This is a genomic window from Micrococcus sp. 63XJN7_8_ISO-PGPR-S23-253 (genome assembly GCF_056173425.1).
Window position 1 is genome coordinate 1,691,514 of the sequence record NZ_CM149673.1, and the last position, 55,436, is coordinate 1,746,949.

At 69.2% G+C, this 55,436-nt stretch carries 52 protein-coding genes, 1 tRNA gene and 4 pseudogenes (2 of these 57 cut by a window edge); 28 read left to right on the forward strand and 29 right to left on the reverse strand.

The window, feature by feature from the left end; all coding sequences use genetic code 11:
• From AC0VX4_RS07795 to AC0VX4_RS07805, 3 genes are all read left to right on the forward strand, one after another.
• Positions 1-608, forward strand: the 3' portion of a protein-coding gene (locus AC0VX4_RS07795) for a DUF72 domain-containing protein (protein ID WP_081091253.1). The gene continues 154 nt to the left of window position 1, outside the view; only the last 608 of its 762 coding nucleotides appear in the window; its start codon lies beyond the left edge, outside the window; it ends in the stop codon at positions 606-608.
• Between the two features lie 87 nt (positions 609-695).
• Entirely contained in the window at positions 696-1,541 is an 846-nt protein-coding gene (locus AC0VX4_RS07800) for an alpha/beta fold hydrolase (protein WP_145033153.1), read from the forward strand.
• A 91-nt stretch (positions 1,542-1,632) separates the two neighbouring features.
• Positions 1,633-2,097 carry a hypothetical protein gene (locus tag AC0VX4_RS07805; RefSeq protein ID WP_145033150.1) on the forward strand — a complete coding sequence of 155 codons (465 nt, stop codon included), beginning with the start codon at positions 1,633-1,635 and terminating at the stop codon, positions 2,095-2,097.
• 120 nt (positions 2,098-2,217) lie between these two features.
• On the opposite strand, the pseudogene AC0VX4_RS07810 reads toward AC0VX4_RS07805, so the two are convergent.
• Positions 2,218-2,672 (reverse strand): annotated as a pseudogene (locus AC0VX4_RS07810) (integrase core domain-containing protein); the annotation flags it as partial.
• 11 nt (positions 2,673-2,683) lie between these two features.
• Between AC0VX4_RS07810 and AC0VX4_RS07815 the strand changes: the two are divergent.
• Positions 2,684-3,100, forward strand: coding sequence for a DJ-1/PfpI family protein (locus AC0VX4_RS07815; RefSeq protein ID WP_438616435.1), 417 nt, complete (start codon positions 2,684-2,686; stop codon positions 3,098-3,100).
• Between the two features lie 35 nt (positions 3,101-3,135).
• Entirely contained in the window at positions 3,136-3,438 is a 303-nt protein-coding gene (locus AC0VX4_RS07820) for a putative quinol monooxygenase (RefSeq protein ID WP_145033142.1), read from the forward strand.
• Positions 3,439-3,498: 60 nt separating this feature from the next.
• Here the strand turns inward: AC0VX4_RS07820 and AC0VX4_RS07825 are convergent, their stop codons facing one another.
• Positions 3,499-6,087: an excinuclease ABC subunit UvrA gene (locus AC0VX4_RS07825; protein WP_475464180.1), complete on the reverse strand. Its 2,589-nt coding sequence runs from the start codon at positions 6,085-6,087 to the stop codon at positions 3,499-3,501.
• Between the two features lie 228 nt (positions 6,088-6,315).
• Positions 6,316-6,519 carry an FAD-binding oxidoreductase gene (locus tag AC0VX4_RS07830; protein ID WP_475464181.1) on the reverse strand — a complete coding sequence of 68 codons (204 nt, stop codon included), beginning with the start codon at positions 6,517-6,519 and terminating at the stop codon, positions 6,316-6,318.
• A gap of 21 nt (positions 6,520-6,540) precedes the next feature.
• On the opposite strand from AC0VX4_RS07830, the gene AC0VX4_RS07835 reads away from it, so the two are divergent.
• From AC0VX4_RS07835 to glpK, 4 genes are all read left to right on the forward strand, one after another.
• The gene (locus AC0VX4_RS07835) at positions 6,541-6,681 is read left to right on the forward strand and encodes a hypothetical protein (RefSeq protein WP_475464182.1); all 141 of its coding nucleotides are present in this window, start codon (positions 6,541-6,543) and stop codon (positions 6,679-6,681) included.
• Positions 6,682-6,829: 148 nt separating this feature from the next.
• On the forward strand, positions 6,830-8,569 hold the full coding sequence (locus AC0VX4_RS07840; RefSeq protein ID WP_145033130.1) for a glycerol-3-phosphate dehydrogenase/oxidase: 1,740 nt from the start codon (positions 6,830-6,832) through the stop codon (positions 8,567-8,569).
• A gap of 13 nt (positions 8,570-8,582) precedes the next feature.
• Positions 8,583-9,305, forward strand: coding sequence for an MIP/aquaporin family protein (locus AC0VX4_RS07845; RefSeq protein WP_060775543.1), 723 nt, complete (start codon positions 8,583-8,585; stop codon positions 9,303-9,305).
• Positions 9,306-9,416: 111 nt separating this feature from the next.
• A complete protein-coding gene (gene glpK, locus AC0VX4_RS07850) occupies positions 9,417-10,949 on the forward strand; it encodes a glycerol kinase GlpK (protein WP_060775542.1) in 1,533 nt (510 codons plus the stop codon).
• A 453-nt stretch (positions 10,950-11,402) separates the two neighbouring features.
• Here the strand turns inward: glpK and AC0VX4_RS07855 are convergent, their stop codons facing one another.
• A complete protein-coding gene (locus tag AC0VX4_RS07855) occupies positions 11,403-12,308 on the reverse strand; it encodes a DUF1963 domain-containing protein (protein WP_081091317.1) in 906 nt (301 codons plus the stop codon).
• 849 nt (positions 12,309-13,157) lie between these two features.
• A pseudogene (locus tag AC0VX4_RS07860) lies at positions 13,158-14,335 on the reverse strand (IS3 family transposase).
• A gap of 42 nt (positions 14,336-14,377) precedes the next feature.
• On the opposite strand from AC0VX4_RS07860, the gene AC0VX4_RS07865 reads away from it, so the two are divergent.
• The 3 genes from AC0VX4_RS07865 (at position 14,378) to AC0VX4_RS07875 (ending at position 16,662) form a co-directional block, all read left to right on the forward strand.
• Positions 14,378-14,980, forward strand: a complete 603-nt coding sequence (locus tag AC0VX4_RS07865) for a DUF3105 domain-containing protein (protein ID WP_060775539.1) — start codon at positions 14,378-14,380, stop codon at positions 14,978-14,980.
• 291 nt (positions 14,981-15,271) lie between these two features.
• On the forward strand, positions 15,272-15,682 hold the full coding sequence (locus tag AC0VX4_RS07870) for a four-helix bundle copper-binding protein (RefSeq protein WP_002854316.1): 411 nt from the start codon (positions 15,272-15,274) through the stop codon (positions 15,680-15,682).
• Positions 15,683-16,179: 497 nt separating this feature from the next.
• A complete protein-coding gene (locus AC0VX4_RS07875; RefSeq protein WP_017488143.1) occupies positions 16,180-16,662 on the forward strand; it encodes a beta/alpha barrel domain-containing protein in 483 nt (160 codons plus the stop codon).
• Between the two features lie 108 nt (positions 16,663-16,770).
• Here AC0VX4_RS07875 and AC0VX4_RS07880 read toward each other — a convergent pair whose 3' ends face one another.
• From AC0VX4_RS07880 to AC0VX4_RS07905, 6 genes are all read right to left on the reverse strand, one after another.
• Positions 16,771-17,826, reverse strand: coding sequence for a type II glyceraldehyde-3-phosphate dehydrogenase (locus AC0VX4_RS07880; RefSeq protein ID WP_363738240.1), 1,056 nt, complete (start codon positions 17,824-17,826; stop codon positions 16,771-16,773).
• Positions 17,827-17,914: 88 nt separating this feature from the next.
• Positions 17,915-18,598 carry a DUF305 domain-containing protein gene (locus tag AC0VX4_RS07885; RefSeq protein WP_002854313.1) on the reverse strand — a complete coding sequence of 228 codons (684 nt, stop codon included), beginning with the start codon at positions 18,596-18,598 and terminating at the stop codon, positions 17,915-17,917.
• 59 nt (positions 18,599-18,657) lie between these two features.
• A complete protein-coding gene (locus tag AC0VX4_RS07890; RefSeq protein ID WP_475464183.1) occupies positions 18,658-20,895 on the reverse strand; it encodes a copper-translocating P-type ATPase in 2,238 nt (745 codons plus the stop codon).
• Positions 20,896-20,970: 75 nt separating this feature from the next.
• Positions 20,971-21,300, reverse strand: a complete 330-nt coding sequence (locus tag AC0VX4_RS07895) for a heavy-metal-associated domain-containing protein (protein WP_115260611.1) — start codon at positions 21,298-21,300, stop codon at positions 20,971-20,973.
• A gap of 71 nt (positions 21,301-21,371) precedes the next feature.
• On the reverse strand, positions 21,372-22,541 hold the full coding sequence (locus AC0VX4_RS07900) for a HAMP domain-containing sensor histidine kinase (RefSeq protein WP_475464184.1): 1,170 nt from the start codon (positions 22,539-22,541) through the stop codon (positions 21,372-21,374).
• A complete protein-coding gene (locus AC0VX4_RS07905) occupies positions 22,538-23,263 on the reverse strand; it encodes a response regulator transcription factor (RefSeq protein ID WP_017488138.1) in 726 nt (241 codons plus the stop codon). The genes AC0VX4_RS07900 and AC0VX4_RS07905 overlap by 4 nt, the downstream gene beginning before the upstream one ends.
• Before the next feature lie 156 nt (positions 23,264-23,419).
• Here AC0VX4_RS07905 and AC0VX4_RS07910 point away from each other — a divergent pair, with 156 nt between their 5' ends.
• The 6 genes from AC0VX4_RS07910 (at position 23,420) to AC0VX4_RS07935 (ending at position 28,499) form a co-directional block, all read left to right on the forward strand.
• On the forward strand, positions 23,420-24,286 hold the full coding sequence (locus tag AC0VX4_RS07910) for a F510_1955 family glycosylhydrolase (RefSeq protein ID WP_475464185.1): 867 nt from the start codon (positions 23,420-23,422) through the stop codon (positions 24,284-24,286).
• Positions 24,287-24,898: 612 nt separating this feature from the next.
• Positions 24,899-26,464 carry a multicopper oxidase family protein gene (locus AC0VX4_RS07915; RefSeq protein ID WP_065573797.1) on the forward strand — a complete coding sequence of 522 codons (1,566 nt, stop codon included), beginning with the start codon at positions 24,899-24,901 and terminating at the stop codon, positions 26,462-26,464.
• A gap of 156 nt (positions 26,465-26,620) precedes the next feature.
• On the forward strand, positions 26,621-27,364 hold the full coding sequence (locus AC0VX4_RS07920; protein ID WP_002854293.1) for a cytochrome c biogenesis CcdA family protein: 744 nt from the start codon (positions 26,621-26,623) through the stop codon (positions 27,362-27,364).
• Positions 27,365-27,620: 256 nt separating this feature from the next.
• The gene (locus tag AC0VX4_RS07925) at positions 27,621-28,010 is read left to right on the forward strand and encodes an IS5 family transposase (protein WP_475464186.1); all 390 of its coding nucleotides are present in this window, start codon (positions 27,621-27,623) and stop codon (positions 28,008-28,010) included.
• Entirely contained in the window at positions 27,976-28,149 is a 174-nt protein-coding gene (locus AC0VX4_RS07930; protein WP_475464187.1) for a hypothetical protein, read from the forward strand. Before AC0VX4_RS07925 ends, AC0VX4_RS07930 begins: the two co-directional genes overlap by 35 nt.
• A 5-nt stretch (positions 28,150-28,154) precedes the next feature.
• Positions 28,155-28,499 (forward strand): transposase, encoded by a 345-nt coding sequence (locus AC0VX4_RS07935; protein ID WP_475464188.1) that lies wholly within the window; start codon positions 28,155-28,157, stop codon positions 28,497-28,499.
• Positions 28,500-28,756: 257 nt separating this feature from the next.
• Here the strand turns inward: AC0VX4_RS07935 and AC0VX4_RS07940 are convergent, their stop codons facing one another.
• Positions 28,757-30,001 carry an IS256 family transposase gene (locus tag AC0VX4_RS07940; RefSeq protein ID WP_031943898.1) on the reverse strand — a complete coding sequence of 415 codons (1,245 nt, stop codon included), beginning with the start codon at positions 29,999-30,001 and terminating at the stop codon, positions 28,757-28,759.
• A 1,361-nt stretch (positions 30,002-31,362) separates the two neighbouring features.
• On the opposite strand from AC0VX4_RS07940, the gene AC0VX4_RS07945 reads away from it, so the two are divergent.
• Complete coding sequence (locus AC0VX4_RS07945) at positions 31,363-31,953, forward strand: hypothetical protein (RefSeq protein ID WP_475464189.1); 591 nt, start codon at positions 31,363-31,365, stop codon at positions 31,951-31,953.
• A 51-nt stretch (positions 31,954-32,004) separates the two neighbouring features.
• On the opposite strand, the gene AC0VX4_RS07950 is transcribed toward AC0VX4_RS07945, so the two are convergent.
• Entirely contained in the window at positions 32,005-32,598 is a 594-nt protein-coding gene (locus AC0VX4_RS07950; RefSeq protein ID WP_475464190.1) for a GNAT family N-acetyltransferase, read from the reverse strand.
• A gap of 159 nt (positions 32,599-32,757) precedes the next feature.
• Here AC0VX4_RS07950 and AC0VX4_RS07955 point away from each other — a divergent pair, with 159 nt between their 5' ends.
• Entirely contained in the window at positions 32,758-33,540 is a 783-nt protein-coding gene (locus tag AC0VX4_RS07955; RefSeq protein WP_475464191.1) for a hypothetical protein, read from the forward strand.
• A 126-nt stretch (positions 33,541-33,666) separates the two neighbouring features.
• Here AC0VX4_RS07955 and AC0VX4_RS07960 read toward each other — a convergent pair whose 3' ends face one another.
• From AC0VX4_RS07960 to AC0VX4_RS07970, 3 genes are all read right to left on the reverse strand, one after another.
• A complete protein-coding gene (locus tag AC0VX4_RS07960; protein WP_043282513.1) occupies positions 33,667-34,236 on the reverse strand; it encodes a recombinase family protein in 570 nt (189 codons plus the stop codon).
• 158 nt (positions 34,237-34,394) lie between these two features.
• A complete protein-coding gene (locus AC0VX4_RS07965) occupies positions 34,395-35,066 on the reverse strand; it encodes a metal-dependent transcriptional regulator (RefSeq protein ID WP_036317499.1) in 672 nt (223 codons plus the stop codon).
• Between the two features lie 25 nt (positions 35,067-35,091).
• A complete protein-coding gene (locus AC0VX4_RS07970; protein WP_080694935.1) occupies positions 35,092-36,366 on the reverse strand; it encodes an Nramp family divalent metal transporter in 1,275 nt (424 codons plus the stop codon).
• Positions 36,367-36,556: 190 nt separating this feature from the next.
• Here AC0VX4_RS07970 and AC0VX4_RS07975 point away from each other — a divergent pair, with 190 nt between their 5' ends.
• Positions 36,557-37,153: a hypothetical protein gene (locus AC0VX4_RS07975; RefSeq protein WP_036317467.1), complete on the forward strand. Its 597-nt coding sequence runs from the start codon at positions 36,557-36,559 to the stop codon at positions 37,151-37,153.
• Positions 37,154-37,342: 189 nt separating this feature from the next.
• Positions 37,343-38,237 (forward strand): IS5 family transposase gene (locus AC0VX4_RS07980; RefSeq protein WP_088478277.1). Its coding sequence is split into 2 segments (ribosomal slippage): positions 37,343-37,699 and positions 37,701-38,237, totalling 894 coding nucleotides; the frame shifts between segments, so codons are not numbered across the junction.
• Here the strand turns inward: AC0VX4_RS07980 and AC0VX4_RS07985 are convergent.
• On the reverse strand, positions 38,234-39,256 hold the full coding sequence (locus AC0VX4_RS07985; RefSeq protein ID WP_223247519.1) for a cytochrome c oxidase assembly protein: 1,023 nt from the start codon (positions 39,254-39,256) through the stop codon (positions 38,234-38,236). The two genes, AC0VX4_RS07980 and AC0VX4_RS07985, sit on opposite strands and share 4 nt — an antisense overlap.
• A 334-nt stretch (positions 39,257-39,590) precedes the next feature.
• Here AC0VX4_RS07985 and AC0VX4_RS07990 point away from each other — a divergent pair.
• Positions 39,591-40,488, forward strand: a pseudogene (locus AC0VX4_RS07990) (IS5 family transposase).
• 86 nt (positions 40,489-40,574) lie between these two features.
• Here AC0VX4_RS07990 and AC0VX4_RS07995 read toward each other — a convergent pair.
• The 5 genes from AC0VX4_RS07995 to AC0VX4_RS08015 form a co-directional block, all read right to left on the reverse strand.
• Positions 40,575-41,258: a vitamin K epoxide reductase family protein gene (locus tag AC0VX4_RS07995; protein ID WP_080695921.1), complete on the reverse strand. Its 684-nt coding sequence runs from the start codon at positions 41,256-41,258 to the stop codon at positions 40,575-40,577.
• A gap of 8 nt (positions 41,259-41,266) precedes the next feature.
• Entirely contained in the window at positions 41,267-42,019 is a 753-nt protein-coding gene (locus AC0VX4_RS08000; protein WP_036317487.1) for a DsbA family protein, read from the reverse strand.
• Between the two features lie 80 nt (positions 42,020-42,099).
• Complete coding sequence (locus tag AC0VX4_RS08005) at positions 42,100-43,017, reverse strand: cation diffusion facilitator family transporter (RefSeq protein WP_036317488.1); 918 nt, start codon at positions 43,015-43,017, stop codon at positions 42,100-42,102.
• 72 nt (positions 43,018-43,089) lie between these two features.
• The gene (locus AC0VX4_RS08010; protein ID WP_100057938.1) at positions 43,090-43,803 is read right to left on the reverse strand and encodes a cation diffusion facilitator family transporter; all 714 of its coding nucleotides are present in this window, start codon (positions 43,801-43,803) and stop codon (positions 43,090-43,092) included.
• On the reverse strand, positions 43,800-44,132 hold the full coding sequence (locus tag AC0VX4_RS08015) for an ArsR/SmtB family transcription factor (RefSeq protein WP_020628509.1): 333 nt from the start codon (positions 44,130-44,132) through the stop codon (positions 43,800-43,802). Before AC0VX4_RS08015 ends, AC0VX4_RS08010 begins: the two co-directional genes overlap by 4 nt.
• 142 nt (positions 44,133-44,274) lie before the next feature.
• Between AC0VX4_RS08015 and AC0VX4_RS08020 the strand changes: the two genes are divergently transcribed.
• A protein-coding gene (locus tag AC0VX4_RS08020; protein ID WP_145032379.1) for an IS5 family transposase occupies positions 44,275-45,169 on the forward strand; the annotation gives its coding sequence in 2 pieces (ribosomal slippage) (positions 44,275-44,631 and positions 44,633-45,169; 894 coding nt in all).
• A 53-nt stretch (positions 45,170-45,222) separates the two neighbouring features.
• Entirely contained in the window at positions 45,223-45,399 is a 177-nt protein-coding gene (locus AC0VX4_RS08025; protein ID WP_355504678.1) for a hypothetical protein, read from the forward strand.
• On the opposite strand, the gene AC0VX4_RS08030 is transcribed toward AC0VX4_RS08025, so the two are convergent.
• Positions 45,361-45,432 (reverse strand) — tRNA-Asn (locus AC0VX4_RS08030). The genes AC0VX4_RS08025 and AC0VX4_RS08030 overlap by 39 nt on opposite strands.
• A 206-nt stretch (positions 45,433-45,638) precedes the next feature.
• Here AC0VX4_RS08030 and AC0VX4_RS08035 point away from each other — a divergent pair.
• A complete protein-coding gene (locus tag AC0VX4_RS08035) occupies positions 45,639-46,313 on the forward strand; it encodes a PepSY domain-containing protein (RefSeq protein ID WP_145032376.1) in 675 nt (224 codons plus the stop codon).
• A gap of 70 nt (positions 46,314-46,383) precedes the next feature.
• Here the strand turns inward: AC0VX4_RS08035 and dnaG are convergent, their stop codons facing one another.
• The 3 genes and pseudogenes from dnaG to AC0VX4_RS08050 all read right to left on the reverse strand — a co-directional run bounded on the left by dnaG (position 46,384) and on the right by AC0VX4_RS08050 (position 49,671).
• Positions 46,384-48,294: a DNA primase gene (gene dnaG, locus AC0VX4_RS08040; protein ID WP_145032373.1), complete on the reverse strand. Its 1,911-nt coding sequence runs from the start codon at positions 48,292-48,294 to the stop codon at positions 46,384-46,386.
• A gap of 30 nt (positions 48,295-48,324) precedes the next feature.
• On the reverse strand, positions 48,325-48,570 hold the full coding sequence (locus AC0VX4_RS08045; protein ID WP_145032370.1) for a hypothetical protein: 246 nt from the start codon (positions 48,568-48,570) through the stop codon (positions 48,325-48,327).
• Between the two features lie 62 nt (positions 48,571-48,632).
• Positions 48,633-49,671 (reverse strand): annotated as a pseudogene (locus tag AC0VX4_RS08050) (arsenic resistance protein).
• A 53-nt stretch (positions 49,672-49,724) separates the two neighbouring features.
• Between AC0VX4_RS08050 and AC0VX4_RS08055 the strand changes: the two are divergent.
• Positions 49,725-51,308 (forward strand): anthranilate synthase component I family protein, encoded by a 1,584-nt coding sequence (locus AC0VX4_RS08055; protein ID WP_475464192.1) that lies wholly within the window; start codon positions 49,725-49,727, stop codon positions 51,306-51,308.
• Between the two features lie 54 nt (positions 51,309-51,362).
• A complete protein-coding gene (locus tag AC0VX4_RS08060) occupies positions 51,363-52,265 on the forward strand; it encodes an SIR2 family NAD-dependent protein deacylase (protein ID WP_475464193.1) in 903 nt (300 codons plus the stop codon).
• Here the strand turns inward: AC0VX4_RS08060 and AC0VX4_RS08065 are convergent.
• The 3 genes from AC0VX4_RS08065 to AC0VX4_RS08075 form a co-directional block, all read right to left on the reverse strand.
• Positions 52,192-53,598, reverse strand: coding sequence for a deoxyguanosinetriphosphate triphosphohydrolase (locus tag AC0VX4_RS08065; RefSeq protein WP_475464194.1), 1,407 nt, complete (start codon positions 53,596-53,598; stop codon positions 52,192-52,194). The two genes, AC0VX4_RS08060 and AC0VX4_RS08065, sit on opposite strands and share 74 nt — an antisense overlap.
• Positions 53,591-54,904, reverse strand: coding sequence for a tRNA dihydrouridine synthase DusB (gene dusB, locus AC0VX4_RS08070; protein WP_387101981.1), 1,314 nt, complete (start codon positions 54,902-54,904; stop codon positions 53,591-53,593). Before dusB ends, AC0VX4_RS08065 begins: the two co-directional genes overlap by 8 nt.
• A gap of 119 nt (positions 54,905-55,023) precedes the next feature.
• Positions 55,024-55,436, reverse strand: partial view of an ankyrin repeat domain-containing protein gene (locus tag AC0VX4_RS08075; protein WP_216879637.1) — the 3' portion only. 4 nt of this gene lie beyond the right edge of the window; only the last 413 of its 417 coding nucleotides appear in the window; the start codon falls outside the window, past its right edge — the gene reads right to left on this strand; its stop codon occupies positions 55,024-55,026.

Here is a 55,436-nt window from a genome sequence, read left to right on the forward strand (position 1 = left end):
CCGTCGAGGCATGGCGCGAGCGCCTGCCCGCCGGCTTCGAGATGGCCGTCAAGGCCTCCCGTTACCTCACCCACTACCGCAAGCTCAACGAGCCGCAGGACTGGGTGGAGCGCATCGTGCACACCCTGGACCTGGTCGGCGACCACGCCGGGCCGCTGCTGCTGCAGCTGCCGGCCAACCTGCACCGCGACGACGACCGGCTCGCCGGGTTCCTCGGCCTGCTGCCCGAGCGGGTGCGCGTGGCGGTGGAGGTCCAGCACGAGTCCTGGCTGGACGAGGACGTGTTCGACCTCCTCGACCGGCACGGGGCGGGGTTCGTGGTCTCGGTGATCGCCGGGCGGGAGCCGGTGCTGCGCGCGACCGGGCGCCTCGCCTACGTGCGCTTCCACAACGCGGACCCGGACTGGCGCTACGGCGGCTCGTTCTCCGACGCCGAGCTCGCACCCTGGGTGGGGCGGCTGCGGGAGCTGACGGGCGCGGACGACGGCGGCCCGGCCGGGGACGCGGCGGGCGCGCGGCCCGCCTACGTCTACTTCAACAACGACAACCACGGCCACGCCGCGTTCAACGCGCTGACGCTGCGCAGGATGGCGGAGACCGAAGCCTGACACATGCCGAGCGCATGCCTAGCGTGAGGAGGAAGCGGCGGCCGAGCGCCGCCGTCGTCCCCCGAGAGCACAGGAAGGCAGACGCACATGACCCTCATGCAGATCCCCACGGACCACGGCACGGTCGGGCTGAACGTGGAGGAGGCCGGCCACGGGCGTCCCGTGGTCCTCATCCACGGCTGGCCGCTGACCCTCGACTCCTGGAAGGACCAGGTCGCCGCGCTGTCCCCGCACTACCGCGTGATCACCTATGACCGGCGGGGCTTCGGCGCCTCGGAGAAGCCCGCCGGCGGCTACGACTACGACACGATGACCGCCGACCTGCACGGTCTGCTCACCGAGCTCGACCTGCGTGACGTGACGCTTGTGGGCTTCTCGATGGGCGGCGGCGAGGTGGCGCGCTACATGTCCCGATTCGGCGCGGACCGGATCCACTCGGTGGTGTTCGCCGGCGCGGTGCCCCCGTACCTGTTGAAGACCGACGACAACCCCGACGGCCCGCTGACCGAGAAGCAGGCCGCCGAGATGCGGGAGGGCCTGGAGAAGGACCGCGAGTCGTTCTTCGACGACTTCACGACGACGTTCTTCTCCACCCCTAAGCTGGCCGGCCTGACCAGCAGCCTGAAGGTCACCGAGGAGCAGCGCCAGGAGGCCATCCGGATGGCGCTGCAGTCCGACCAGACGGCGGCGCTGACCTGCATGGACGCGTTCGGAGCCACCGACTTCCGCCGCGACCTGCCGGCGGTGACCGTGCCGGCCTTGGTCCTGCACGGCGACGCCGACCAGATCGTGCCGTTCAAGGGCTCCGGCAAGCGGACGCACAAGGCGATCGACGGCAGCCGCGTCGAACTGGTCAAGGATGCCCCGCACGGCTTCAGCATCAGCCACTCCGAGGAGTTCAACCGGATCCTGCTGGAGTTCCTGGCGGAGTGAGGGCGCGGTGACCTTACGGCACAGTCAGGCCGGCAGTCGTTGCACTGTGCCGGTGGTGCTTGCGTGTGGTCGAGGTGGTGAGGGAGAGGTGATGAAGCGCCAGCGAACGGAATCCGACGAGGTGTCGGGTGAGGACGGCCCCCCGGAAGTCATCTCGCTCCCCTGGGCGATAGTGGGTCACCTGAGCACGGGTCTTGCCCTCATGCCGGGGGTGTGGCTTCTGTGGTGGTTGCTCAGCCAGGCCCTCGTCAGTCCTCTCGGCGGGTGGTTCTCGCTGGAACTCGCTGTGACCGCTGTGGTGGTCAGTTCGATCTTGGCCGCCTGTGGTGAGCGGCCTTTCGTGGTCGCAGCAGCCCACCCTTCCCCGGGTGGCTGGGGCTATGCCGTGTGGAGCTTCGTGGTTCCCCCGATCGTGGGAGGAATCGTCGGCTGGTTTGTCTCTGCGGGGGTTGCCGTGTGCGGCGCTGTCGCCATGTTCCTCGTCTTCGCCGCTGAGGCAGCGTGGCTCAAGATCTGGAAGCCGGGCATGAGTACGGCTGAGGTTCAGGAGGCATGAGGGAAGACCACGCAGATGACTCGAGACATGGCTGCAGAAGACCGCAGGGAGAAGGGCTGGGTGAATCACCCGAGGAAGTGGGAGGACCGGGACTGATGCACGTGTAGGTGACAGCCGTCGTCACGCCGCGTGAGCGGGCGTGTGGTCCATGATCAGCGCGTACTCGATAGGGGTCAGCCGGCTCAGACGGTCTTGCCGTCGGCGGCGGTGATAGGTCCTCTCGATCCAGGTGATGAGACCCGCCCGCAGCTCATCCCAGGTGGCCCATCGCCCTCGGTCGAGCACGTTCTTCTTAAGGAGGGCGAAGAAGGACTCCATGGCCGCGTTGTCCCCGGCTGAGCCGACCTGGCCCATCGAGCCGATCAGCCCATGACGGGTGAGCGCGTCCTGAAAAAGGCCAGACCGGAACTGCGAGCCCCCGGTCCGCGTGCACCAAGCACCCGGCCACCACGGCTGCACCGCCGCGGCGTGCGACGGCCTTGTTTCGCGCAGAGATTGAGCTTGCCCTCACCCGTGGGGTGCTCCCTGATGTTGGTCAGCCAGAGCCTGTTCCGCGCTTCTGGAGCGGGCTGGCGCACAGACCGAGGTGCTGTCGATCCATGACGGTGAGATTCAGGCGCGTGAGAACGATCTGGATGCAGCAGGCACGTTCACCGGTGACGGGGTGGTCGCAGACGCCTCTGTCACCCACCATGACGCCCTACTTCTCCCGGGCGGCACGGTGAACCCCGGCCGACTCCGGGTTGACCCCGACGCGGTCTCCTTCGTCCACGAATGCGTCGGAAGCGGCAAGTCCGTTGCGGCGATCTGTCTCGGGCCGTGGACGCTGAACGAGGCCGGCGTAGTCGAAGGTCGCACCTTGACGCCCTTCCCGAGCATCCGAACGGGCCTGCGCAACGCCGGTGCTGACGTCGTCGACCAGGACGTCGCGGTGGACGGGAACCTGATCACCAGCCGCTCGCCCGATGACCTGCCTGTGTTCTGCGATACGCTCGTGACGTAATTTGTGAGCAATTCGATCCAGGAAGAGGTGATGGCATGAGCGTGACGAAGGGACTGCTGGTCAGGCTGGAGGCCCTGCCCGGCAAGGAAGACGAGGTCCAGGAATTCCTCCGCATCGGACGAGGGCTCGTCGAGGAGGAGCCGGCCACCGTCGCGTGGTTCGCGATCCGCCTCGGCCCGTCCTCCTTCGGGATCTTCGACGTGTTCCCCGACGACGCCGGCCGCGACGCGCACCTGTCCGGCGCAGTTGCGAAGGCTCTCGGCGAGCAGACCGGCACACTGTTCAGCGAGCCGACGATCGAGAAGTTGGACGTCCTGGCCTCTAAGCTCCCCGCCTGAGACCACGACCCCGTCGAGCGTGCCGCTGTCCGATTCTCAGATCGCACAGCGGCACGCTCGTCACGACGGGGTCACGTCGGTGGCTGCCTGCAGTGCGGCGGCGAGGTAGCCCGCGGAAGCACCGACGCCCTGATCCGCGACGTGGGCGGGCGTACCAGCTGCAACCACGGTCCCGCCGGCGTCGCCCGCGCCGGGTCCAAGATCGATCACGTGATCGGCCACCGCGACAACGCGCATGTCCAGCTCCGCCGCGACGACCGTGTTGCCCGCATCGACCAGCGTCTGCAGGTGCGCGACGAGACGATCCGTGTCGGCGCAGTGGAGCCCGGACGTCGGCTCGTCCAAGACGTACAGCGTGTCTCCGCGTTGCGCGCGCTGCAACTCGGTTGCGAGCTTGACACGCTGCGCCTCACCCCCGGAGAGCTCGGTTGCCGGTTGACCCAGCCGGAGGTAATCGAGTCCGACGTCCGACAAAGCTGCCAGCGATCGAGTGATCTCCTCATCGCCCACGAAGAACAGGTTCGCCTCCTCGACGCTCATCGACAACACGTCAGCGATCGTGCGCCCTCGCCACGTGATCTCGAGCGTTGATGCTTTGTATCGGGTGCCGTGGCAGTCGGGGCATTCGGTGTACACGGAAGGCAGGAAGAGGAGCTCGACCATCACCGATCCCTCGCCCTCGCAAGTCGGGCAGCGCCCGCCGGCCACATTGAAGGAGAAGCGGCCAGGCTTGTACCCACGGGACCGAGCTTCCGGGGTGTCCGCGAAGCGACGACGCACGTGATCGAACAGCCCGGTATAGGTGGCGACGTTCGACCGCGGGGTCCGGCCGATGGGCCGCTGGTCGATGACGACCAGCCGCTGCACACCGGTGACGGGCCCGGCGACGCGCCCATCGAGATGTTCCGGCGCATCCGCGAGGAGCGACTCGTCGCTGACCGGCTCGTCATCGGCCCGGACAGCCAGGCCAAGGCGATCGCCGAGCAGCGACGGAAGGGCCTGGCTGACCAGACTCGACTTGCCGGACCCGGACACGCCCGTCACCGCGGTGAAGACCCCCAGAGGGATATCGACCGTGAGGTCGTGCAGGTTGTTCCGCGTCACGTTCTCCAGGCGCAGCCAACTGCGTGCCTCACGGGGTGTGCGAAGAGGGAGACCGCGGCCGCCGAAGAGGTATCCGCGTGTCACGGACTCCGTGACACCGGCGAGACCGTCGGGCGGGCCGCTGTAGAGCACGCGGCCGCCGTGTTCACCGGCACCGGGGCCGATGTCGACCAGCCAGTCCGCGTGCCGCATCACAGCCACGGAGTGTTCGACGATGAACAGGCTGTTCCCTCGCCCCTTGAGTCCGTCCAGAATCTCGAGGAGCGCCGCCACGTCCTGCGGATGCAGCCCCGCCGATGGTTCGTCGAGGACGTAGACGACCCCGAAGAGATCAGAGCTGAGTTGCGTCGCGAGCCGGAGTCGCTGCAGCTCGCCGCCCGACAGCGTTGGCGTCGTCCGACTCAATGACAAGTAGCCGAGTCCCAGATCGACCAGTGGACGAAGCCGCTGCAGCACCCCTAAAGCGAGCTGGACCGCAGCAGCATGCTTCTCTGGCGCTGGGCTTGCGGTGGGTCGCACATCGGAGGAGGCGGCCTCGTGATCGTCCACGCGTGCGACGACTCCCGAGAGGATCGTGGCGAGTTCCCGGAGCGGCAGTTGGGAGAATTCGGCGATGTCGAATCCTTCGAACGTGACAGACAGCGCCTCGGGCTTCAGCCGCTTGCCATCGCAGACCGGGCAGATCGCAGCGGTGAGGAACTGTGCGACGCGCCGTTTCATGGAGGCGCTCTTCGTGTTCGCGAACGTGTCCAGGATGTACCGGCGAGCCCCGACGAATGTGCCCGAGTAGCTCGGCTCCACGCCTGCATCGATCGCAGCTTTAAACTCAGAGAGCGTGAGCCGGGAGTGGACCGGGACGAAGGGGGTCTCATCGGTATACAGGATCCAGTCCCGGTCCTTCTTCGGAAGGTCCCGCCACGGCACATCGACGTCGTAACCGAGAGCGACCAGCACGTCGCGCAGCTGATGCCCGTGCCACGCGGTCGGCCAGGAAGCGATGGCGCGTTCGCGGATGGTGAGCGATGGGTCGGGGACCATCTGCTCCTCGTTCACCGTGTACACGCGGCCGATGCCGTGGCATTCCGAGCAGGCCCCTTGGACCGTGTTCGCGGAGAAGTCCTCCGCATACAGCATCGGCTGTCCATCCGGGTAGTCCCCGGCCCTGGAGTACAGCATTCGCACCAAGCTCGACAATGTGGTGATGCTGCCCACGGTCGATCGGGCGTTCCCGGAACCCCGCTGCTGCTGCAGGGCGACCGCCGGCGGCATCCCCGTGATCGAGTCGACATCGGGCACTCCCGCCTGATCGATCAGACGGCGGGCGTACGGCGCGACCGACTCCAGATAGCGTCGCTGAGACTCGGCGTACAGCGTCCCGAACGCCAGCGAGGACTTTCCCGAACCGGACACACCGGTGAAGACGACCGTTGCATCGCGCGGCACCGTGAGGTCGACATCCTGCAGATTGTGTTCGCGGGCGCCGAGAACGCGAACGTCGGGCTGCACGGAGAGCCTCGGCGGCACGAACGAAGAGGATTCAACCATGGTCGAATGTTAGCCACGCACGGAACGGTCGGACGATCTGCGTCCGGAGGAGAGGGCTTCTGCACCGGTGAGGGCCGATGCCCCCACTTCCCGTCTCCGGCAGGCGCGCGGCGTCGTCGTCGGCGGCGTGGGCACGGACGGCGGCGAGCGTGGCCTCGTCCATCAGCTCCAAGATGGCCGGGACCAGCCCGTCCCCGGTGATCGCGGCGATGGCCGCCGCACCGGCGGTCACTTTCGGGCGAAGGCGCCCACCGTGTGCACGGCGCCCGGGACGTGGGGCCCCAGGGCGAGCACGGCCTGCGCGATCACGCCGAACGCGCCCTCGGAGCCGATCATCAGCGCAGTGAGCTCATAGCCCGTGACGCCCTTCACGGTGCGGTGCCCGAGGGACATCACGCTGCCGTCCGCGAGGACCACCTCGAGGCTCGACACCGCCTCCCGGGCGACGACGCCGTGGCCCGGGTGGCCGGCGTCTACCTCGAGTCCTCCACGCGCGCCGACGTGCCCCTGTACGAGCGGCTCGGGTTCCGCGAGACCGGGCCCATCAACGCCTACGGCACCGAGGACCCCACCGGCATGTGGTGGGTGGCCTGACCACGCCCACCCCGCGCCTGCATACCCGCGGCCCGGGAGTGACATCATGGACCTCGGCTCGCGCTGATACCGGATCTCGTGACGTGACACCGGGTATCGTGAGCCACGCCACTACACTGTGCCTCCACTGATAAAGGAGCAACCCCCCATGCCGACCCTGCGAACCGTCCCCCTCTCCGCCGCCACGCGGGAGGACCACCTCGCCCGCCTCCGGGCCACCAGCCCGGAGGCCCCCCTCGACATCCTGATCGTGGGCGGCGGCTCCACCGGCGTGGGCGCCGCGTTCGACGCGGCCACCCGCGGCCTCGACGTGGGCATCGTCGAGGCCCGCGACTGGGCCTCGGGGACCTCGTCCCGCTCCTCCCGCCTCATGCACGGTGGCCTGCGCTACCTCGAGATGCTGGACGTCAAGCTGGTGTACGAGGCGCTGCGGGAGCGCGACCTGCTGCTCACCCAGACCGCGCCCCACCTGGTGCGCCCCCTGCGCTTCGTCTTCCCGTTCTTCCACAAGGTGATCGACCGCGGCTTCATCGGCGCCGGCGTCACCATGTACGACGCCATGCAGTCGCTCGGCCGCCGCCGCGCGATGGGCACGCACCGCCATCTCAGCCGCCGCTCCATGGCCGCGACCTTCCCCTCCCTCGACGACGAGAAGATCGTCGGCGCGGTGGAGTACGCCGATGCCCAGTTCGACGACGCCCGCCTGGCGATGATGCTCGTGCGCTCCGCCGTGGACCACGGCGCCGTGGCCGCCAACTACACCGCCGTCACCGGCTACCTGCGCGGCGACGACGGCCGTGTGCAGGGCGTGCGTGTCCGCGAGGAGACCTCCGGTGAGGAGTTCGACGTGCACGCGCGCGCCGTCATCCTGGCCGGGGGCGTGTGGACCCAGGAGCAGCAGGAGCTGGCCGAGGCCGACGGCGGCCTCGAGGTGCTCGCCTCCAAGGGCGCCCACATCACCGTCCCGCGCGACCGCATCCGCGCCGACGCCGCCACCGGCGTGATCACCAAGACGGAGAAGTCCGTGCTGTTCCTCATCCCGTGGGACGAGTACTGGGTGATCGGCACCACGGACACCCCGTGGGCGGAGGACGTGGCCCATCCGGCCGCCACCGCGGACGACATCGACTACATCCTCGAGCACGCCAACGCGGTGCTGAAGGAGGACCTCACGCGTGACGACGTGGTCGCCACGTACGCCGGCCTGCGCCCGCTCCTGCAGCCGGTCACCGGATCCGACGGCGGCTCCACCAAGATCTCCCGTGAGCACACCGTCACCGAGGTGGCCCCCGGCCTCACCGCCGTGGCCGGCGGCAAGTGGACCACGTACCGGGCCATGGCCGAGGACGTCGTGGACTTCGTGGTGCGCGAGACCCACCCGACCCGTCCCAGCCTCACCGAGCGCATCCCCGTGCTCGGCGGCCTCGGATACTCGGAGATCGAGGCGGAGGCGGACCGCATCGCCGCCGACTACAGCCTGGACGAGGCCCGCGTGGACCGGCTCCTGTTCCGCTACGGCACCGTGCTGCGCCACGTGCTCGACCTGATCGACGCCGACCCGTCCCTGAGCGTCCCTCTCGCCGAGGCGCCGCGCTACCTGCGCGCGGAGATCGTCCACGCCGCCCGGGCCGAGGGCGTCGTCCACCTGGACGACGTCATCGAGCGCCGCACGCGCCTGTCCACCGAGGTCCGCGACCGCGGCGTCGCGGCGGCCGAGGAGATCGCGTCCCTCGTGGCCCCCGAGCTGGGCTGGGATGAAGCGCGCATCGCCGGTGAGATCCGCGCGTACAAGGACCTCGTCGCCGCCCGCCTCCGCGGCGAGACCGCCCACGACGACGTCACCGCCGCCGCCGCGCTCGCAGCCGCCGACGCCGCCCCCACCCACTGAAAGGAGCCCGTCCATGGGCACGATCTTCCTGCATGAGATCGCCGGCACGGCGATCCTCCTCCTGCTCGGCGTCGGCGTCGTCGCCAACGTCGTCCTGACGAAGACCAAGGGCAACGGCGGAGGTTGGCTGCTCATCAACTTCGGCTGGGGGCTGGGCGTCTTCGCGGGCGTCTACGTCGCTTCCGCGACCGGCGCGCACCTGAACCCCGCCGTGACCGTCGGCCTGCTCGTCAGCGGCGCCGAGGAGTACGCCCCCGGCATCGCCGTGACCCTCGGCACCACGCTCGCGTACTTCGCGGCGCAGCTGATCGGTGCCTTCCTCGGCGCGGCCCTGGCCTGGCTGGCCTACCGCGACCACTACCGGGCGGAGACGGACCAGGGGGCGATCCTGGGCACCTTCGCCACAGGCCCCGAGATCCGCAACCCGCTGTGGAACATGGTCACCGAGGTGATCGCCACGTTCGTCCTGGTGTTCGTGATCCTGCTCTTCGGCTCCACCCCCTCCGGGCTCGGCCCGCTCGCGGTGGCCCTGCTCGTCGTCGCGATCGGCGCGAGCCTGGGCGGCCCCACGGGGTACGCCATCAACCCGGTGCGCGACCTGGGCCCCCGCCTGTTCCACGCCGTCGCGCCGATCCGGCACAAGGGCAGCTCGGACTGGGGCTACGCCTGGGTGCCGATCGTCGGCCCGCTCGTCGGCGCCGTCCTGGCCGGCCTCGCCGCGCCTCTGTTCGCCTGAGCAGCCCGTCCCTCTGAGCAGTCCGCCCGTCCGCCCCGGGCGGGCACGTTCCCCCGCGGGAACGTGCCCGCCACCCCCACACCCCCGTGACCACCTACGAAGGAGTAGGACATGACCACCCCCCGCTACGTGATGGCCATCGACCAGGGCACCACGTCCACGCGCGCGATCCTCTTCGACCACAGTGGGGCCATCGTGTCCACTGGTCAGCGCGAACACGAGCAGATCTTCCCGCGCGCCGGCTGGGTGGAGCACGACCCAGTGGAGATCTGGACGAACACCCGCGAGGTCATCGGCGAGGCCCTGGCCCGCGCCGAGGTGACCCGACACGACGTCGCCGCCGTGGGCATCACGAACCAGCGTGAGACCACCGTGGTGTGGGACCGCAACACCGGCAGGCCGGTGTACAACGCCATCGTGTGGCAGGACACCCGCACCGACCGCCTCTGCGAGCGCCTGGCCGGCGACGTCGGCGCGGACCGCTACAAGGAGCGCGTCGGGCTGCCCCTGGCCACGTACTTCTCCGGCCCCAAGGTGGCCTGGATTCTGGAGAACGTGGACGGGGCCCGGGAGGCCGCCGAGAACGGCGACCTCATCTTCGGCACCACGGACTCGTGGCTCGTGTGGAATCTCACCGGCGGCGGCGAGGGCGGCCGGCACGTCACCGACGTCACCAACGCCTCCCGCACCATGCTGATGAACCTGGACACCCTCGACTGGAACGAGGAGATCTGCGCGGACATGGGCATTCCGATGTCCATGCTCCCGGAGATCGTCAGCTCCTCCGCCGAGGTGGGCACCGTGTCCGGCCAGCAGCTGCTGCGCGAGACGCCGATCACCGGCATCCTGGGCGACCAGCACGCGGCGACCTTCGGCCAGGCGTGCTTCGAGGTCGGCCAGGCCAAGAACACGTACGGCACCGGCAACTTCATGCTGATCAACACCGGCGAGGAGCCGGTGCACTCGGACAACGGCCTGCTCACCACGGTGGCATACCGCATCGGCGACCAGAAGCCGGTGTACGCGCTGGAGGGCTCGATCGCCGTCACCGGCTCGCTGATCCAGTGGCTGCGGGACAACCTCGGCATGATCGGCAGCGCCCCGGAGGTCGAGACCCTGGCCGCCGGTGTGGGGGACAACGGCGGCGTGTACTTCGTCCCCGCGTTCTCCGGCCTCTTCGCCCCACACTGGGACGCCGCGGCCCGCGGCGCCATGGTGGGCATGACCCGCTACGTCAACAAGGGGCACATCGCCCGCGCGGCGCTCGAGGCCACCGCCTTCCAGAGCCGCGAGGTCCTGGACGCCATGAACGCGGACTCCGGCGTGGACCTCACCGAACTGAAGGTCGACGGTGGCATGGTCGCCAACGAGCTGCTCATGCAGTTCCAGGCGGACCTGCTGCGCGTGCCCGTCGTGCGCCCCAAGGTCATCGAGACCACCGCCCTCGGCGCCGCCTACGCCGCAGGCCTGGCGGTGGGGTTCTGGGCGTCCCAGGACGAGCTCGTGGCCAACTGGGAGGAGGACAAGCGCTGGGAGCCCACCATGGACGAGGAGGAGGCTGAGCGCGCCCTGCGGCTGTGGAAGAAGGCCGTGGAACGCTCCCGCGACTGGGTCGACGAGGACGTCGTGGCGGCCCAGGGCTGAGCCGTCCGGCCCGTAGGCTGGTCCGGCCGGCCCCGTGCGCCCCGTGCGCCCCGGGCCGGTCCGGGCCGGTCCGGGCCGCCCCGGCCCCTCCGGAAGGATCCTGTGCAGGACTACCTCGCCTCCCTCGTCGACAGACGCCCGCCGTGCGATCTCTGATCGACACGGCAGCCATGGCCGTGATCGGCTTCATCCTCCGCCCCATTGGCTCGCTCCCAGCGAGGGCCAGATCCGTGGCCTTCTCCGTGTGGCGCCCGTAGCAGGCTTCGCCTGGTACATGGGTGGCCCCGCAGACATGTACGCCGCGCCGGCCATCCTTGGGACCCTGTCCTGGGTTGGGATCATGTTTGTCCGAGTCCGACACGCCTGATCTACGGCACCGCGACACATGGCCGTGGCGGCGACGGGTGAGGACCCGGGCCACGTTCGTGCTGCAGCAAGCGGTTCCTGCCGAAGTCAATCCGTGCGGATGATGCACCAGCACTCGCTGAACCGTCGCGCACGCAGATCATCTCGCCGCATCCAGATTTCGAGACTGGAAGCGTCACCGAACCAGCCATTCAAGGTGGTCCACGATTCAATCTCGGCGAGGAGGACGTAATCGCCGCCCTCGGCAGCCAGCGGCAACGCGGCGGGCAAGATCTCCTCTCGTGGCCCCAAGTCCCCGGTGGAGCTATGACCCAGCAAGCGCGTGGAAGGAATGGGGTGCGGCTCCCGCTGGGCAGGGTGGCGCTGCGCCACCCATGCAGAGTCCAGCTCATCGATGGCCGCGTCAGCCGCTGTGAACGTCCCGTCCGTCAGCCCGTCGAAATCCAGAGGCGAGGGGATCGTCCAGCCTGGATAGAACAGTCCGAGCTGAGCCGTTGAACCAGGTGCATTGGAGTCGTCATCGCATTCGACGAGAGGTGGACGGGCCTGACTGGGGTCGTCCGCGTGCCATGTGACCAGCCAGCCTCGCGCTTCAACGTCGTCCGGTTCATACCCATAGGTCTCCAGATCATGGAAGACCTGGATGTACCCGTCCTCCGGCAGCAATTCCGCGGCTTCGTCAGGCCAGCCGCGCTCCTTCGGATCCCCGAGCGCAGCGTGGGCATCGCCCAGGTGGAAGGTCGCGACGTGGGCCATTGCTGAGCCTGCGGCGGTCCGAGGCCACCCCCCGAGTGAGACGGCCGGCCCGCCCAACCAGCTGATCCGTGCGCCCGTACGCCAAAGATCATCCACGTCGTCGCGGCCCGCGGAGAAGGAATTCTCGCTGAACACTGGACTCTGTCGCGGATGGAAGACCGCCGGGTCCACCCCTGCCTCAACCAACCAAGCCACAGCTGCGCTGCGCATTCCGTGAATCGGTGCCGACCCCGCCATGAAGAACTCCGTTCAGACAGCCGCCTGCCCTCGCCGGTGCGCGAGGGCAGGCGGGCAATGAAAATCAGGCAATCAGATGGTCACACCACAGTGGCGAAGAAGTGCAACCCCGATCTGGTGCTGCTTTGTGTAGCCCTGCCTGTGAACCCAACCGCGCCTTCCCGGTCGTCCTCCAGGCACGCAGAAGCCCCCACACCGACATGGTCGGTGCAGGGGCCTCTGCTCGGCTCCCCCGGTTGGATTCGAACCAACAACCCTTCGCTTACGCGGGCAAGTCGTATGGTGCCCGCCAGCTCGACTCGTCTCGACTGATTCGCGTGACCCATTGCGCCGGCACCCACGCATTCCGCGGGGCAGCGTCTGGGGCCGGGATCCAGTGCAGGAGCACGTGCGTGCGAGACCACCGGGCTGCCTTCGCATCCACAACCTCGTCAGGCAGCTTCACCCGGACGTACGGCTCACGCCGGTACAGGGCACTGCCGATCTCGTCCACGGACTGCCACGCCGGCCCATCGAACACCTCAACTCCGCCTGCAAGCACCAGCCGAGGAAACATCACCGCGTGGACGGGATAGGCCACAGCCGCCATCGCGGGCGCTCAAGCCGCCCCGCGCCCCGGCTGCCCGGACGCCCGGGCGGGCCGCGCCCGCCGACCGCTCGCTGCGCTCCCGGCCGGCGGGCCTAGGAGCCGACACACTCGCCCCCGACAGAGCGCCAAAAATCAGAAACCGCCCGCCTTTCGGCCCACGGGGTTCTGTCCAGACTTTTGCCCACCCTCAGAACCCTTCCCATGGTCCTTCCCCCGAGCGCGCCAAAAGGGTCTGCCATGAGTTTGCTTGACACGAGTTATCAGGCGGCGGCAGCCGCCTGGACTGATTGAACCATCTCGAACTCGACAGGGGTGAGTCTCCCGAGACGGGCCTGCCTACGACGGCGGTGATAGGTCCGCTCGATCCAGCTCACGATCGCGAGCCGGAGCTGGTCGAAGGACTCCCAGCGACGCCGATTCAGCACGTTCTTCTGCAACAGCGCGAAGAAGGATTCCATTGCCGCGTTGTCCCCAGCAGCACCGACCCTGTCCATCGACCCGACCAGGCCGTTGACCCGGAGCGTCTCCACGAATCGCCTGGCTCGAAATTGCGATCCTCGATCCGAATGCACCCGGCAACCCTGCACCTCGGCCTTGCCTCCACGCCGGGCCAGAGCCATCTGCAGGGCATCCACAGCCAGCTACGAGCTCATCCGCCGATCGATCGAGTAGCCCACGATCCGGTTCGAGAACACGTCCTTGACCGCGCAGAGATAGAGCTTGGAATCCCCGGCCCAATGCTCTGAGATGTCCGTGAGCCACAGCTGGTTCGGCTTCTCAGCGCGGAACTCACGACGAACCAGATCATCATGAACGGCAGGGCCAGGACGCTTGCCCGAGCCGCGACGGATCGAGTGGCAGCAGCGGACCTTCACGAGCCGACAGGCCTTCAACACCTGATGGTCCGACACGGCCAGGCCACGGCCGCGGAGCGCATCAGCCAGGAACCGGTATCCGAACTCCGGGTCATCGGCATGGGCATCGAGGGCGGCGTTGGCGGCATGCGCGTCGGACCATTCCCGCTCGCTGACAGGTTCGGCCAGCCACTGGTAGTAGGCCTGACGGGAGAACCCGAGGACCCGGCAGGAGAGTTTCACGGGAATCCCGTCGCGGGCCAGGTCCTTCACGACGGGATAGGTCATTTTGGGGACTGACCCAACTTCAGGTTCGCCTGGGACAGATACGCGGCCGCACGCCGTAGGACCTCGTTCTCCATCTCCAACTCGCGGTTGCGGCGCTTGAGAGCCTTCAGCTCCTCGTTCTCAGCCTTGGTGATGCCGGGCCGGATCCCGGCCTCGACATCATCCTGGGCCAGCCAGCGCCGTAGGCAGGACTCGGCGATGCCGAAGTCCTTAGCGACCTGCGCGATCGGCATCTGACCCTTACGGGCGATCGCGACCACGTCCTGGCGGAACTCTCGGGGGTATGCAGCGGGCATGGGGTCATCCTTCCAGCAGTCCCTCCCGGGACCACAGATCAGATGTCAACCAAACTCACGGCAGACCCGGAAGCCAAGGCTGAACGTCGGCGGAAGGTTCTGGTCGGAGCGGGAGCGCTCACCGCCATCGCCGTGGTCGGCGGGCTGGTGACGCTCGCCGTGATTCAGAATCCTCCGCCCCAGGCTCGGGAGGACATTGAGATCGCCGGGCTGCAGACCTTCGAGGGGCTCAGCGCTAACCACGTGAGCACCCCTGTGGACTACGAGCAGTCGCCGCCGGTGGGTGGCGATCATGCCAGCGCCTGGCTCAACTGTGGGGTCTACACCGAAGCGGTACCCAACGAGAATGCCGTGCACGCTTTGGAGCACGGTGCCGCCTGGGTCGCCTACGATTCCGAGGCGCTCTCACAGGAGCAAGTCGATGCCCTGCGGACGGCCCTACCGGCCGCCTATGTCGTCCTGGCCCCCTACGAGGGCCTGGATTCGCCCATCGTGCTTTCGGCCTGGCAGGCGCAGGTGGCGGTGGATTCCCCGGAGGATGAACGGATCGAGCAGTTCGTGGCCGAGTACTGGCACTCCCCCGACGCGCCTGAGCCCGGGGCGGCCTGCACCGGCGGCCTCGACGCCCCTGGTCGGATCGCATAAGCGCTCTTCCCGACACCGACCGTCCGGTCCGACAGGATCCACGTTGAGGCGAGCCCTGCTGGTCCTCCCCGTCGGCGTGGTCCTCAGGGCCGTCGGCCGGGCTGAGGGGCGGCTGGTCACACCTGCGTCATCCCTGCCCGTAAAGGAGTCCGCGGGCCTCCGTGGCCGGCGATCTTCACGGAACCTTCAAGGTTGAGCCCTTCACCCGCGTCGGCGGGGCGGTCTACGGTCGATGGCAGGGCGGGCCGGCGAAGGCCGGTGCGTCGGATCAGATCGACGAAGGAGCACATCATGACCCATCACGTGAGCGCCATGCTGGACACCTACCCAAAGAATGTGGGCAACATCGACCGGCAGAAGCTGGCCGAGTGCATCCAGGCCTGCTTCGAGTGCGCCCAGACCTGCACGGCCTGCGCGGACGCCTGCCTGGCCGAGGACATGGTGGCCGACCTGAGGCAGTGCATCCGGTTGAACCTGGACTGCGCCGATGTTTGCGCCGCCACAGGCCGGATGCTGTCCCGGCAGACCGGCAACAACGTCGAGACCACCCGCGCCCTGCTCGAGGCCTGCCGGGCCGCCTGCAAGACGTGCGGGGACGAATGCGAGAGCCACGCCCAGATGCACGAGCACTGCAAGGTGTGTGCCGAGGCCTGCCGCCGGTGTGAGCAGGCCTGCGCGGACCTGCTCGTCACCCTGGGTTGAGCCTGCTGATGACCGTTCCCCCTTGAGGGCGGCCAGTCGTCCATGACGCGCGCAGGGAACCCGGACCACCGTGCTCCCTCGCCGCGGAAGGCTCCCATGGACTCGGAGAAGTATCAGAGGGTCAGGAACGGTGCCGGATTCGTCGCGGCGCTGGGCCAGAGCGGGGGCAGCACCCCGGCGGCCTTGCACCTCTACGTGATCGACAAGGATGCCTACTCCGGCCCAGAGGAGATGTTCGACCTGGTACAACAGGTGCGCACACGTATCATCACCAGCCCCAGCTTCGACGGTGAGCGCGTCATGGGGGCCATCCTGTTCGAGAACACAATGAACCGCCAGGTGGAGGGTTCCCCCACGGGCGACTACCTGTGGAACAGCAAAGGCATCGTGCCCTTCCTCAAAATCGACCAGGGCTTGGCCCCGGAACAGCAAGGCGCCCAGCTCATGAAACCCATCCCGCACCTGGATGACTTACTGTCTCGACCGTCGAAAAGCACATGTTCGGGACGAAGATGCGCTCGGTCATCAAGCTGCCCGGGGACGGGGTGGGCTCCGTCGTGGAGCAGCAGTTCGGGCTCGCCCGTCAGATCCTCGTTACCGGGCTGGTGCCCATCATCGAGCCCGAGGTGGATATCCGCAGCCCCCGCAAGGCCGAGGTGGAGGACCAGCTCAAGGCGGCAATCCTCGCCCAACTGGACAAGCTCGGAGACGACCAGTCGGTCATCCTCAAAGTGACGCTGCCGGAGCGGGCGGACTTCTACCGCGAGTTCGTGGACCATCCCCGAGTGATCCGCGTCCTGGCCCTGTCGGGCGGCTATACCCGGGCCCAGGCCACCACCCTGCTGGCCCGCAACCACGGCGTGATCGCCAGCTTCTCCCGCGCCCTGACCGAAGGGCTGAGTACGGCCCAGAGCCCAGCGCAGTTCAATGCGGTGTTGGATGAGGCCATCAACGCGATCGCGACGGCCTCTCGCACCTGACCGGAGGCCATAGGACCGCTGCGGTAGTCCGCGGCCGCCGAAGCGGTGTCCGACCACCCCCCCCATTCCTGGGGCCGGGCACCGCCTCAGCGGCGTCTGCCGCGCAGTTCAACGGGCAGCCACCGAGGAGCGCACGAAGTCCTGGCGCACCCCCACGGCGCGGTCGGTGCGCCGGATGGACTCGCCGCCGTCGTCGACGGTTCCGGTGAGGGCCCGGATCGCGTCGATGTTCTCGGGGACGACGATCGCCTGGTTGTCCACCGTGTAGGTGTAGTACAGCTCGTTGCCGTCCACGGTGAGGATGTCTTCCCAGAGGGCCACCTCATACATATCACCCCGGGGCCGGCCCAGGTCCTCCATGAGTTCCACGGTGCTATTGACCGCCACGACGCCGTCCGAGCGCCGGACGAAGGCGATCCGCGGCATCGCCCGGAACGCCTCCAACACCTCCTGCTTCTCGGCCGGGCGGGTGAGCTCGATCGTCCAGTAGTGCAGGTGGTTCTGAGTGTGGGCTCCCTTGGCGGCCATGGTGACCACGTCCAGGTCCGGGACCACCGACTGGGCGTCGGGCCCCTGATGGCTGGGGATTCGGCCCTCGGGGACGATGGTGTTCATGATCCCGGAATGGTCCGATTCCCACGGATCGGTGGCCCGGCGGATGAGCACCCCCCGGGCCTTGGACAGCAGTCCGACGTCCTTCAGCGCGGTAAGGGCCCGGACGGTGGCGGTGGTATTGCAGGACACCACCCGGGTGCTGTCCCGGCCCAGGGCGGTGGCGTAGTTGGCGTGGGCGACGAAGGAGTGGCCGGTGAGATCGTGCTTCTCCCCGCCCTGGAACACGGATTTGACCCCGTGGGCACGGTAGAGCTCCAGGTTGCCGGCGCCCACCTGGGCCGGGGTGCAGTCCACCACGACGTCAACGTTCTCGAGCAGGTCGTGCAGGCCTCCGACGACGGGAAGGCCGGCATCCGCCATCACCGGTATGGCCTGTTCGGTAGAGGCGTAGACGGGGATACCCTTCCCGGCCGCAGTCGCGATCCGGTAGTCAGCGATGACGTCACTGACTCCGACCAGCGCCATGTCCTCCTGGGCCCGGACCGCGTCGGCGACGCGTTTGCCGATGACCCCGTACCCGTTCACCGCGACCTTGATCTTGTCCTGCATGCTCGTCTCCTTTCCTGGAGGACCCGTTCCGGTTTCGGGGTCTATCGCCAGCCGCGTCTCACCGGATGCCCGCAGCGGACGACGGTGCTCAGAGCTTGTCGAGCATCTGTTGCATTTCGGTGATCTCGGCCTCCTGGTCGGCGATGACCTGCTCGGCGAGCTGCACGGCCTGCGGGTTCTGGCCGTCCTTGGCCTCGTCCTTGGCCATGTCCACGGCGCCCTTGTGGTGGGCGGTCATCTGCTCCAGGTACAACCGGGCGGCCTCGGTGCCCTGGGCCTGGTCGAGGGCGGTCATGTCCTCCTCGGACATCATCCCGGACATCCCGCCGTGGTCCATGCCCTCCATACCGTCCATGCCGTCCGTGTCCACGGGGTCTTGGCCCCAGGCGGTGAGCATGGAGTTCATGCGCTTGATCTCCGGCCCCTGGGCGTCGATGACCTTCTGGGCGAACGCGGCCACCTCCGCCGGGACGTCATCCTTGGCCAGCAGCATCTCGCTCATCTCAACGGCCTGCTGGTGGTGCGGGATCATCATTTGGGCGAACATCACGTCCGCGTCGTTGTGCTCGGCGGAGACCTCCTCAGCCGAACCGGTCGCCGTGGTGGACGGTGTCGCGGTGGCCGTGGCCGCAGGGGTGGCGGCCGGGGCGGAGCTGGTCGCAGTGGCCGAGGCCTCAGCGCCGGCGTTCTCGTCCTGGGCGCCGGTGCCGCAGGCGGTCAAGGTCAGGGCGGAGGCCAGGGCCAGGGCGGTCAGCGTCATGGTGCGTTTCATGGTGGGTCCTTCCATAGTGGGTTGAGGGTTCATATCAGAGTTCGCGCCAAGAGGCGCGATCAGGAGGTCGCGGGTTGAAGGGCAGCCTCCGGCCGGGAGGCGCCGAGGGGGGCCAGGTGGCCCGGGTCCAGGTTGATCCGGCGCAGCAGTTGGGCGTTGAGGGCGACCACGATGGTGGAGGCGGACATCAGGATCGCGCCCACCGCGGGGGAGAGCACGAACCCGATCGGGGCGAGCACGCCGGCGGCCAGCGGCACGGCGAGCACGTTGTAGCCGGTGGCCCACACCAGGTTCTGGATCATCTTGGTGTAGCTGGCCTGGGAGAGCTCGATCATCGACAGCACCGCGCGGGGGTCGTTGCTGGCCAGCACAACGCCGGCGGACTCCATGGCCACGTCGGTGCCGGCGCCGATGGCGATGCCGACCTCGGCCCGCGCCAGTGCCGGGGCGTCGTTGACGCCGTCGCCCACCATGGCCACGGACAGTCCCCGGGACTGCAACTCGGTGACCTTGGTGTCCTTGTCCTGGGGGAGGACCTCGGCGAAGACCTCGTCGATGCCCAGGTCCGCCCCGACGGCCTCGGCGACCTGGCGGGCATCGCCGGTGATCATCGCGACCTTGATGCCGCGGGCGTGCAGGGCGGCCACGGCGGCCCGGGACTCGGGGCGGACCTTGTCCTCCACGGCGACCGCGCCGATAACGGACCCCTCGCGCAGCACGTGCAACACCCCGGCCCCGCGTGCGGTCCAGGAGGCGGTGTGCTCAGTGATCTCCGCCGGCATGGTCAGGTTAAGCTCGCGCAGCATGTTCGGGCCCCCGACGAGGATCTCGGAGCCGTCCACGGTGGCGCGCACCCCGCGGCCCATGGCAGCACTGAAGTCCGTGCCGCGCTTGCGCAACGTGCTGGCCTGCGGGTGCTGCCCGGCGGCGGTGACGATGGCCCGGGCCACGGGGTGCTCGCTGTCAGCCTCGGCCGCGGCGGCCACCGCCAGCAGTTCTGCCTCGGACACGCCGGGCATCGCGGTGACGGCGGTGACGACGTGGGCGCCCTCGGTCAGGGTGCCGGTCTTGTCGAACAGGACCACGTCGATGGTGCGCATCCGCTCCAGGGCCATCCGGTCCTTGATCAGGACCCCGGACTTGGCGGCCTTCTCCGTGGAGAGGGCGATCACCAGCGGGATGGCCAGGCCCAGGGCGTGCGGGCAGGCGATGACCAGCACGGTCACGGTGCGGGTGACCGCGTCGGTGGGCTGGCCGATCGCGGTCCACACGATCGCGGTGATGATCGCCGCGACCAGGGCGAACCAGAACAGCAGGGCCGCCGCCCGGTCGGCCAACGCCTGGGCGCGGGAGGAGGATTCCTGGGCGTCGGCGACCATCCGCTGGATCCCGGCCAGGGTCGTGTCGGTCCCGACGGCGGCCACCTTCACCCGCACGGTGTTGTCGGTGGCCACGGTCCCAGCGACCACCGTGTCCCCGGCCTGGCGCAGCACAGGCTTCGACTCCCCGGTGATCATCGCCTCGTCGAACTCCGCGGCGCCCTCGAGGATGGTCCCGTCGGCCGGCACCCGGGCCCCGGCCCGCACTAGCACCACATCGCCCACGGCCAACTCGGTGATCGGCACGGTGATGGTGTCACCGTCCACGACCTTCTCGGCCTCCTCCGGCAGCAGCGCCGCCAGCGCGTCCAAGGCGGAGGAGGCCGCGCCCAGGGCGCGCATCTCCATCCAGTGGCCCAGCAGCATGATGACCACCAGCAGCGCCAGCTCCCACCAGAAGTCCAGCATCAGGTCCCCGATGCCCAGGGTCGTGACCCAGGAGGCGACGAAGGCCACCGTGATGGCCATCGCGATCAGCAGCATCATCCCGGGCTGGCGGGCGCGCAACTCGGTCAGCCCGCCCTTCAGAAAGGGCATGCCGCCATAGAGGTAGATCACGGTGCCCAGCACCGGGGCGATCCACGCCGAGCCCGGGAACTCGGGGACGTGGTAGCCCAGCAGCTGCCCGACCATGTGGCTGAAGAACACCACCGGGATGGAGAGCACCAGTGAGACCCAGAACCGGTTCTTGAACATCGCGGTGGAATGCCCGGCGTGCTGACCGTGGTCGTGGACCTGGTGGTCCTCGTCCAGGGCCGAGTGGGCGTGGCCCTGGGGCATGGCCTGACCGTGGGTGTCGGCGTCCGCGGGGTGGTGGGCGGCATGGTCGGTGTGGTTGGCGTGGCCGGCGTGGGGGTTCGGGTCTGGGTGTTCGGCGGTCTGGTCGGTGGGGTGATCGTGGTGGTGCGGGGTGCTCACGGTGTTCCTTCTGCTCGGCGGTCTGTTCGGCGACCGGCTCGGCGGTGGGGCGCCGACCTCGAGGGGATGGGTCGGTTAGATCCGGACGCGGTAGCCGGCCGCTTCGATGGCCGTCCGCACGGAGTCCGCGGAGGCGGGCCCGGTCACGGTGACGGGGGAGGCCCCGCCGGCGACCAGTTCGACCCGGACATCGTCCACCCCGTCCAGGGCGCTCACGGCCTCGGCGACGGAGCCCACGCAGTGTCCGCAGGTCATGCCCTCCACCTGGTAGGTCGCGGCGCCGGCGCTCGTCCCGGTTGGGTCGGCACTCTGGCGCCCGGCGGGGGCGGTGGCGTCGGCGGCTGGGGCGCAGCACGAGCAGCCGTTGGTGGCCCCCGGCAGCGGGGTGCGGGCGGATTCGGTCATGACGGTCTCCTTCAGGTCTGAGGGCGGCGCCGGACGGCGCCTCTCCTCTTGGTATATACCCCCCGGGGGTATCATTCAAGGGGTGGAGCGCCCGTGTTCACGGTGGATAAACGGGTGCGCCGGTAGGTGGGCTGGTCGGGGGGCTGCTTGGTGGGCAGGTCGATGGTGAACGTCGACCCGGCCGTGGTGGAGGTGGCGCTCAGGGTGCCGCCGTGGGTCTGGATGAGAGCTCGGGAGATGGCCAGGCCGACCCCGGAGCCGCCGTGGTCACGGTCGCGGGCGGTGTCCCCGCGGTAGAAGCGTTCGAAGATGTGCGGCAGGTGCTCGGGAGAGATCCCCTCCCCGGTGTCGGTGACGCTGAGCGTGACCCCGGACGGGCTTTGTCGGGCCTCGAGGGTGACCCGGCCCCCGGCCGGGGTGTGGCGCAGGGCGTTGGTGAGCAGGTTGCTCAGGACCTGGCCCATGCGCTGGCGGTCCACGTCCACGGCCAGGCCCGGATCGGCGTCCATGGTCAGGGCCACGCCCTTGGTGGCGTAGGCCTCCTTGTGGGCCTCGGTCGCGGCATGCAGCAGCCCGCTGACCCCTTGGGGGCTGCGGTCCAGTTCGATCCGGCCCTCCTCGGCGCGGGAGACGTCGTTGATGTCCTCCACCAGCCGGGTCAACCGGGCCAGCTGCTCGCCCATCAGCTCACCGGTGGGCTCGTCCCAGTGGGACACCCCGTCTTGCAGGGCCTCGTGGTAGACGGTCAGCACGGAGACGGGGGTGCGCAGCTCGTGGGCCAGGTCCGAGAGCATCCGTCGACGGGTGTCCTCGGTGCACTGAAGCCGTGCGGCCATGGTGTTGAAAGACCCTGCCAGCTCCTCCACCTCGGTGCCGGCGCCCATGGCCGGCACGCGGGTGTCGTACCGTCCACCGGCCATGGCCTTGGCCGCCTGGGTCAGGGCGTTGATCGGACTCTGGATCCGGCGGGCGACATGCCAGGTCAATGCCAGACAACAGATCAAGGCCGTGGCCAGGGCCACGCCCAGGGTCCAGAAATTGGCGTCCCGGTAGGCCTGCTCCACGTGCAGCATCTGGGCTGCATCGTGTCCGGCCCCGGCCTGTTCCAGGTGCTCGTGGAACAGTGGTGGGCCGGCCAGGGAGGCCACCACCACCGCGGCCAGCACGCTGGCCCCCACCACCAGCAGCTGGGCGAGGAAGAACCAGGCCGCTAATCCTTGGTAGCGCCGCCGGCCGGTCATTGCTCCGCCATCCGGTAGCCGACCCCGCGGACGGTGTCGATATAGCGGGCCGGGTCCGCGTCGAGCTTGCGGCGCAGGTTCTTGATGTGCACGTCCACGAGCCGTTCATCGCCCACCCAGGCCGGGTCCCAGACGATATCGATCAGCTGGCGCCGGGAGAAGGCCTGGTGCGGGCGCCCCGACAAGGCGGCCAGCAGGTCGAACTCCGTGCGCGTTAGTTGCACCACCTGGCCCGACACGCGGGCCTCGTGGGCGGCCAGGTCGATGACCAGGTCACCGCAGACCCGTTCCGGTTCGGGGGCTGACACCGTTGTGCGCGGCCGGCGCATGACCGCCCCCACCCGGGCGACCAGCTCCCGGACGCTGAAGGGTTTGGTGATGTAGTCATCGGCCCCCACCGCCAATCCCTCCAACCGGTGGTGCTCATCGCCGCGGGCGGTGAGCATCAGCACATAGCACTCGGAGAAGGCCCGCACCCGCCGGCACACCTCGATCCCGTCCAGCCCGGGCAGGCCCAGGTCCAGGACCATCACGTCGGGCTCGTGAACCCGGGCGGCCTGCACTGCGGCCGGGCCGGTGTGGGTGAGGGCCACCTCGTAGCCGGCCCGCTCCAGGTAGGTGGCCACCATGCGCGCCAGCGGCTTCTCGTCATCGACCACCAACACCCGGCCGGCCGCCGGACCAGTCCCAGTGTCAGTCCCAGTGCCAGTGCCAGAGTTCATGGGTCCAGTCTCGCTCTGTCTCCCGCCCCGGCGGCTCAGAACGGTGCCGGGGCGGGGAATCTTCATCGAATCTTCAAGGCAAACCGCCCCATCCCGGCGCGTCACCGGCCGACAATGGTAGAAGACCCGCCTTTTGGCCCGGGGCGGAAAGGCTCCATGACCCCCCTGACCCGCAGAACCCTGATCGCCGGCGGGCTGACCCTGCTCGGCGCTGGCACCCTCACCGCCTGCGCCGCGCCGAACCCCGCGACATCCCCGGCGGCCGGCACCGGCACGCAGGGCGCCGGCACGGCCATCACCCACGTCCATGCCCTCACCCGGGACCCCGAGTCCGGTGAGGTGCTGCTGGCCACCCACCAGGGCCTGTTCCGGCTCCAGGACGGGGAGCTGACCCAGGTCGGTCCGGTCGTGGACTTCATGGGTTTCACCCTGACTCCCGAGGGCCGCTACCTGGCCTCGGGTCACCCCGCGCCGCGCACCGACCTGCCCGAGCCGCTGGGCCTGGCCGAGTCCACCGACCGGGGCCAGAGCTGGACGGTGCTCTCCCGCGGCGGCGCATCCGATTTCCACGCCCTGGCCGCCGGCCCGAACGGGGTCCTCGGCTTCGATGGGCAACTGCGCGCCAGCACCGACGGCCTCACCTGGCAGAGCCTTGAGATCCCCGTCGCCCCGGCATCGCTGGCGATCTCCCCCCAAACCGGGACCGTGCTGGCCACCACCGAAACCGGCATGTTGCGCTCGACCGACCACGGCGCGACCTGGACCACCCTGGACACCCCCCAGCTGATGCACCTGGTCGCCTGGGCCGATGACACCACCGCCGTGGGCGCCGGCACCGAGGGACACCTGCTGACCAGCACCGACGCCGGCGACACCTGGACCGCCAGCGACCGCCCGGTCGGCACGGCCACCGCCCTGGGAACGGGCATCACCGACGACGGGCAGACCGAAGCGCTGCTGGTCGTCGGCTCGACCGTGCTGTCCACCACGGACGGCGGGAACACCACCGAATCGCTGCTGTGACCTCCTCCCGCCGCCCCCTGTCCGGCCGGCCCGCCCTTCGAACCGTTCTGGGCACCCTCGTGTTGATCCTGGGCCTGCTCGGGATGCACGCTGGTACGGGCACCAGCGCGGCTTGGGTCGCCACCGGTACGGCCGCCGCCACAACTGTTCATCACCTCGGGCCGGGGGCCATCGGTCCGGCCGGCATGGTGCCCGAGGTCGTGCTCCCGGCCGAGCCTGCCGGGGATGAGGCAGCCGACCCCGGGCTGCCGGTCTGTGCCCTGGAGGCCGTGGACGATACCTGCGCCTCGGCCCTGACCAAGGCACCTGTCGTGTCCCACTTGGCCTCCCGGGCCCTCCTGCCTATTCCCGGTGGGGGACTGATCGCACCACCCCTGCCCTGGGTTGCCCATTTCCGGCCCCCGTGGACCCTTCACTGGCTCAACTGGCCATCAGCCGCACCTAAAGCCCCCGGCCGCGCCCCACCGGTGAGCGCAGGGTCCGCCAATACCTCCGGGTGACAGCGGCACGCAGCCCCGGCACGCCACCGGCCTCACCCAGCAACTGATCAGCCATGCCCGGCCCCGTCGCGCCCGCCTGCGACACGGGGCCGGATGACGGAAAGAAGAACCGATGACCTCCTCACTGACCACCCGCCGCACCTTCCTGGGCGCCTCCGTCGGGGCCCTGGCGCTGGCCGGGCTGGCCGCCTGCGCCGATCCCGCCATCAGCCCCCAACCGTCAGGGCGCATCCTGCCCACCGACCCGCTGGTCGCCGAGTACGAGAAACGACGCGCCGCCTCGGGCACCACCGTCACCCACCGGCTCTCCGCCGCACCCCTCGAGACCTCCCTCCAGGGTCGGGGCCTGACCACCTGGGGATACAACGACGGCCTCAACGGGCCGCTGCTGCGCGCCCAGACCGGGGACCTGCTCAAGGTCAGCGTCGCCAACGACCTGCCCGAGGACACGAGCGTGCACTGGCACGGGCTGGCCCTGCGCAACGACGCCGACGGAGTCCAGGGGGTGACCCAGGACCCCATCGCCGCCGGAGGACGCTATACGTACGGCTTCCGGCTGTCCCATCCGGGCACGTACTGGTACCACTCCCACTTCGACACCCAGCGCGAACGCGCCCTGTACGGGGCCCTGATCGTCGAGGACCCCAACGAGCCCCTCAGCTACGACCAGGAATGGGTCGTGATCCTGGACGACTGGCTCGACGGGATCACCGGAACACCGCAGGACGTCGTCGAGGAACTCTCCGCCGGGATGGACATGTCCGGCGACATGGAGGGCATGGCCGGCATGGCGGGCATGGACCACGGGTCCATGAGCCAGGACAGCTCCTCGGGCATGCCCATGAAGCACATGCTCATGGGCGCTGAGAGCGACTATCTGGGCGGGGACGCCGGCGACGTGAAGATCCCCGTGCACCTGTTCAACGGCCGCCCCCCATCCGACCCGGACACCTTCTCCAGCACCCCGGGCAACCGGATCCGCCTGCGCTTGATCAACGCGGCCGGAGACACCGCCTACCGGGTCGGGATCCCCGGCCAAGAACTGACCATCACCCACACCGACGGGTTCCCGGTCCAGCCCCGCCAGGCCGATGCCGTCGTCCTGGGGATGGGCGAACGCCTGGACGTGCTGATCACCCTCGGCGACCAGGCGGTGCCCGTACTGGCCCTGCCCGAGGGCAAGACCGGCCACGCCTACGGCATCATCGCAGCCGGTCCAAAGACCACGCTCTCCGGTCGGCTCCCGCAGACCCTGGGCGGAACCGTGCTCGATGGCAGCCGACTGAAGGCACACGAATCCGTCCTGCTCCCACCCAAGGACCCGACCAGGACCCACGAGGTACGCCTCACCGGATCGATGATGGAGTACGACTGGGGCATCAACGGGCGACGCTTCGACCCGGCCAACCCCTTCGAGGGCGCCTTCGAACTCCGGTTGGACGAACGCGTGCGGGTCACGATGACCAACGACACCGACATGTGGCACCCCATGCACCTGCACGGCCACACCTTCCAGCTGGCCGACCATGGCGCCCGCAAGGACACGGTCATCATCAAACCCCGGCAAACCATCGTCTTCGACTTCGAGGCGGACAACCCGGGCCAGTGGCTAACCCACTGCCACAACGCCTACCACGCCGAGGCCGGGATGATGGGCGTCTTCTCCTACATCCACTGACCCTCCCACCCGGCCCACACCCCTCCATCCACGGGGGGATCGCACGGTGGCCGCCCAGGAAAGAACATGCCTTTATCGCTCACCCCCACCCACCGTGCCCAGCCCGCCCGGGACCTCTGGCCCGGCACCCCCGTCCTGACCCGTAGGAGGAAATAAATGGGCGAGTACTTCGCTCAGACGGTCCAATCTGGCGCCCTGCTGCTGGCCATCCCCCTGGCCGCCATCGCCGGAATCGTCTCCTTCCTCTCGCCGTGCATCCTGCCGCTCGTGCCCGGATACCTGGGCTACGTCTCCGGACTGTCCGACCCCACCCGCCCGGACAACCGCCGCCGGGTGATGACCGGAGTGGGCCTGTTCATCCTCGGCTTCGCCGCCGTCTTCACCCTCTACGGGGCCGCCTTCGGTCTGATCGGCGGCTGGTTGCTGCGCTGGCAGGACCTGCTGATCCGCATCCTCGGCGTCCTCGTCATCCTCATGGGACTGGCGTTGATGGGCATGCTCACCTTCCTGCAACGGACCACGACCCCCTCCTTCACCCCCCGGACCGGCCTGGCCGGAGCCCCACTGCTGGGCCTGGGCTTCGGCCTGGGCTGGACACCCTGCATGGGACCGACCCTCAGCGCCGTGCTGGCCCTGAGCACCACCACCGGAGGGGCATGGCGCGGGGCCCTGCTCGGCTTCGTCTACTGCCTGGGACTGGGCATACCCTTCGTCCTCGTCGCCAGAGGCCTGGGCTGGGTCAGCACTGCACTGGGCTTCGTGCGCCGCCACATGCGCGCCTTCAATATCGCCGGCGGCACCCTGCTCGTGCTGGTCGGCGTCCTGATGGCCACCGGAATCTGGACGGCGTGGATCTACCAACTCCAGAACCTCGCCGGAACCTTCACCACCCCCGTCTAAGAGACTCCCCCCCAACCTGGCCCAGACCCAGACCCTGCACACCGGCCGTGGAATCACTAGGGTCTACCGCCACCGCATACGACGGCGCCCGCCACTAACCAAGTGCAGTTAAGGACGCGGGCACCGATGGGACCTGTCAGGTCAGTACCGACTGACGGTCAGCGTTGCGGTGGTGCACAAGGCGGCCCTCTTCAGGGGAGCGCCTTAGGGCGTGTTGCTAAAGGAATCAGGGAGGTGGATACGCAAGTCTGAGGGCATGTCGCGTGATGTCATCTCGGACGAGCTCTGGGCCGTGATCGGCCCGCTGTTCCCCGCGCCGAAGTCCACCGGTCGGCCGCCGGTGGATCGGCGCGCGGTGGTCGAGGCCACCGCGTGGCGCTTCCGCACGGGGGCGCCGTGGCGGGATCTGCCCGAGCGGTTCGGGAACTGGAACACGATCTACAAGAACTTCAACCGGTGGGCCGCCCAAGGCGTGTGGGAGCAGGTGCTCGAGCGCACTCAGTCGATGGCACAGCAGGCTGGCGAGCTGGATTGGGTGGCTTCGATCGATTCCACGATCGTGCGCGTCCACCAGCACGGGGCGACCCTGCCCCGCCCCACAGGGGGCCTGGATGAACTACAAGAAATCAGCGGACGAGCCGGCTGACCATGCCATCGGAGACTCCCGTGGCGGTCTGACGACGAAGTCCCATCTGGTCTGTGATGGCAAGGGCAGGGTGCTGGCGTTCGTGGTGACCGGCGGGCAGGTGGCGGACACCTCGATGTTGGCCACCCGCTGGAGCTGATCAGCGTGGCCGGGGCCCGTGGGCGGCCCAGGGCGCGGCCTGACCGCCTGATTGCAGACAAGGGCTACCCCTCGAAGGCCAACCGGGCCTGGCTGCGCCGGCATGGCATCGCGGCCACGATCCCCGAGCGGGCCGATCAGATCACGCACCGGCGCAGACGCCCGGGCCGGCCGATCGACTTCGGTGGAGACCAGCGCCAGCGCTACCGGGGACGCAATGTCATGGAGCGGTGCTTCAACCGGCTCAAACAGTGGCGAGGGATCGCGATGCGTTCGGACAAGTACGCCCGGAACTATCACGCCGGGCTCAGCCTCGCAGCGACACTGCACTGGCTGACTACCCTCCTTTAGCAACACGCCCTAGGGCGTGTTGGGCCGCCGGGGTGCTCTGGCAGGCCCAGCTACTTCCGCTCTCCGGTTGTCTCTAAAGCGGCCTGAAATCCTCTCCCATCGCCTCCCACTCCATCGGCCCTATGCGTGCCCGCAACAGCTGAGGACGAACAACGGGCGCGGACCGACACGGTCCGCGCTCGTGGCGTCTGAGCGGCGGCGGTGCGCGGTCAGGTCAAGTCCCTGGAAGTGGTGTAACCGTCTTCGAGGCATGAGAATCAGGCCAGGGCCGGCATCACCTCCGTGCCCATCACGGTGCCCGGTTCTTGCGTGAGGGGCTCGCGGCAGCGGGCCAGCAGCTCGAGACCGAGGTACCGGCGGCCCTCGGCCCACTCATCCGTCTGCTCAGCCAACACGGCCCCCACGAGCCGCACCACGGCATCCCGGTTCGGGAAGATGCCCACCGCGTCCGTGCGGCGCCGGATCTCCCGATTCAGGCGCTCGGCAGGGTTGTTCGACCAGATCTGGGACCACACGTCCTTCGGGAACGAGATGAACGCGAGGATGTCCTCCCGAGCAGCATCGAGGTGCCCAGCCACGGCGGGCAACCGCTCGGCCACGTAGTCCAAGAGCCGGTCGAACTGGGCGTGCACCGCGGGCCCGTCAGGCTGGTCGTAGACGCTGTGGAGCATGGCCTTCACCGCCGGCCACATGGCCTTCGGGGTCACCGCCATCAGGTTCGCGGCATAGTGCGTGCGGCACCGCTGCCACACGGCCCCGGGCAGGTTCGCCGCGATGGCTTCGACCAGGCCACGGTGGGAGTCCGAAGTCACCAGTCTCACCCCGTGAAGGCCGCGGGCGACCAGATCAGCGAAGAACTCGTTCCACGCCGCGCCTGACTCCGTGGTGGCCACCCGCAGCCCGAGTACCTCACGTCGCCCGTCAGCGTTGACGCCGGTGGCGACCATGGCCACCGCGTTGATCACCCGACCACCCTCGCGAACCTTCATGGTCAGGGCGTCCGCGGCGAGGAACACGAACGGGCCGGCATCCCCCAGCGGGCGGTGCCGGAACGCGTCGATGTGCTCGTCCAGCTCGGCGGCCATCCGGCTGACCTGGGACTTCGAGAGCGAGTCGATGCCCAGCTGGCGCACGAGCTTGTCCATGCGTCGGGTGGAGACCCCAGCGAGGTAGCAGTCGGCGACGACCGTGATCAACGCGGACTCGGCCCGCTTGCGTCGCTCGAGCAGCCACTCTGGGAAGTACGTGCCGGCGCGCAGTTTCGGGATGGCCACGTCGATCGTGCCGGCGCGGGTGTCGAGGGGCCGGTGGCGGTACCCGTTGCGCTGTGCGGTGCGGGTATCAGAAGCGGTGCCGTACTCGGCGCCGCAGACCGCGTCTGCGTCAGCGCTGAGCAGGGCGTTGATCACGGTCTGCAGCAGGTGGCGCAACAAGTCCGGCGAGGCTTCGCCGATCGCTTCGCGTAGCAGGCGTTCAGGGTCGACAATGTGAGGAGCGGTCATCGTGGTGATGTCCCTTTCGAGAGTGCTGTGGAAGGTTCACTCGAAGGCTCCCACGGTGACCGCGTCCATGCTGGGGACGGTGTTGGCGGCCGGGGAGGGTTACACCACTATCAGGGACTCAACTCGCGGTCACTGCCTGCACGATGATTCCCAGCTCGGTGAGCACTTTCCGGGACGCGGCGCCACGTCCGATCGCGTTAAGCAACGGCGCTTCCCGCTCGTCCCACCACTGCCGCCTCGCCGCCTCCCGAGACTGACGCGACTCCGCGCTGCGCGCCTCCACGCACGCGACATAAGGGGTATCCCGCTCGCTACCGTGACGCCGAGCCGTGCACCGTGTGGGCCGCGTCCGGCGCGCTGGCAGCTGCGCTGCCCCGCTGGATCCACTGCGCCGGATGCCACCACCGCTCACACGCCGGCGTCTGCGTCCAGGGCCAGCGACTCCAGCAGTCCGGCCGCGCTCGTACGCGGATCGTGGGCCAGTGTGTGGTCCTTGAAGTGCCCTGGAGCATGCTCGGTGGATCTCGGGGGATCAGAGATCTGCCACCGGGAGGGCAAGGCTGCGATCTGGGTGAATCCCCCGGTATTCGACCGGTTCTCCGGCACGGTCGTAGGTGATCGCGGTGCTGATCCGCAGGCTTGGGTCGGCGAGAGCGGGAGCGTTCGAGGCCGGCCACTGCCGCCCCCGTCACCTCTCCGAGCACCGTGACGTGCTCCAGGCCCTGCAGCCCCAGGAGGAAGTCCTCGGACGCACCGTAGGTGGAGGCCTCGGTCAGCACCGTGAGCCGCCCAGCCCACCGCCCGTGCTCGCTGGGCGAGGACCAGCACTCGTTTCGCATGCCCAGGCCCACACGCCTCACGTGATCCACCTCACTTCTATGGGATACTCCCGTGGTGAGCTCACTCATGAACGACGACACGACCGTGCCCGAGCACGCGGAGCCGGCGCAGCATGACCGCCACCAGACAGGCCCCCGAGTATAGTCTCGATGAGAATCTTAGTTGATATAAGATGACTACCATTGAGGGAATGGGAAAAATTGAATAATAATCGTATGTCGACTTCACCATCTATTGCCGTTCCGTCGTTACAAAAAAAGTCTCCCTTGGCCGGGGATGGTTCGAGTGAGATATTTCGATACGTTCCTCAAGTGCAACGCGATAGCCCCTCTTTAGAACCGGTGGCACTAAGACTTATATCTTCTGTTTTTAAAATCAATGAGTTCGCAGAACTTTCAGCCGATTTAATTTCTTCGTGGCCCGGTTTCGATCCGGCTCTGAGGGCCCCTCGAGGTCAAGATCAGCCAGAGTTCACTAACGCAAATCTTGTCGGATATCCTTCCCTAGATGCTCGGGCTCGTATGCAACTCGCCCACCAGGCGAGTGAATGCATAAATCATGTTCGAACCGCGCTCGATTATCTTGCCTTTAACATGGTGTGGGCGGACTCGGGATCGCGCCACGAGGGCACGAAGTTTCCACTTCGCACGAAGGCTGCCGGGTACGGGAAGGAAAAGAGGGAGTCCCTCCCCGGACTTTCACCTGAGCATCACGAGTGGATTGAACGGATCCAACCGTTTAACGGGACAGAGTGGACCCGGGCGCTAGTGGAACTAAGTAATCGAGACAAGCACCGGATCGCGATCGACATCGTGCCAAGCTTTGAATTTACCCTGGATAGAAGCGTGCCCATAAGGGATCCTCTAGGGGACCCCTCCTATAGGGGATTTTCCATCTCTAAAACGACCGTCGACCTGCTGCTAGCGGATGCTCTCGAAGCAACCCCGGGCAATCCCCACCTACAAGCGGATCATACGCTGCGAGTAATTGTGGCGGGAGCAATTAACTTGGTGAACTTGTTCCTGGCCGATTGGGGGGACAGCGAGATAAAGGTCGAAGGCCTGTGGATCGACGACAGCGCAGCGGCAAGTATAAACGAGTGGGGGTCTTAATCGGGAGCGTTGATCACTCGTGAGAACGGCGACTGGTTCCCACACTCGGGATCACTCCTGCGTGAGGGACAGATGGAACTCCGAGGCGAGCATCGCGTAGGTGGCGCCATCCACCCAGCCGCGCGTGAGATGCAGAGACTCCTCCTTGAACGTGCCCTCGTGACGCATCCCCACCTTCTCCATGATGCGCAGGCTCGGGGCGTTGTCCGCGAAGGCGTGAGCCTCCACGCGTCGCACACCCAGATCGTTGAACGCGAGGCCCAGCAGGGCTCGCGCAAGCTCGGTGCCATAGCCCTGCCCCGCCTGGCGCGGATCGATCGTCCAGCCGAGCTCGGCCTGGGCGTCCCGGGCTTCCTCCCGCGGGCCGCCCTGACTCCACGCGTCCTGCACCGCGGCCTTCCCGACACCGACGATGACGTCTCCGACCCGCACGGTGAGGCGGTCCCCCGCCGCGAGGTAGGACTCTCGTAGCGCGCCCTCACTCTCCGGGCGGCCGGAGGTCCACGTCCACACCTGCTCGAGACGGCAGAAGCCCCACACGGCGGGTGCATCGAGACCCCGGAACGGGGTGAGGGTCAGCCGGCGGGCTCGCAGCGGGAAGCAGACGCCTCGACTCGCGGCGAGCTCCAGGAGGGGGGTGGCCATGACAGACAGGGTACGAACAAAAGTCCTCGAGTCAGCCCCCGGGCAGACCAGTGCCCACACCCTGAGTCGATGTCGGGTCCACGCGGCCTGCCAGGGCCTTCGTCAGACCCTCGAAGCATTCTCAGACACGTCCTAGATTCTTCCCCCTAAGGTGACCCTATGAGCCCACGAAAGCCCCGCCCCTACGCGGTTACAGGAGGATTGACCTACCAGAGGCCCGCCGTAAGCGACCTTGCCCGCACCGCAATCCTTCACGAGGGCATCAACCTCCTCGAACACGCTGCCACCGTAACAATCCGGCACGACGACAGCCCTATGTATGGGGAGTTCGCCGTTCGCGTGGCTGGTGAGCTCGTGGGCTACCTCGACAGCTCCACCCGGGGCTACCTGGAGCCGGACCCGCGCTTCCGGCACCCTGCCCGCTATCAGGTAATGGTGGTGCGAGAGGGGGACGTCCTAACCATCGGACCCGCTTACGCGTGGATCGGCGAGGATGAGCCCGCGTGGATCTATACCGACGATCCCGCCACTCATCCCGAGAAGCGCAGCGGGAAGAAGTTTGCCCCGGCCACCGTGGAGGCGTCAAAGGTTAAAGGCGCGTTCCCCGTCGCCGGCACAAACACATCACGCGCGGACTCCATGCTCAAGGTCGTGAAGCGGCTAAAGCTCACCGAGGGGGAAACCGTCGAGATACCCGCCGTCATCGAGCGGAGACCTCACGAGTTCGGGCAGAACGAGGCAATCGGCGTCCGGGTAGGAGACGATCTTATTGGCAAACTCTGGGGCATTCACGCACCCACTTTTGGCGACCTCAGAGGCGACCGCACCGTTCCCGTCGTCCTCCGCCATGAAGTCCGCAACCTCTGGGACAACGGCGTGCGCGTCGTTGGGACCATCTGGTCCGGTGGCGGGACAGCCAACTGGTCCAACATCGCCAGCTGATCACAGCATTCGACCCATCACTTCGTGCCGAAGATCCCCGGTATACGAGCTTTCCTTGCCGCGCGCTCGTAAAGAGCCAGCCCATCTATCGGGTTAAATCTGTCATTTGAGCCGCGCGTGGAGTGACTACGGAGCGACGCGGCGCAGCGAGGCGTACAGCGTCTGCCGGCTCACCCCGAACGCGCGCGCCACTTCGGCCTTCGGGATCCCCATCTGAATCATCACGCGCGCCTGCTCCACGTCGGTGTCCGAGAGCTTCGGGGCCTGCACGTACTTGCCGCGGGCCTTGGCCAACGCGATGCCCTCGGCCTGACGCTCCTTGATCCGCCGGCGCTCGAACTCAGCGAACGCCGCCAGGATGCCCAACATCAACCCGTCCACCGGAGAGGTGCCGGACTTGTCCACCGTGATCCGCTCGGACACGAACTGCACCGCACACCCCTTGTCCGTGAGCTCATCCACGATCGCGTACAGGTCCCGAGTGTCGCGGCCCAGGCGGTCCATCGAGGCGACCTTCACCAGGTCCCCCTCCCGCACGTACCGCATCAGCTCAGCCAACCCGGTGCGCTTGGCTCGGGAGTTGCCGCTGATCTTGTCCTGGAAGACGCGGTCGCACTCCCCCACCGCCTCGAGCTGACGATCCAGGTTCTGCTCGGCCGAGCTGACCCGCACATAGGCCACTGTCTGTCCAACCACGTCTTATACCCTCCGACACTTCTGTCTAACTGCCCGGTTTGGGACCGTCTCTGACGTGATGGTCTCGTGGGTGGACGGGGTGTGTAAAGGGGTATACCCCCTTGGACAGCCTGCTTCTCGACGGGGCGGCACCGCTGCGCAATGAAGGTGGGGACGATTCATCCTCGAGTCGAGCTCGGCACCAGCCAGATGGCAGCCGCATCCGTCTCGATGAGTTCCACGGGCCCGACTGCGACCACGCGCAGTCGGAAGTGGCCGGCCTCGGCCACCTCGACGACACTGTCGGGAACGATTCCGGCCTGCTGGAAGCGGATCAGACGCTGCGGGTCGGCGTCGGAGATGCGTAGGACCCGGTAGAACCCCGGCTCGGCTGCATCCAGGCGGACCGCGTGGGCCGGCCGCTCCCGCTGCCCTACGGGAGTGGGGATGGGGTCGCCGTGGGGATCGTGCGTGGGGTGGCCCAGCATCTGATCGATCCGCTCGATCAGCTCGTCGGAGGCGGCGTGCTCGAGTCGTTCGGCTTCCGCGTGGACCTCGTCCCAGGAGTAGCCTAGGCTCGCGGCGAGGAAGCTTTCCAGCAGCCGGTGCCGGCGGACCATCGCGATCGCGTGCTCGCATCCCTTCCCGGTGAGGGTCACGGGCTTGTAGGGCTGGTACTCGACCAGGCCCTGGGCTGCCAGGCGCTTGACCGTCTCGGTGACGTTGGGCGCGGTGGTGCCCATGCGTGCGGCCAGGCTCTTCGTGCTCAGCGGCGCGTCTCCCCACTCCGTGGCGGACCAGATCGCCTTGAGGTAGTCCTGGGCCACCGGAGTGATCTCGTCGAGGCTCATGGCCTGCACGATAGCGGGACCTCCTTCACCCCTGCCCGGTCAACGTCAGCCACAGCAGCACGGCGTTCAGGGCCACGATCAGAGCCACGACCACCCATGCCACCGTCTGCAGGGGCGTGGAGTTCGCGTGTCGGCCCATCACGGCCCGGGCACCGGTCAGTCGGACCAGGGGGATCATGGCAAAGGGGATGCCGATACTGAGCAGCACCTGGGAGAGGACGAGCGCCCAGGTGGGGTCCACCCCGGAGGCGATGACCAGCAGCGCGGGGATCAGCGTGAGCACCCGCCGCAGCATCTGAGGGATGCGCCAGCGCAGCAGCCCGCCCATGATCTCCGACCCCGCATAGGAGCCCACCGCGGTGGAGGCCAGCCCGGAGGCCAACAGGCCGACGCCGAAGAGCACGCCCACCGCCGGCCCCAGTGCGGTCGTGATCGCCGCGTGGGCGCCTTCGATGCTGTCCGTCCCGGAGACCCCGGAGAGATTGGCCGCCGCCAGCAGCAGCATCGCGATGTTCACCGACCCTGCCACCAGAAGCGACAGCCCCACATCCCACCGGGTGGCCCGCAGCAGCCTGCCAAGGGTGCCCGGATGAGCGTGGGCCCCCTGATGGCGGTCACGCGCCAGAGCTGAGTGCACATAGATCGCGTGGGGCATCACCGTGGCCCCCAACATGCCGGCCGCCAGGAGCACCGTCTGGGTTCCCTCGAACCGGGGGACCATGCCCGCCACGGCCTCACCCCAGGAGATGGGCCCGTAGAACAGTCCCGAGACGAACCCGAGGGTGATCACGGCCAGCAGGCCCACGACGACGAACTCGAAGGGCTGCTGCCCGCGCCGGGACTGCACACCCAACAGGATCATCGAGACCACCCCGACGATCACCCCGCCGGCCAGCAGAGGGATACCGAAGAGGATGTGCAGGGCAATGGCCCCTCCGATCACCTCGGCCAGATCCGTGGCGGCGGCCACGATCTCCGCCTGCACCCAGTACGCCAAACGCCGCCCGCGCGGCAACCGGTGCCCCAGCAGCTCCGGAAGCGAGCGGCCGGTGACGAGCCCGAGCTTCGCCGAGAGGTACTGCACGAGCATGGCCATCAGGTTCGCTGCGACCAGCACCCAGACCAGCAGGTACCCGTACTGGGCCCCCGCCGTCAGGTTCGCAGCCACATTGCCGGGGTCCACATAGGCCACCGCCGCCACGAAGGCCGGCCCCAGCAGCCGCATTCCCCGACGACCGGGGCGATCCACCCTCTCCACGGCGACCTTGCCATCCGCCGGCCGATCCACACCGGCGGTCATCCGAGGCTCCAATGGCGATGCATGCATGAGATTTAACATACCTGAACTCTGAGGAGACAGGTGGTCTGACCACACCCCGGCACCCCGGCAGTCTCAGATGCACCGACGGCCGTAGCCGAACACTCCTGCTTTCACGAACCTAATCGTGTGCACCTGAATTCTTTTGTGTGCCCTAACTGGAGTACCCCTCATGGAAATCTCCCGCCGTTCAGTAGCCACCGGCCTCGCCTGGGCCGTGCCGGCCGTGGCCGCATCGACGGCCGCGCCCGCCATGGCCGCCTCCTCCTGCGCGGGGTACACCGCAGGCAAGCCCCTCCCAGCCTCGGCGTTCACCCTGACCTACCTGCGCATCACCAACGAGACGCTCGGCAGGCTGTCCAACAAGCAGGTGGCCCTCGATTTCGACTTCCGCCTCAGCGACGAGGCCGCGGCCTGCGGGGTGCGCACCGGATCCGTCTCCTCCACCAGCAACGGCGGCACCTCCCGGATCGCCTTGAACAACGGGAAGACCTACAACGCGACCAACGGCCTCGCCGTCCCGGCCAACGGATCCGTAGGACGCACCGACGGTACCTGCCGGCTCGGCCTGGACCGCACTGAGGCCTGCGGCACCACGGGGCAGTCCCCCTACAGCGTCGCCGGGTCCACGGGCGCCAGCTCGACCGCCGTCACGGCCATCTCCCTCTACCGGTCCATCACGGTCTCCGGCTACGGCACCACCGTCGTCTACCTCAACGCCACGGGTGTGGGCACCAACCTGTCCGTGAGCGCCGCACCGCTGATCTGACCCCCGCACGACGGACCGCCATGCCGCCTCTGAAGGATCAGGACCTCGCCCTCACACCAGGACAACGCCCCCACCATCCCCTGAGGGACAGGGGGTCGCTTCTGGCATACCCAACTGGACGGTTTCTCAGACACCCCCTAGGGCGTGTCTGAGAATGGATCCAGGGGGCCAGCTGACACCCTGGAAGGCATGTCCCGCTTCCAGATGCTCTCCGATGCCCAATGGGAGTTGATCGCCCCGATGCTCCCGACCCGGACCGGCAGGGCCGGCAGGCCGTTCTCGGACGCCCGCACGATGGTGGAGGCGATCATCTACCGATATCGGTGCGGGATTGCATGGAGGGATCTGCCCGAGGTCTACGGGCCTTGGCAGACCGTGTGGACCTGGCACCGGCGCTTAGCTGAAGAGGGCACCTGGGATGCGGTGCTGGCGAGGCTGACCGCCGCCGCGGACGCCGAAGGCCTGATCGATTGGTCGGTCTCGGTGGACTCCACGATCGCCCGCGCGCATCAGCACGCGACGAACATCACCCGCCTCACAGGGGGATGGGTCGAACTACAGGAATCTGCATGAGGAGCCGGCCGATCACGGCATCGGGCGCTCCCGGGGAGGGCTGAGCACGAAGATCCATCAGCTCGTCGATGGGACCGGGCTGCCGCTGGTCAGCCTGATCACCCCCGGCCAAGCCGGGGACTCCCCGATGCTGCTGCCGCTGCTGGGGCGGCTGCGCGTGGCACGGCCGGTAGGGCGGCCCCGGACCCGCCCCGAGGCGGTGCTGGGCGACAAGGCGTACTCCTCCCGGGCGATCCGCACCCACCTGCGTGCCCGCCGGATCAAAGCCGTGATCCCCGAGCCGGCGGATCAGCAGGGCCACCGCAGGCGCCGCGGCTCGGCCGGTGGCCGTCCCGTGGGCCTGGACTCGCAGGCTTACAAGGGCCGGAACGTGATCGAGCGCCAGTACGCGCACCTGAAGCAATGGCGGGGCCTGGCGACCCGGTACGACAAGTACGCGATCGTCTACCGGGCCGCCGTGGTGTTGAACGCTGTGCTCGCGTGGTCCAAACGATTGTCAGACATGCCCTAGCTCTCGTTCCGTCTTCGGGAGAGGCTGGCGAGGTACTCGTTGTAAGAGTCGAGTTCGGCGTCCTCGGCTTTCTGTCGCTGTCTCGAGGTGCGCACGTCGCGGGCTCGCCAGCGGGACAGGCAGACGATGAGCACTACGAACATCGGCAGCTCCGCGTAGGTCCATACCAGCGTGCCGGCGATCGCCTGGTCGATGACGGGGTCATGGCTGCCTGTGGGGGTGGCGTATGCGCTGAACAGCGGTGTGGCGGTACGGAGCAGGATCAGGCCGAAAATGGCGTGGATCTGGATCTCGACGGCGATATCGACGAATCGTGCGGCGAAGGAGGGTTGGCGCGGTAGCGGATCGGAGGACCATAGCGGTGTTGCCGAGACGATGCCGAGGACGAGGATGACGAAGAGCAAGGCGTCCTGGCCGAAGGGGATGCGCATGATGACGCTGATCGCGTCGGTCAGGTAGAGGACCGGGTACAGCAGTATCGCAATGACGATGGCGACCACAGGGTGCAGTGCGGCGCTCCAGAATCGTGAGCGCAGTCCCCCGTGCGCGGCACGGAGCACGAGACGCCCGAGGCCGGTGTGCGGTGTGCTGCGCAGGAGCAGCAGCCCGGGTGACCCTGCGATGAGGAGCGGCGGAACGACGGTCAGCAGGGTGATCTGCTGGAACACCAGCGCTGTGATGGATTCCGTCGCGAGACGGTTCACACCGAACATCGTGATAGCGAAGATCAGGGCGCACCCGATCAGGAACGATGCTGTGCGGGCGATCGCCCAACGGCGCCTGTTTCGCCACATCCAGATCGCTCCTCGCAGATACAGTGCCGCGAACAGCAGAGCGGCGATGCCGACGGGTGAGCCGGTGAGGGGTTCGAACGTGACCCACTGGTCGATCGGCGGCATAGCGAATTTCCCTTCATCGAGGCGATCAAACGTCGGCGACTTCGGCCGCGGTGGTGGTGCCGGAGCGGGGTCAGGTGAGGCCGGAGTAGGAGTGGGGCCTTGGCCCTTGATCGTGGACACGGTGTCGGTTCGGTTATGCCGCTTCCGCAAGCGGCACCGGCTCCCAGGGCAACCAGGTACAAGGGAATCTGCCACCGCTCCAGCCAGCCGATCATGTACTTCCTTTCCGGGCGAGGACCTTGCCTCCATCCTCACGGAGCTGCCCGGTTGTCGCGACGTGGCGGTAGAGGGCCTGTTGGACAAGGAACCTACTGCCTGCCCTTCTCGGTTTCCCAACCTGTGTCCGGCTTTGCCGACAGCTCGGCTCCTCACGCCTCAGGTAGTGCCCGAGCGCCAGCCCTGCTTGGCGGGCGCCGATCACTAGGGCGTGTTGCTAAAGGATTCGGGGACGTGGATGCGCGAGTCTGGGGTCATGTCGCGTGATGTCATCTCGGACGAGCTCTGGGCCGTGATCGGCCCGCTGTTCCCTGCCCCGAAGTCCACGGGTCGGCCGCCGGTGGATCGGCGCGCGGTGGTCGAGGCCACCGCGTGGCGCTTCCGCACGGGGGCGCCGTGGCGGGATCTGCCCGAGCGGTTCGGGAACTGGAACACGATCTACAAGAACTTCAACCGGTGGGCCGCCCAAGGCGTGTGGGAGCAGGTGCTCGAGCGCACTCAGTCGATGGCACAGCAGGCTGGCGAGCTGGATTGGGTGGCTTCGATCGATTCCACGATCGTGCGCGTCCACCAGCACGGGGCGACCCTGCCCCGCCCCACAGGGGGCCTGGATGAACTACAAGAAATCAACGGACGAGCCGGCTGACCATGCCATCGGACGCTCCCGTGGCGGTCTGACGACGAAGAATCATCTGGTCTGTGATGGCAAGGGCAGGGTGCTGGCGTTCGTGGTGACCGGCGGGCAGGTGGCGGACACCTCGATGCTGGCCACCACGCTGGAGCAGATCAGCGTTGCCGGGGCCCGTGGGCGGCCCCGGGCGCGGCCTGACCGCCTGATTGCAGACAAGGGCTACCCCTCGAAGGCGAACCGGGCCTGGCTGCGCCGGCATGGCATCGCGGCCACGATCCCCGAGCGGGCCGATCAGATCACGCACCGGCGCCGCCGCCCAGGAAGACCGATCGACTTCGGTGAAGACCAGCGCCAGCGCTACCGGGGACGCAACGTCGTAGAGCGGTGCTTCAACCGGCTCAAGCAGTGGCGAGGGATCGCGATGCGCTCGGACAAGTACGCCCGGAACTATCACGCCGGGCTCTGCCTCGCCGCGACACTGCATTGGCTGACTACTATCCTTTAGCAACACGCCCTAGCACGTCGGTCTCGGCCATGGTGTGGTTTCTCCTCGTTGCGGGCGCGTGGGCGGGCCGTAGTGCGGCTGGTGTGTCAGTAACCGGTGAGGGCCGGGAAGAAGGTCCAGAACACCGAGGCGGCCACGGCCACATAGGCGATGGCCACCAGGGTTCCGGCCCAGCCGGCGGAGAACCGCACCACCGCGGCGTGCGCGGGGATCACGCCGTGGGCGAGGTTGCGCACGGTGAGCAGGATGAACAGCGGGATCATCGCCGCCCACACGATCATGCAGTACAGGCACAGGATGTGGATCTCGAACAACGCCTGGGACCACAGCCAGATGGTGAACACCGTGCCGGCGGTGACCCCGGCCTGCAGGCCGGCCCAGTACCAGCGCCCGGGGCTCGCCCCGGAGAGGGTCACCATGGCGGTGGTGATGACCACGGCGAACGCCACGATGCCGATCAACGGGTTGGGGAAGCCGAACAGCTCGGACTGCCAGGTCCCCATCACCTTCCCGCAAGACACCCAGGGGTTGATGTCACAGCTGGTGATGTACCCGGCATCCTCGTACAGCTCCAGGCGTTCGAGCACCAGGATCGCCGAGGCCACCCAGCCGACCACCCCGGTGATCAACAGCACCAGGCCGAACGGACGGTGCCGGGCGACAGTCGGTATCCCCGCTACGTCGGAGGCCTGCCCGGTACCGGCAGGGCGGTCGGTGGTGGTCGTGGGGATCGTCACGGGTGAATTGGTGTCGGTGTCGGGGACACTCATGGGCCCGGTCAGTCCGTCGTGGCGGCGGCGTCGACCTCGGCGCGGAACTGCTCGAGGGTGTTCAGAGTGAGCATCTGTCCGTCCAGGAAGAAGGTCGGGGTGCCCTGCACGCCCAGCGCGGTCCCGTCGGCCACGTCGGCCTCGATGCGGTCGCGGGTGGCCGGGTCAGCCACCGCGGCATCGTAGGCGGCCATGTCCAGGCCGAGATCCTCGGCGTAACCGCGGAACACCGGGCTCCGGTCCTCAGTGGTATGGCTCCACTGCTCCTGGGTGTCGAACATCTGCTGATACATCGCCTCGTACTGTCCCTGCTGGCCGGCGGCTTCCACGGCTACGGCGGCGGTCATCGAGTTGGGATGTCCGGGCAGCGGGAAGTAGCGGTGCACAAAGGTCACCGTGTCGGCGTACTCGGCGCGCAGTTCTTCCACGACCGGGTAGGCGGCCTTGCAGCCCTCGCACTCGAAGTCCAGGAACTCCACCAGCACGGCCTGCTCGTTCGGGGCCTTGGACAGTACCCGGCTGTCTGGGCGCATCACCGGCGTGGCCTCCGAGGGGGCGCTCTGCCCGGTCCCGGAGGAGGCAGTTTGCCCGGAGCCCTGGGGGGCGGCGTCGCGGGGGCCGCTGGCGGCCACCACTCCGACGATCAGCCCGGCCAGCACCACAGCGGCCAGTACGACCCAGACGATGGTCTTGGCCTTGCGGGATGTGGTGCCCGGTGTTGACGGATCAGAGGGGGTCGGATTGCGGGTCGGTGTGCTCACGAAGGGATCCGTTTCGGTCGGTGGCGACGGCACCGTGCCGTCGGGGTGGGAATGAGCTGGGGCTGGGATGCAGGGGTGGGTCAGGGGTGGAGGGTCTCAGTGTGGGGGTGGGTGGCCGGTTCGATTTGGAAGGTGGAGTGTTCGATGGGTACTTGGAAATCCTGGGCCACGCACCGTTGCAGGTCGGTCAGCACAGTGCCCAGGTGCGCGGCGGTCAGGCAGCCGTTGTGCACGGTGACATGCGCGGAGAGCACGGGGGTGTCGGAGTCGATGCGTGAAGCGTGCAGGTCATGGACCTCCAGCACGTGCGGCAGCTCCGATAGCCGGATGCGGACCGCCTCCAGGTCCAAGCCCTTGGGGGTGGTCTCCATGAGTACGTCGATGGTGTCGCGAAGCAGGATCAGGGCTCTGGGCACGATCAGTGCGGCGATCAACAGGGACACCACCGCATCGGCGCGATTCCAGCCGGTGGTGGCGATCACGATCGCCGAAACGATCACTGCGACCGATCCCAGGGCGTCGTTGAGTACCTCCAGGAACGCGGCCTTCATGTTCAGGTTCTCACCTCGGGAAGAGGCCAGGATCGCCAGACCGATGAGGTTGCCAGCCAAACCGATCACCCCGAACCAGAGCATCGCGGTGGATTCGACCTCGGGGGGTTCGATGAGCCGGCGTACGCCCTCCACGGCTACGAAGCCGCCCACGGCCAGCAGCACCGCGGCCTGCGCGGCCGCGGCGATGATCTCGGCGCGCTTGTACCCCCAGGTGCGCTTGTCCGTGGCCGGGCGCAGCGCCAGGGTCGTGGCGGTCAGGGCGATCAGCAACCCGGCTGAGTCAGTAAACATGTGCCCGGCGTCGGCCAGCAGGGCCAGACTGCCCGAAGCCAGCGCGCCGATGACCTCGGCGACCATGATCGTCGCGGTGATGGAGAAGACCACGGCCAGCCGGCCCCGCCGGCCCGCCGCCGGAAGAGCATGGGAATGATCGTGTCCGCTCATACCGGGGTCTCTTCCACTCGATGAATCATCAGCTTAACGTCACCATCCTGTCCGGCGATACTGAAGGCACGCTCAATGCGCACAGCAGGCGCAATCCGCCCCGCAGCCATCGCCGTCCTTCTCGTTCTGGTCCCCGGCGATCAGCGCGGAGGCGGGGGTGCAGCAGGCATCCCCGCGCCAGGCCTCCACCCCTTCCTTGAGGGCGACGGCGGCGATCACCAGGGCCGCGACTGGGTCGGCCCAGGTCCAGCCCAGGGTGCTGTTGAGGACCAGGCCCACCAGCAGGACCGCCGAGAGGTAGGTGCAGATCAGGGTCTGTTTGGAGTCGGCCACCGCGGAGGCGGACCCGAGTTCGCGGCCAGTGCGCCGCTCGAACCAGGACACGAACGGCATGATGGCCAAGCTCACGGCGGCCAGCACGATCCCCACCGTGGAATGCTCCGGTTGCCCGGCCCCGAACAGGGTGCGCACGGCGTCGACGGTGATGAAGGCGGCCAAGCCGAAGAAGGAGAAGGCGATCAGGCGCAGCGCCACCTTCTCCCGGCGGTGCGGGTCCGGGGTGGCGAACTGCCAGGCCACCGCGGCGGCGGAGAGGACCTCCACGATGGAGTCCAAGCCGAAGCCGATCAACGCGGAGGACGAGGCCACGGTGCCGGCGGCCAGGGCGATGGCCGCCTCGATCACGTTGTAGGTGATGGTTCCGGCCACGATCCAGCGGATCCGGCGGTGCAGGACCGCACGGCGGTCGTCCGTGAGGGGCTTGGAGCTCAGCGTGAGGGTGCTCATGCGCAGGTGCATCCCGCAGCGGAGCAGCAATCCGGGTCGATGGTCAGCGTCAACTCCAGCAGCTCCCCAAGGGTCTGGCCCAGCCGGGGGTCGGCCAGGGCGTACCAGACGTTGCGGCCCTCGGCGGTAGTGGTCACCAGCCCGCAGCCGCGCAGGCAGGCCAACTGGTTGGACATCACCTGCTTGGACACCCCCAGCTCCCCGGCCAGCGCCGACGGGCGGGCCGGCCCATCACGCAGGGCCAGCAGGATCCGGGTCCGGGTGTCATCAGAGAGGGCATGGCCCAGTCGGGACAACGCCGAGACATGAGTGAGGGTCGTGGTGCTCATGCCTAGAACGGTACAGCATAACGTGTACCCTTGTCGGGGTGCCGCCCGGCAAGCGGCCGGCACCATGGCCCGATCCCAGGAGGTCCGCGCAACTAGGGCGTGTCTGAGAATAGATGCACGAGTCAGCTGAGACCCTGGGGACATGTCCCGGTTCCAGATGCTCTCCGACGCCCAATGGGAGTTGATCGCCCCGATGCTCCCGACCCGGACCGGCCGCGCCGGCAGGCCGTTCGCCGATGCCCGCACCATGGTGGAGGCGATCATCTACCGATACAGGTGCGGAATCGCTTGGAGGGATCTGCCCGAGGTCTACGGGCCCTGGCAGACCGTGTGGACCTGGCATCGGCGCTTGGCCGAAAAAGGCACATGGGACACGGTGCTGGCCACGCTGACCGCCGCCGCTGACGCCGAAGGCCTGATCGATTGGTCGGTCTCGGTGGACTCCACGATCGCCCGCGCCCACCAGCACGCGACGAACATCACCCGCCACACAGGGGGATGGATCGAACTACAAGAATCCGCGTGAGGGGCCGGCCGATCACGTCATCGGGCGCTCCCGTGGCGGGCTGAGCACGAAGATCCATCAGCTCGTGGACGGGACCGGGCTGCCGCTGGTCAGCCTGATCACCCCCGGCCAGGCAGGGGACTCCCCGATGCTGCTTCCTCTTCTGGCGCAGCTGCGCGTGACCCGGCCAGTAGGGCGGCCCCGGACCCGCCCCGAGGCCGTGCTGGGCGACAAGGCGTACTCCTCCCGGGCGATCCGCACCCACCTACGCGCCCGTGGGATCAAAGCGGTCATCCCCGAACCAGCCGACCAGCAGGGCCACCGCAGACGGCGCGGTGCCCGCGGCGGGCGCCCCGTCGGCCTCGACGCGGACGCCTACAAGGGCCGCAACGTCATCGAGCGTCAGTACGCTCACCTGAAGCAGTGGCGGGGTCTGGCGACCCGGTATGACAAGTACGCGATCATCTACAGGGCCGCTGTGGTCCTGAATGCTGTGCTCGCGTGGTCGAAGGCATTGTCAGACACGCCCTAGCAGCAGCGCTCGGCGTCTCACAGAGCGGCATCTCACACCGGCTTCGCGCGCGGGTGGCCTTTACGTTGGAGGAGCTGGCCACCATCGCGGAGGTCTTCGACATCACGCTCGCGGAGCTGCTCGGCCCGGTCATCCTCCAGGCACGAAGAAGCCCCCACACCGACATGGTCGGTGCAGGGGCCTCTGCTCGGCTCCCCCGGTTGGATTCGAACCAACAACCCTTCGATTAACAGTCGAATGCTCTGCCGTTGAGCTACGGGGGAATGTGCCGCGAACCGCCGGAGCCGTTCGGACAACGGATGGAACTCTACCAGAGCCCCCGCCCGCGTGCCACCCGGCCGCGGGGCGCCGTCGTCGCCCTGCCCGCCCCCGGGGACCGGCGGCCCTTGCCAGGCACGGCTCCGGCAGGCCTACCGTGCGAGGACATCCCCAGAATCATCAGGAACGGACCCGAAGGAGAGACGTGTCCATGACCATCACGACCCTCACGCGTAAGACCGCCCTGACCGGCACGGGCGTGCTGGCCGCGCTCGCCCTCGCGGCTTGCGGCACCACGGCCGACAACGGCGACGACGGCTCCGTCTCGCCGGAGGTCGACGCCTCCTCGGCAGTGGCGAGCACCCCCGCCACGGACGACGCCTCGACCACGTCGGCCTCGGCGTCGTCGTCGGCCTCGTCGACGTCGGCGTCGTCGACGGCCGCCGCGGCCAGCAGCGGCTCGGGCACCGGCCAGGCCGACGACCCCGCCTACGCGGTGATCGACGCGGTCCTGGAGAAGCACGGCGACGGCATCATCGTCGAGGTGGACGCCAACGATGACGACACGACCTGGGAGGTCGACGTCGTGGTGGGCGAGGAGGTGAAGGAGCTGGACGTCACCGCCGACGGCGACATCACCGAGACCGACCGCGAGTCGGATCTCGAGGACGTCCAGAAGGCGAAGGACGCCGAGGTCACCGCCCAGCAGGCACTCGACACCGCCCGGGAGGGACGTAACGGGGTGACCCTGGACAAGATGGACCTGGACGACGACAACGGCACCCTCCAGTGGGAGGTCGAGTTCGACCGCGAGGACGGCTCGGACGGCCCCGAGGTCGAGATCGACGCCAGGTCCGGTGAGGTGCTCAAGGTCGACGAGCACTGACGCCGCGCCGCCGTTTCCCGAACGAAAACGGGCCTGGGACCGCCGTTTCCCGAACGAAAGCGGGTGGGGGTCAGTCGTCGGCGCGGAGGGCCCGGCGGCGCGCCTCCAGTTCCATGAGCTCGCTGTTGAGGCGGGTGAACTCGGCGGGGTCGCCCTCGGGGCCGAGCCGCTGCAGGCGCCCGAGCAGCTCCTCCTTGCGGTGCACGATCTGCAGGGCGAACAGGCGGTTCATGATGTCCCGGCAGTACCGGTCCACATCCTCGGGAGTGCGGGCGGGCAGGTCGCGGACGGCCAGTTCGGACACGACGCCAGCCACCTCCTGGGGCACGGCGTCCCGCACGGCGTCGACCCAGCGCTGCGGCGTCGCCCCCGCCGACCCGGCCATCTTCACGCCCTGGTGGACGGCGGCGTACTGCGGGACCGTGAAGCGGGCGGCGTACAGCGCGGTCCACTGCTCCGCGGAGAGCAGGGTCGGATGCTGCAGCACCACCTCGAGGGACTCCCGCTCCCGGCGGGCGACGGGGTCGCGCGGATCCACCGGCACCACGATCCGCGGCGCCGGGGCGGCAGCCTCCCCGTGGCGGCCCTGGGGCCCGATCGCCTCCCCGTCGTCCGCCGGGGCCGGCCGCGCCTCGGGCTCGGGACCCCGCCGCGGCGCGCGCCCGGCCGCGGCCACAGCGCGGTGCACGGCGTTCGGGTCGAGGCCGAGCCAGCCGGCCAGCTCCCGCTCGTAGCCGGGACGCAGGACGGCGTCCTTGATGCCCGCCACGATCGGAGCGGCATGGCGCAGGGCGCCGGCGCGGCCCTCCACGGTGTCCAGGTCGTAGTCCTTGAGCCCGGCCCGGATCGCGAACTCGAAGAGCGGCCGCCGCGAGGCGATGAGCGCGCGCACCGCCTCGTCGCCCTTCTGCATGCGCAGATCGCACGGGTCCATGCCGCTGGGCTCCACGGCCACGAACGTCTTGGCGAGGAAGCGGTGGTCCTCGTCGAACGCCTTGAGCGCGGCCTTCTGCCCGGCCTCGTCGCCGTCGAAGGTGAAGATCACCTCGCCGCCCGTGCCGTCGTCGGAGATCAGGCGGCGGGCCACCTTGATGTGGTCCGCGCCGAACGCGGTGCCGCACGTGGCCACCGCCGTCCCGACGCCGGCCAGGTGGGCCGCCATCACGTCCGTGTAGCCCTCGACGAGCACCAGCTGACGCTCCTTGGCGATGGTCCGCTTGGCCAGGTCGATCCCGTAGAGCACCTGCGACTTCTTGTAGAGCGGCGTCTCGGGGGTGTTGAGGTACTTGGGCCCGGGGTCGTCGTCGTACAGCTTGCGCGCGCCGAAGCCGATGGTCGCGCCGGTCATGTCCCGGATGGGCCAGAGCAGACGGCCGCGGAACCGGTCGTACAGGCCGCGCTGTCCCTCGGACACCAGCCCGGAGGCGCGCAGCTCCTCGTCCCGGAACCCCTTCTGCCGGAGGTGGTCCAGCAGATGCGACCACCCCTGCGGGGCATATCCGAGGCCGAACTGCGCCGCGTGCTCCTGTGTGAATCCCCGCTGGGTGAGGAAGTCGCGGGCGGCCTGCGCCTCGGGCGAGCCGAGGGCACGACGGAAGAACTCGTCCGCCACCTTGTTCGCCTCGAACAGACGACGACGGCGCCCCGTCTCCGCCTTGTCCGGGCCGGTGCCGCCGTCCTCGTAGTGCAGCTCCACCCCCACGCGGGACGCCAGTCGCTCCACGGTCTCCGTGAAGGTGGTGTGCTCGAGTTCCATCAGGAAGCTGATGACGTCCCCGTGCGCGCCGCAGCCAAAGCAGTGGTAGGTGCCCACGCCGGGGCGCACGTGGAACGACGGCGTCCGCTCGTCGTGGAACGGGCACAGCCCCTTGAATGAGCCCACGCCCGCCGAGCGCAGGGTGACGAACTCCTCCACGACGGCCTTCAGATCCGTGCGCTCGCGGACGAGGTCGATGTCCTTGCGCACGATCAGTCCAGCCATGCGGACCATTCTAGGGACGGGGCGGGGCGGTCAGCCCCGAGCGGAACCGGCCTCCGTGGACGGCTCGGCATCCGCTGCGGCCTGTGCAGGACCGGTCCCCGCCGTGCGGGGCGCTTCGGTCCGCGCCGCGCCCGCTCCCTCGGACGCCGGGCGCCCGGTGGCGGGGTCGATGACGGGCAGCGCGCCGGTGGCCGCCTCGACCAGCGGATGGAACAGCGCGGCCGAAGCCAGGCCGCCGTGACGGCGGCGCGCCGAGGACACGAACGAGAGGCTCATGTCGCCCACGATAGTCACCCGGGTCCGTGATTCCGGTCACGGGAAGGCAACATTCTGGGCGGTCAGGTCACGGTTCGACGCGCGCCCGCCCCCGCGGACTGCCCGTGCAGCGGCAGCAGCCGGGGCACCAGCCGGACGAGGCTCACCATCACCCCGAGCTCCACGAGCGTCTGCGTCACCACCACGAGCGGGGCCGGGTCCAGGCTCGCCGGCAGGGCCAACGCCAGCGGCAGCACGACCAGGGAGTTCCGCGTCGCGCCCGAGAACACGAGTGCCCGTCCCGCGGGCACGTCGAGACGCGCCCACCACGCAGCCACCACGCCGAGGGCCACCATCACGGCGGCGAACGCCGCGAACAGGGGCACGACGGCGGCCAGCGCGGGCAGCCGCTCCCCCACCCCGCGGATCTGTGAGGCGACCACCGTGAACAGCGTGACGACCATGAGCGGGACCATCGCCGCCGCCATCCCCTCCTCGACCGCACGGGCCGGCCGCCGTGTCCCGCACCCCACCGCGGCCGCGCACCGCACCCCACTGGAGCAGCGCCGCGAGCGCGAGCGGCACCAGGATCAGCATGACCAGGGCACGGACGAAGGGCCCGGCGTCGACCGCAGCCACCGCCGCCTCGCCGGCGACGACGCGCAGCAGCACGGGCAGCACGACCAGCTGGACGAGCATGAGCAGCGGAGCCGCCGCCAGCAGCCGCTCGGCCGCCCCGCCCGCGAGTGCGGTGAACGCGATGACGTAGTCCACGCACGGGGCCAGCATCACGAGGAGCACGCCCACGAGCAGCGCGTCGTCGTGGGCCACGAACCGGCTCAGCCCGAACACCACCGCCGGCACCACCACGAAGTTCAGGACCAGCAGTGCCCCGAGGAACCGCCCGTCCCGCAGCCCCGCGCCCAGCGCGGCGAACGGCACCGCCAGGAACGTCGCCAGCAGGAGCAGCGCGAGGACCGGCTCGACGAGCACCGCCCACGCGTCGGCCCCGGGCACGGCCCATCCGACGACGGCGCCCGCGGCGATCCCCGCGAGGTACAGCGCCACCTGGTGGCGTTCGAGCGCGGCGACCAGGGCGCGGCGGGGCGGGGAAGAGGGCATGTCGCCAGCGTACGGAGCGATCCGGGCGGGGTCCGGCCCCTACGCTGGGGGCCATGCCCACCGCCCCCGCACCGCCCGAGGCCGCCGCCACCCCGCTGCACGTGGCCGTGCGCACGCTGGACGCCGCGGCGCTCGCGGCGGCCGGCCACACGGCGGCGAGCGCCGTGGCGGCGGTCTATGCGCACGCCGTCATGCGCGGGGCCGCGTCGTTCTGGCTGGACTCCGCTCTGCCGGACCCGGCCGAGGCGCGCTGGTCCGTGGCGGGCGACGGGCTGGACGTGCTCGGCGAGGAGCAGGGCCGTGTGCCCTCCCCCGGCCCGCGCCTGGTCCGGCACGACGACCCCGCCGATCCGGACCGCGCGTGGGCGGACCTCGCGGCCGCGGCCGCACCCCGGCCGGTGGTCGGCGGCGAGGGCCTGCCCCTGCGCGGCGGCCTGGTCGGCTGGCTCGGCTACGAACTCGGCCTGGCGGATCTGGGGGTGACACCGCCCTCACGTCGACCCGAGGACCCCGCAGCCCTGCCCGCGCAGTTCTGGGTGCGCCCGTCCCGCTACGTCGTGGCGGACCATGCGGCCGGGGTGTTGCACTGCTGCGTCGTCTCCCTCGACCCGACCGCCGCCGAGGCCGGGGCCGACCGCTGGGCGGCGGACGTGCGCCGTGCCCTCGCCGCGGCCCGCCGCGATCTCGAGACGGCGGCGGGCGACGCCGTCGTGCCGCCCCCGGAGAACGCCGGCCCGGAACCCCGGGCCGACGAGGAGGCGCCGGGCACGTGGCGCGAGGACCGGGCGGCGTACGCCGAGCAGATCGCCCGCTGCCGCGCCGCGCTGCACGCCGGCGACTCCTACGAGCTGTGCCTGACCACCCGCTTCGACGCCGATCCCGGGCTGCGCGTGGACCCGCTGGTCCTCTTCCACGCGCTCGCCGCGCATCAGCCGGCCCCGTACGCGGCGCTGCTGGAGCACGGCACGGGCGCCCGCCGGTGGGCCGTGGTCTCGGCCTCGCCCGAGCGCTTCCTCGCCGGCCGGGACGGGCGGTACAGCACCAAGCCGATCAAGGGCACCGCCGCCCGCCTGCCAGACCCGGCCGAGGACGCCGAGGCCGCCTGCACGCTCGCCGCCGACCCCAAGACGCGCGCCGAGAACCTCATGATCGTGGACCTGCTGCGCAACGACCTCTCGCGGGTGTGCGAGCCCGGCTCCGTCGAGGTGCCCTCCCTCATGGCGGTGGAGAGCTACGCGAGCGTCCACCAGCTCGTCTCCACCGTCACGGGCACGGCGCGGGCCGGCGTCGAACCCGTGGACGTGGTGCGGTCCCTGTTCCCCGGCGGGTCGATGACGGGCGCGCCGAAGCGACGCAGCGTCGAGCTGCTGGCCGCGTGGGAGGCCTCCCCGCGCGGGGTCTACTCCGGGGCGCTGGGGATGTTGAGCGCGGACGGGACGACGTCGCTGTCCGTCGTGATCCGCACGGCCGTGCTCGCCGGGGGCCGCTGGTCCGTGGGGGCCGGCGGGGCGATCGTCGCGGACTCGGACCCGGCCGCCGAGCACGACGAGGTCCTCCTCAAGGCCCGCGGCCTGCGCCGGGCCCTCGCCCGCGCCGCCGGCACGGGCCTGCCGACGACGGCGCCCGACGTCGCCTGACCCCACCCAAGGGTTCGGGGGCGCCCACCCGGGCCGCCTGCCTAGGCTGGGGACATGGCCGATCCGCACCCCGTCCTCGCCGCATCCGCCCCCGACCTCGACCCCGCCGTGCTGGACGCCGTCCGCGCACTCGTGGCCGCCGCTGAGCGTCCCGTGGTGCTCTCCGGGGCGGGGATGAGCGCCGAGTCCGGCATCCCCACGTTCCGCGACGCCCAGACCGGCCTGTGGGAGCGGTTCTCCGCGGAGGAGCTCGCCACGGAGGAGGCGTTCCTCGCGGATCCCGCGCTCGTGTGGTCCTGGTACCGGTGGCGTGCCCGGATGGTGCGGGCCCGCCGACCGAATCCGGGGCACGACGCCGTCGCCGCCTGGCAGCGCCGCACCCCCGGCCTGGAGGTGGTCACCCAGAACGTGGACGACCTGCACGAGCGCGCCGGCGCCCGGGTCCTCGCGCACCTGCATGGCTCCCTGTTCGAGCACCGCTGCGCCGACTGCGGGGCCCCCGCCGACGTCGACCCGGGCGTACCCGCGGACGAGGCGACGGCCGGCTCCGAGGCCGACCTCGAGGCGATGCTCCGCGAGGCACCGCCGACCTGCACCGTGTGCGGGGACGGGCTGATCCGCCCGGGGATCGTGTGGTTCGGGGAGATGCTGCCGGCCGAGCCCTGGGACCGCGCGTTCGCCGCGCTCGAGGACTGCGATCTGTGCCTGGTGGTCGGCACCTCGGGCATCGTCCAGCCGGCGGCGTCCCTGCCGTTCGTGGCGCTGGGCGCCGGGGCGCCCGTCGTGGAGATCAACCCGGACGAGACCGAGCTGAGCGGCGCGGTCACGCACGTCCTGCGGGGTCCCGCCGGGGCGGTGCTGCCCGCGCTGCTGGACCCGCCGGTCAGAGCCAGACGCGCCGGAACTCCGCGCCCTGCACCAGGGTGTGATGCCACTCGACGGCGGTCGAATCGGTAAGCGAGGCGATCTGGTCGATCACCACGCGCCGCCGGGCGGCGTCGTCGGGGGCCTGCGCCCAGTCGAATGCGAACATCGGCTCGAGGTACCGGTCCCCCGTCGCGTCGAGCAGCGCCACGAGCTCCGCGAGCACCTCGCGCTGCCGCGCGTAGAGCGGCTGGCGCTGCTCGGCGGTCATCACGTAGGCCGCCGCGATGCCCTTCATCACGGCGATCTCGGTCTCCGTCTCCTCGGGCACCACGACGTCGGCGCCGTGGCGGGTGAGCGGCTCGTTGCCGAACACCTGGCGCGTGGCGTCGAAGGCGGCGCTGCAGAACCGGCCGATCAGCTGGCTCGTCATGTCCTTCATCGCCGCGAGCGCCCGCCGGGAGCCGTCCATCTCGGAGACCCACACGTCGGTGTCCTCGAGGCGGGCCAGGGCCGCGTCGACCTCGGCCGGGTCCGTGTGCGGCAGGTACCACTGGCGGGTGGTCTCCACGACGCGCTCCCGGTGCTCCGGGATGGCCAGCCACTTGAGCTGGAACACGGCGTTGACCACGCCGTCCTCGACGTCGTGCACGGAGTAGGAGATGTCGTCCGCGAGGTCCATGACCTGGGCCTCCATGGACGTGCGCCTGCCGGGCACCCCGGCGCGGAACCAGCGGAACACGGGCAGGTCGTCCTCGTAGACGCCGAACTTCCGCGAACGCGTGCCGTCCGGGCGCAGCGGGGCGTCCTCACGGGTCCACGGGTACTTGCACGCGGCGTCGAGGGCGGCGCGCGTGAGGTTCAGGCCCGCGGAGGAGCCGTCCGCGAAGAGCTTCTTCTGCTCGAGGCGGGCCAGCAGCCGCAGGGTCTGGGCGTTGCCCTCGAAGCCGCCGACGTCCTCACTGGCCGCGTCGAGCGCCTTCTCCCCGTTGTGTCCGAAGGGCGGGTGGCCGAGGTCGTGGGACAGGCAGGCGGTGTCCACGAGGTCGGGGTCGCAGCCCAGCGACCGGCCGAGCTCACGCCCCACCTGCGCCACCTCGAGCGAGTGCGTCAGGCGGGTGCGGGCGAAGTCGTCCGCGTCCGGGGCGACCACCTGGGTCTTGGCCCCCAGCCGGCGCAGGCCCGCGGAGTGCAGCACGCGGGCGCGGTCCCGCTCGAAGTCCGAGCGGTAGGAGGACTTGGGCGGCTCGGGCAGCCACCGCTCCCGGTCCCACGGCGTGTAGCCGGGGGTCTGCACGGCGCGGCCGGCATACGGGGGCCGGCCTTCCGGGCCGAACAGCACCGGCTGGTGGGCGGCGCCGGTCCAGGACGACGACGGCGCGGCGGGCCTTCCGGCGGAGGGCACCGGCGTCGTGGGCTCAGCCACCGGAGACGTCCAGCTCGGCGGCGGCGATCATGGCCTGCTGCTCGGCATTGAGCTCGCGGGAGTCGAGCCAGCCGTCCGGCAGGTGCGGGCGCTTGGGGGCGCCGGAGCGGCCGCGCGGGCCCTCGGCGGCCTCGCCCGGGTAGGGCTGGTCGCGGTCCACGCGGGCGAGGATCTCGCGCATCGTGGCGAGGTCCGGGACGGTGGACAGGGCGGTGCGGATCTCGGAGCCCACGGGGTAGCCCTTGAAGTACCAGGCCACGTGCTTGCGGATGTCCCGCAGGGCCTTGAGCTCGTCGCCGCCGAAGGTGTCCACGAGCAGCTCGGCGTGGCGGTACAGCGTGTCCGCGACCATGCCGAGCGTCGGCTGGAACCGGTCCTGGCGGCCCTCGAACGCGGCCTGCAGGTCGCCGAACAGCCACGGCCGGCCCTGACAGCCGCGGCCGATCACGACGCCGTCCACGCCGGTCTGCTCGACCATCGCGATGGCGTCCTCCGCAGACCAGATGTCGCCGTTGCCGAGCACGGGGATGTCCGGCAGGGCCTCGCGCAGCCGGGCGATGTCGTCCCACACGGCGGTGCCCGAGTAGAACTGGCGCGTGGTGCGGCCGTGCAGGGCCACGGCGGCGACGCCGAGGTCGCGGGCCGTGCGGCCGGCGTCGAGGAAGGTCAGGTGGTCCTCATCGATGCCGCGACGCATCTTCACGGTCACCGGGATGTCCCTCTTCGAGGCCTCGGTGACGGCCGCCTTGACGATCGAGGCGAACAGCTCCGACTTCCACGGCAGGGCCGAGCCGCCGCCGCGCCGGGTCACCTTCGGCACGGGGCAGCCGAAGTTCATGTCGATGTGGTCGCAGCGGTCCTCCTCGACCAGCATCCGCACCGCCGCGCCGGTGGTGACCGGGTCCACGGAGTAGAGCTGGACGGAGCGGGGCACCTCGTCGGGGTCGTGCTGGATGATGCGCATCGACTCGGGCTTCCGCTCGACCAGCGCGCGGGCCGTGACCATCTCGTTGACGTAGAGGCCGCCACCGTACTCGCGGCACAGGCGGCGGAACGCGGTGTTGGTGATGCCGGCCATGGGGGCCAGGACCACGGGCGTCTCGATCGTCAGCGGGCCGAGCGTCAGCGCGGGCAGGGTCAGGCGGTCCGTCGTGGGCGCCGCGTGGCGGCCCTCGTGGAGCTGGTCGTCGTCGGCGATGCGGCGGCCCGCACCGGCGGACTTGGCGTAGTGCGCGGCGTGGGGGTCGACGACGTCGGGGGCGCCGTCGACCGCCGCCGCGGCGGGGAGGGTGTGGGAAGAAGTCATGTCGGGTCCATTCTTCCATTCCGCCCGGCACCCGCGTCACCGTGCCCCACCACGAGGCCCGCTGGGAGGCGATCGCCGAGGCGCCCCGCCAGGACGGGGCAGACCGTCCTCCCGGCGGGTCAGGCCTCGGACGACGGCGCCGTGTCCCCGCCGTCGAGCACCGCCAGCAGGTCATCGCCGGCGAACATCTGGGCGGTCTGGCGCGCCGAGGGGGTGCCCGCGTCCGGGTCCGCACCGGCGGCCAGGAGGTGGCGCATGGAGGCGACGTCCCGCTTGAACGTGGCGCAGGTCAGGGCGCGCTGGCCGCGATCGTTGGCGTGCTCGATCTCGGCGCCGGCCGCGATCAGCATCGCCACGGTGTCCGGGTGCTCGTGGTAGGCGGCGAGGGTGAGGAAGGAGTCGCCCGCGTGGTTGCGCAGGCGCGTGCTCACCCCGGCGTCCAAGTATGCCTTCAGCTGGGCCGTGTCCCCGTCCCGCGCCATGTCGAAGAGCCGGTTCGCCAGCTCGATGTCCTTCTCGCTCCACTGCTCAC

What these genes read in the sequence shown, in the direction of transcription:
- AC0VX4_RS07805 (WP_145033150.1), top strand. Translation starts at nt 1,633, where the DNA reads ATGAAGCGCCAGCGAACGGAATCCGACGAGGTGTCGGGTGAGGACGGC.
- AC0VX4_RS07925 (WP_475464186.1), top strand. Translation starts at nt 27,621, where the DNA reads ATGTCGCGTGATGTCATCTCGGACGAGCTCTGGGCCGTGATCGGCCCG.
- AC0VX4_RS07920 (WP_002854293.1), top strand. Translation starts at nt 26,621, where the DNA reads ATGGGCGAGTACTTCGCTCAGACGGTCCAATCTGGCGCCCTGCTGCTG.
- AC0VX4_RS07820 (WP_145033142.1), top strand. Translation starts at nt 3,136, where the DNA reads ATGAGCGTGACGAAGGGACTGCTGGTCAGGCTGGAGGCCCTGCCCGGC.
- AC0VX4_RS07825 (WP_475464180.1), bottom strand. Translation starts at nt 6,087, where the DNA reads ATGGTTGAATCCTCTTCGTTCGTGCCGCCGAGGCTCTCCGTGCAGCCC.
- AC0VX4_RS07865 (WP_060775539.1), top strand. Translation starts at nt 14,378, where the DNA reads ATGTCAACCAAACTCACGGCAGACCCGGAAGCCAAGGCTGAACGTCGG.
- AC0VX4_RS07930 (WP_475464187.1), top strand. Translation starts at nt 27,976, where the DNA reads ATGAACTACAAGAAATCAGCGGACGAGCCGGCTGACCATGCCATCGGA.
- AC0VX4_RS07875 (WP_017488143.1), top strand. Translation starts at nt 16,180, where the DNA reads ATGTTCGGGACGAAGATGCGCTCGGTCATCAAGCTGCCCGGGGACGGG.
- AC0VX4_RS07845 (WP_060775543.1), top strand. Translation starts at nt 8,583, where the DNA reads ATGGGCACGATCTTCCTGCATGAGATCGCCGGCACGGCGATCCTCCTC.
- AC0VX4_RS08010 (WP_100057938.1), bottom strand. Translation starts at nt 43,803, where the DNA reads ATGAGCACCCTCACGCTGAGCTCCAAGCCCCTCACGGACGACCGCCGT.
- AC0VX4_RS07880 (WP_363738240.1), bottom strand. Translation starts at nt 17,826, where the DNA reads ATGCAGGACAAGATCAAGGTCGCGGTGAACGGGTACGGGGTCATCGGC.
- AC0VX4_RS07955 (WP_475464191.1), top strand. Translation starts at nt 32,758, where the DNA reads ATGAGCCCACGAAAGCCCCGCCCCTACGCGGTTACAGGAGGATTGACC.
- AC0VX4_RS07940 (WP_031943898.1), bottom strand. Translation starts at nt 30,001, where the DNA reads ATGACCGCTCCTCACATTGTCGACCCTGAACGCCTGCTACGCGAAGCG.
- AC0VX4_RS08015 (WP_020628509.1), bottom strand. Translation starts at nt 44,132, where the DNA reads ATGAGCACCACGACCCTCACTCATGTCTCGGCGTTGTCCCGACTGGGC.
- AC0VX4_RS07995 (WP_080695921.1), bottom strand. Translation starts at nt 41,258, where the DNA reads ATGAGTGTCCCCGACACCGACACCAATTCACCCGTGACGATCCCCACG.
- AC0VX4_RS08045 (WP_145032370.1), bottom strand. Translation starts at nt 48,570, where the DNA reads ATGAGCCTCTCGTTCGTGTCCTCGGCGCGCCGCCGTCACGGCGGCCTG.
- glpK (WP_060775542.1), top strand. Translation starts at nt 9,417, where the DNA reads ATGACCACCCCCCGCTACGTGATGGCCATCGACCAGGGCACCACGTCC.
- AC0VX4_RS07915 (WP_065573797.1), top strand. Translation starts at nt 24,899, where the DNA reads ATGACCTCCTCACTGACCACCCGCCGCACCTTCCTGGGCGCCTCCGTC.
- AC0VX4_RS08035 (WP_145032376.1), top strand. Translation starts at nt 45,639, where the DNA reads ATGACCATCACGACCCTCACGCGTAAGACCGCCCTGACCGGCACGGGC.
- AC0VX4_RS07885 (WP_002854313.1), bottom strand. Translation starts at nt 18,598, where the DNA reads ATGAAACGCACCATGACGCTGACCGCCCTGGCCCTGGCCTCCGCCCTG.
- AC0VX4_RS07910 (WP_475464185.1), top strand. Translation starts at nt 23,420, where the DNA reads ATGACCCCCCTGACCCGCAGAACCCTGATCGCCGGCGGGCTGACCCTG.
- AC0VX4_RS07975 (WP_036317467.1), top strand. Translation starts at nt 36,557, where the DNA reads ATGGAAATCTCCCGCCGTTCAGTAGCCACCGGCCTCGCCTGGGCCGTG.
- AC0VX4_RS07965 (WP_036317499.1), bottom strand. Translation starts at nt 35,066, where the DNA reads ATGAGCCTCGACGAGATCACTCCGGTGGCCCAGGACTACCTCAAGGCG.
- AC0VX4_RS07970 (WP_080694935.1), bottom strand. Translation starts at nt 36,366, where the DNA reads ATGACCGCCGGTGTGGATCGGCCGGCGGATGGCAAGGTCGCCGTGGAG.
- AC0VX4_RS07895 (WP_115260611.1), bottom strand. Translation starts at nt 21,300, where the DNA reads ATGACCGAATCCGCCCGCACCCCGCTGCCGGGGGCCACCAACGGCTGC.
- AC0VX4_RS07905 (WP_017488138.1), bottom strand. Translation starts at nt 23,263, where the DNA reads ATGAACTCTGGCACTGGCACTGGGACTGACACTGGGACTGGTCCGGCG.
- AC0VX4_RS08005 (WP_036317488.1), bottom strand. Translation starts at nt 43,017, where the DNA reads ATGAGCGGACACGATCATTCCCATGCTCTTCCGGCGGCGGGCCGGCGG.
- AC0VX4_RS07900 (WP_475464184.1), bottom strand. Translation starts at nt 22,541, where the DNA reads ATGACCGGCCGGCGGCGCTACCAAGGATTAGCGGCCTGGTTCTTCCTC.
- dnaG (WP_145032373.1), bottom strand. Translation starts at nt 48,294, where the DNA reads ATGGCTGGACTGATCGTGCGCAAGGACATCGACCTCGTCCGCGAGCGC.
- AC0VX4_RS07855 (WP_081091317.1), bottom strand. Translation starts at nt 12,308, where the DNA reads ATGGCGGGGTCGGCACCGATTCACGGAATGCGCAGCGCAGCTGTGGCT.
- AC0VX4_RS07840 (WP_145033130.1), top strand. Translation starts at nt 6,830, where the DNA reads ATGCCGACCCTGCGAACCGTCCCCCTCTCCGCCGCCACGCGGGAGGAC.
- AC0VX4_RS07800 (WP_145033153.1), top strand. Translation starts at nt 696, where the DNA reads ATGACCCTCATGCAGATCCCCACGGACCACGGCACGGTCGGGCTGAAC.
- AC0VX4_RS07945 (WP_475464189.1), top strand. Translation starts at nt 31,363, where the DNA reads ATGCAACTCGCCCACCAGGCGAGTGAATGCATAAATCATGTTCGAACC.
- dusB (WP_387101981.1), bottom strand. Translation starts at nt 54,904, where the DNA reads ATGACTTCTTCCCACACCCTCCCCGCCGCGGCGGCGGTCGACGGCGCC.
- AC0VX4_RS08060 (WP_475464193.1), top strand. Translation starts at nt 51,363, where the DNA reads ATGGCCGATCCGCACCCCGTCCTCGCCGCATCCGCCCCCGACCTCGAC.
- AC0VX4_RS07870 (WP_002854316.1), top strand. Translation starts at nt 15,272, where the DNA reads ATGACCCATCACGTGAGCGCCATGCTGGACACCTACCCAAAGAATGTG.
- AC0VX4_RS07950 (WP_475464190.1), bottom strand. Translation starts at nt 32,598, where the DNA reads ATGGCCACCCCCCTCCTGGAGCTCGCCGCGAGTCGAGGCGTCTGCTTC.
- AC0VX4_RS08055 (WP_475464192.1), top strand. Translation starts at nt 49,725, where the DNA reads ATGCCCACCGCCCCCGCACCGCCCGAGGCCGCCGCCACCCCGCTGCAC.